Below are 57,671 nucleotides of genomic sequence, written 5' to 3'. Positions count from 1 at the left end.
GTGAGGAGTGACAGCAGTGGCAAACCGTCTCGCATCGGCAACCAGTCCCTACTTGCAACAACACGCGTCGAACCCGGTCGATTGGTGGGCGTGGGGCCCGGAGGCCTTCGCTGAGGCGAAGCGCCGGGATGTGCCAGTCCTGATCAGCATCGGCTATGCCACCTGCCACTGGTGCCATGTGATGGCCCGTGAAAGCTTCAGCGATGGGGAGATCGGCGAGCTGGTGAACGACTCGATGGTGGCCATCAAAGTCGACCGTGAGGAACACCCCGAAGTGGACTCCCACTACCTCACTCAAGCGGGAGCGTTTATTGAACAGCTGGGCTGGCCCTTAACCCTTTTTGCGACCCCCGCAGGTGATGTGTTCCACGCCGCCACCTACCTGCCGCCAGCGCCCAGGGGAGAAATACCCTCCTTTCGACAGACCATCGACGCGGTCAATCAGGCCTGGAGCGCTCAACGCGAGGAGATCTATCAGGGCGCGCTTCGACTTCGGGAGGCCATCAAGCAGGCCGATGCGGAGGCGAAAAAACGCGACCCGCTTCGGCTGAGCTCTGAAGACTGGCAGGCCATCATTGCTCACCTGATCAGCCAAGAAGACACAGAATTCGGCGGTTTCGGTAGCGCGCCCAAGTTCCCCATTGCGCCCGTGTTGGAGTTTCTGCACACGACCGGCGAACCTGACGCAACGGCTCTCGTGAACAGGACCCTGGCGGCGATGGCCGCCTCGCCACTGGTGGACCCCCTCGAGGGTGGCTTTTTTCGATATGCCACGAAACGAGACTGGTCAGAGCCGCACTATGAGCGCATGCTTTACGACAACGCCCAGTTGCTGGCGCTGTATGCCGCCGTGGGGCAGGTGGATGTGGCAGCAGGAATTGTCCGCTTCTTCCGCCAGGTGATGCGCCTTCAGACGGGTCTCGCCTCGGCCCAAGACAGCGAAAGTGTCATTGATGGCTCCCGCGTTGAGGGTGGCTACTACCTGGCCGACCGGGCGACCCGCGAAGGGCTCAGCCCTCCCGCCATCGATGACAAAGTGCTGACCGGCTGGAACGGGATGGCCATTGGCGCCCTGGCCCAGGCAGCCCAGAGCGGTGTCGAAGGTGAGCCGCTCGACCTCGCGGTCACCATCACCCGGGAGCTACTGGAGTTACACCGGGTGGAGCCGGGGCGGCTGGTGCGCATGTCGAAGGATGGCACGCTCTCCTCGGCCGCGGCAACACTGGAAGATTATGGCGGCCTGGCGTGGGGCTTATTGGAGTTGGCGGTCGCGACAGGCGAGGTGGAATGGGCCGACGAGGCCAGGGAGCTTGTTGACGCCTGCATCACTGACGAGGGGGAGTTTGCCGTCCCGGGTGGGGGTGATCCGACTGTGTCGGGCCTGGATGCGATCTCTGGTGATGTGACCGAAGGGGCGATGCCCTCGGGGCTTTCGCTCATCGCCCACGCCACACTCACGCTCCATCAACTCACCGGGGCTACCGGGTACCGCGAGGTCACCGAGCGAAGCGTCGGTCGCTACGCCGAGGCGGTGAGCCTTCGGCCACTGGGCTTTGGTGGTCTCGCTTCTGTGCTGTGGCGAATAGAACACGCCATGCGAGAGGTGATCGTGGTCTCAGGCGCTCCCGATGACCCGGTGGTGACCGAGGCGCGCCAGCACACCCCGCCAGGTTGGCTGCTGCTCGCGGTACACCCAGACCAGGCACGGGCCTTTTCGACGCGCGGCTTTTCTCTCTTCACCGGCCGCGAACAGGCTGAAGTGCCCACGGCCTACGTCTGCCGCGACGGGGTGTGCCAGTTGCCCCACACCAGCCCGGAGGCGGTGGTGAGTGAACTGACGGGGGCCAATTAGGGCGAGCCGGGTGGCGCTGAAACAATGAGGCTGTGCTCTTCGTTGCCGCTACGCCCATTGGAAACCTCGGTGACCACACGCCGCGGCTTGTCGACGCCCTCCAGCAGGCCCGGCTGATTGTCGCCGAAGACACCAGGAGTACTCGCTCACTGATGAACAAACTGGGCATTGAGACCTCTGCGGAGGTGCGCCCGCTGCACGAACACAATGAGAGCGGGGTTATTGATCGGGTGTTGACAGTGGCGGCAGCCCACCAGGTGGTGCTCGTCAGTGACGCGGGAATGCCGGGTATTTCCGACCCCGGGTACCTCCTCGTCGCAGAAGCCCACCGGCGATCCATTCCCGTCAGCGTGTTGCCGGGACCCAACGCCGTGGTCGCGGCACTGGCTGCCAGTGGTCTTCCCACCGACCGATTTTGCTTTGAAGGTTTTGTGGCCAAAAAAGGTCGGCTGGCAGCGCTCGAAGAACTCGCCAATGAAAAACGCACCATGATTTTCTTCGAATCCCCCCATCGTCTGCCGGGAACCCTGGCCGACATGGCGCACGTGTTTGGTGGTGAGCGAGAAGCCACGGTGTGTCGGGAGCTCACCAAGAAATTCGAGCAGATCGCGCGAGGGACTCTGCAATCGTTGGCCGAAGAGTTTTCGGGGGGAGTCAAAGGTGAGGTGACCCTTGTGGTGCGCGGACAACAGGGGTCCGGGGTGAGCTTTGATCAGGCTGTCGAGATGGTCTCCGCGCGGGTGGCCTCCGGCGAGAAGGCCACCGAGGCGACAAAAGCAATCGCCCGGCACACGGGGCACAGTAAACCCGAGCTCTATCGTGCTTGGTTGGAAGCGGATGCGTAGGATGGCGGGATATGTCTGAACCTTCGTCTTTCTTCATCGCCACACCGATTTTTTACGTCAATGACGTACCCCACATCGGCCACGGCTACACCCAGGTAGCCGCTGACGTCTTGGCGCGCTGGAATCGACAAAACGGCAAAGACGCGTGGATGTTGACCGGCACCGACGAACACGGTCAGAAAATTCTTCGCACCGCAATGGCCAACGGAGTCGAGCCTCAACAGTGGGCGGATAACCTCGTCGAAAAAGCCTGGTTGCCCCTGCTCGAAACGTTAGATATCGCTAACGATGATTTCATTCGCACCACCGACCCGCGACACGAACAGGCCGTACAAAAGTTTCTCACCCTCCTGCACGACCGCGGCTTCATCTACCAGGGTGACTACGAAGGTTTCTACTGTGTGGGCTGTGAGGAGTACAAACAACTCTCCGACCTGGTCGACGGTGAAGGCGAGTTCGAGGGTCAGAAGGTGTGTCCCAGTCACGGCCGTCCCGTCGAGGTGCTCAAAGAAAACAACTATTTCTTCACGCTCTCCCACTTTCAAGATCGGCTCCTGGAGCTCTACCGGGAACAGCCCGACTTCATCCAGCCCGAGAGTGTGCGAAACGAAATCATCGCCTTTGTCACCCGCGGACTCGACGATTTGTCCATTTCGCGCGCCCAACTCGACTGGGGCATCGAATTGCCCTTCGATAAAGACCACGTCACCTATGTCTGGTTTGAAGCGCTCCTGAACTACATTACGGCCACCGGCTGGGGCAGTGACGAGCAGGAGTTTGAGAGGCGTTGGCCGGCAATCCAATTGGTCGGAAAAGACATCGCCCGATTCCACGCGGTCATTTGGCCGGCCATGTTGATGGCCGCTGGTCTTCAGCCACCGCGTCGGGTCTTCGCTCACGGTTGGCTTCTGGTCGGTGGCGAAAAAATGTCGAAAACGAAACTCACCGGGATTGCCCCCAATGACATCACCGATGTCTTCGGCTCCGATGCGTTTCGCTACTACTTCTTGCGCGCTATCACCTTTGGTGCCGACGGTTCGTTTAGTTGGGAAGACCTCGCCGCCCGCTACGAGGCGGAATTGGCCAACGGGTTTGGCAACCTGTCCTCCCGGGTGGTCTCGATGATTACCCGCTACTTCGATGGTGTGGTGCCCGAGGTGGCGCAGTCCGATTTGAGCGATGCGGAGCGTCATATTCACGACGTTCTGGCCGAGCAAACGGCAAGGGCCAACGCCGCGATGGACCGATTCATGGTGCACGAGGCCCTCGCCGCCATCTGGGTCATTGTCGATGAATTAAACGGCTACCTCACCGAGCAACAACCGTGGGTTGTCGCCAAAGACGAGGCGGCCAGGGGCCGCCTGGCCGCCGTGCTCTACACCGCAGCAAATGGTGTGCGCGCACTCGCTGTGCTGTACTCGCCGGTCATGCCAAACGCCTGCGGTCTGCTCTGGAGCGCCCTGGGGGGTACCCGGGTGCTCGGTGAACTCGACCAGCAATTGCTGAGCGCTGCGGGTGCTGCAGAAGGCCTACCCACCGGGCACTCGGTGGGAGCGCTCGAGCCGCTGTTTCCGAGGATTGATACGGAGTAGGGCAGTGGCAGCATCCGAAAAAATTCCCGCCCACCTGCGAACCCGCGGGTCGATGGAAGCGAGCGACCGCCGGGAAGACTACCCGCCGATTCCGGAGGCACTCGACGTGGGGGTGTTTGATAACCACGCCCACCTCGAAATCGCGGACGGGGAAAATCCGCTCGATTTTCGCGAACATTTAGATCGTGCCGGCTCAGTGGGCGTCCAGGGTGTCGTCCAAGTGGGCACCAATGTCCCCACGTCACTGTGGTCTGCCGATGTGGCCGCCACCGAGCCGCGGGTACTCGCCGCTGTCGCCATTCACCCCAATGAGGCGCCCGAGCTTCACCAGAAGGGCACGCTGGATGACGCTTTGCAGGTCATTGATGATTTAGCCAAGAGGCCGCGGGTGGTGGCCATCGGTGAAAGTGGTCTCGATTTTTTCCGGACGGAAGGGCCGATGCAACAGCCTCAGCGTCGAAGCTTTATCGAACACATTCGGTTAGCCAAAGCCCACAATCTTGCACTGCAGATTCACGACCGAGACGCCCACCAGGATGTGGTGGACACTCTGATCAAGGAGGGCGCTCCCGAGCGCACCGTGTTCCACTGCTACAGCGGCGACCGGGAATTGGCCGAGATTCTCAACGCCCACGGTTGGTATGCCTCGTTCGCCGGGACGGTGACGTTTGGTAACGCCAAAGGGGTTCAAGAATCCCTGGCGGTCATCGATAAGTCGCACATCCTGATCGAGACGGATACACCGTTTTTGACCCCGACTCCACACCGCGGAAAACCCAACAGCCCGTACCTCATTCCGCACACTCTGCGCTTTATGGCCACACACTTGGACACCGATGTCGACGTCTTAGCCGCCCACATCACGGACAACACGTTCGACGTGTATGGCCGGTGGGACGATAACCCCCCCACAATCCGAACCAACCCGATTACCGGGGAACCCTGGGACGAATTAGAACCCTCACGTTTCCATGCCTCCTGACGCCCGCGGGGTGTATCTCCAGGCGCGAGACATTCGTGAGCTCGCCGAGTCGTATGAGTTCAGCCCGCACAAGTCCAAAGGGCAAAACTTTGTGGGCGATGCCAACACGGTGCGCAAAATCGTCCACCTTTCCGGTGTCGGGGAGGGCGACCACGTTGTGGAAGTCGGCCCTGGATTTGGCTCGCTCACCCTGGGCCTGCTCGATGCGGGGGCAGTCGTCACCGCGATAGAAATCGACCCTCGGCTTGCACGGGCGACAACCGACGTGGTGGCTGCCAGGCTTCCAGGCGCACAGCTCGACGTGCTCTGCGCGGACGCGCTCGGGGTGAGCACACTCCCCGCTCCAGCCGACTACTTAGTGGCCAATTTGCCCTATAACGTGGCGGTGCCCGTGGTCATCCACCTGTTGAGCCTGCACCCCGGGTTTCGGCGCGTACTGGTGATGGTTCAAGCAGAGGTGGGGTGGCGTATTGCCGCGAAACCCGACACGACGCATTACGGCTCACCCAGTGTGAAAAGCGCGTGGTGGGGCGACTGGTCGATTGAATCGAGCATTTCTCGCAAAGTGTTTTGGCCCGAGCCGCGGGTCGATTCGGTACTTGTGGGCATGCACGCCCACCCTCCGGTGGGCGATGAAGCCACCCGCAGGCGGGTTTTTCGCCTCATCGATGCGGGCTTTCGCACCAGGCGCAAAATGTCGCGCCAAGCCCTCGCCGAGCAACTGGGTGGGGTCAACGACGCCACTCTGGCCATCGAATCCGCGGGCTTAGATCCCACCAGTCGCTGCGAGACGTGGAGTCTGGACAACTTTGTCGCCCTCGATGCCTGGTTGGAGTCGGCGTCGTGAACTCTTCGGTTCCCCTGTTGTGGCTACCGGCCGGTTTAGGCGCGGGGGTACTCATGGGGTGGGTCGCACCGCTGCCGTTCGCACTGCCGCTGTGGGTGTTGCTGATCGTGCACGCGGTCGTGATTTTCCACCTCGCACTCGCCCTGCCGCTCATGTCGCTCGGTCGGGTGACCGGTCAAGCCCGGGTGTGGCGGGCGTTGGTCGCGATCAATGTGTTGGCCGTGCCCCTGCTCGCGTTTATCCTCTCCCGGGTTGTCTGGCACACCGCCGAATTGCAGGTGGGACTGCTCTTGGTGCTCCTCGCGCCCGGTGTGGCGCTGATTTTGCCCATCATTCGAGGCGCCGGCGGAGACGCAGAGAGTGTGTTGGGGGTGACTCCGCTGCTACTGGCCGGGCAACTCATCGTGGTCCCACCGCTCACCATTCTGCTGAGCGGTGGCGTGTTCCAGTGGAGTGATATTCCCCCCACGCTCCTTCCCATTGTGGGCGTGATTGTGACCCCGGTGATCATCAGCGCGGTCATCCAGTGGCGCTGGAAGCGCCGGGATGCCACCCCTGAGCTTGTGCTGCTGCCGCGCCTGATCGTCTGGTGGGCAGCGTTTGCCTTCTTCGTCACGGCCTGGGATAAAACCCCGGGTCTGGCCGAGCGCCTCAGCGAACTCAGTTGGTTGGTGCCCCTCTCGATCGCCTTTTTAGTGTTGATGGCGCCACTCAGTTTGTTGGCGGCAGGTCTCGTCGGCGTCACGGTGGATAAGCGTCGCGCGATTTTGATCGCCGCGGTCGGACGAGGAGGCCTCGTCATTCTTCCGATCACGCTCGCACTCGATCAAGACATCTGGGGATTGGTGCCCTTTGTCGTCATGGGCCAGGCCTCCATTGAAGCGATGGGGTTGTTGGTCTACCGATCGATCACCAGAGAGATCCTCGCGGGGGAGAACACCTGATTACCCACACCCCAGTCCGGCTCCCCATCGCCTGGCTCGGGCGGGGCGGGCGCTAGGCTCGGGCGTATGAGCCAGGCGCACACACGCCCCACCGGGCGCTCTGCCGGCCAATCTGCCGGCCAATCTGCCAGGCCCTCTGTCTCAGCACGCGCCCCGGGCAAAATTAATCTGGGGCTCTGGGTCGGTCCACTAGACGACGACGGCTATCACCCACTGCTCACCGCCTTTCAGGCGGTGGATGTGTGGGAAACGGTCACGCTCAGCGAAGCGCCGTCGCTCAGCCTCCAGTGCGCGGGCAGTGTCGACTGTTCTGGGGTGCCCCTGGGCCCAGACAATATCGCCTGGCAGGCGCTGGAGAGTCTCGCGCGCGCTCGCGGCGAATCAGACGACATCGCCGTGTCGATTGCAATCGATAAATCAGTCCCGGTCGCGGGGGGCATGGCTGGTGGCTCAGCCGATGCCGCCGCGACACTGTTGGCGCTGGCCCAGTGGTGGCAGCCGACGCCGTCCGAGGCGCAGTTGAGCGCCACCGCGGCCCAGCTGGGCTCTGATGTGCCATTTTGTCTTCAGGGTGGCAGCGCTGTTGGACGCGGCAGGGGGGTCGACCTGAGCGTCGTGTCCCCCCGGGCACCGCTACACCTGGTGATTGTGCCGGCCACATTCGAGCTGTCCACGGCGGCGGTCTATCGCCGCTTCGATGCGGGCGCTGTGGCACCCGCGCTTCCCGCTGCACTACCCGATGGCTTCCTCGAGGCCTGGCTGGAGGGGGATGCCCGGCGGCTTGCCCCCCTACTGCACAACGATTTGGAAGAGCCAGCCCGCCAATTGCAGCCGCAACTATCGGCCATCTTGGGCGATGTGGAAGCTGCCGGGGCGCTTCGGGCCATGGTGTCGGGTTCTGGTCCCACGGTGTGGGGTATCGCTCGGGATGGCGACCACGCGGAGTCAATCGCCCGCACGCTCGGCGCCCAGGGTTATGCGCCGGTTGTCACCCAGAGCGTGATTACACCCAGAGCGTGATTACCCCCACCGCAGACATCGCCCGCTAACCGGGGAGTCTGCCCCGGCGGCCAGGTGCGGCTTGGCTTTCTGCCCAGATCCGGGGGTCAGAGACGATCGGGTTCGCCCGCATCGTGGGTCTCGCGCCCCGAGGCGTTCTGGGCTCCCGAGGGGCTCTGGCCTTCCGAGTGGTCGGCATCGACTGCCCTCGATGAGTCCTCGTCGGAGTCTGCCGGGGACCAGGCGGCCTCCGCCTGCGGGGCTTGGCCTTCCCGGGGTGCTCCGATGAGACTCGCGAGAACCAACACGATGGCTCCCCCCACGAGGGCAATATCGGCCACATTGCCCACAAAGAAGCCTGCGTAGTCGAGAAAGTCGACGATGTGTCCGATCGCAAATCCTGGCTCTCGGAAGAGTCGGTCGCCGAGGTGGCTGATGGCCCCGCCGGTCATCGCGCCCATTCCGATTGCCCACAACCAGTGCCGGGTGCTGAGGCTAAACCACACCAGGCCGACGACGGCGAGGGCGGCGACGATGGAGAGAACCCAGGTGTAATCGGCGGCGATACCAAACGCCGCACCGGGGTTATAGACCAGGCGGAAGCCAAAAAGCTCACCCCACAGGGGGACATATTCGCGAAACTCGAGTTCCGATTCGGCCCACCATTTGGACCACTGGTCGATCACAATCCAGAGCACTGCCTGAACGGCGATGAGAATCGGTCCAAGAAATCGTCGCACCGGGGGTTCCTCACTGTCTCGACCAAGGGGGCCAGACTAGGCTTTGCAGGTGGTACATCTGCTTGGAGCCCAGTCGGTGTACCTCGAGTATCCCACGCGCGAGGTTTTTGCGGGAATTTCCGCGGCGCTGAGCGCCGGTGATCGAATCGGCGTTGTGGGTCGAAACGGCGAGGGAAAGTCGACCCTGCTGAAGCTCCTATCGGGTCGAATCGAGCCCGATCGCGGCGAGGTCATCGCCCGCAAAGGCCTGCGCATCGGCTACGTCGACCAGTCGGATCAACTAGGCGGCGAGCACAGTGTGTTGCAGGCGGTGGTGGGCGAGGTCGACGACCACCAGTGGGCGAGAGACCCCAAAATCCGAGACGTATTGGGTGGGGTGTTGGGCGATATTGACTACGACGCTCCCGTCAGTGAGCTCAGTGGGGGCCAGACCCGGCGGGTGAGCTTAGCCTCGACCCTCATTCACGACTGGGATGTGTTGATGCTCGACGAGCCGACCAACCATTTGGATATCGCGAGCGTGTCCTGGCTCGCTGAACACTTGAAGAGACGCTTTGCCCGAAACGATTCGGCGCTGGTTGTCGTCACCCACGATCGCTGGTTTCTCGACCAAGTCACCGATCAGACCTGGGAAGTCAACCGCCAGCAGATTTCTGCCTACGAAGGCGGCTACGCCGCCTACATCCTGCAGCGAATGGAGCGGGGTCGACAGGAGCAGGTGCGTTTTGCCCGCAGTCAAAACCTGCTGCGCAAGGAACTCGCCTGGCTTCGACGCGGAGCGCCGGCGAGGACCACCAAGCCGAAGTTTCGTATCGAGGCGGCCGAGAGCCTGATTGCCACCGAACCGCCGCCGCGCGACCAGGTGAGCCTGTCCAGGCTCGCCACCCAGCGTCTGGGCAAAACCGTGCTGGAACTCGACGAGGTCTGGGCGGGATACGACGACAACGATGTCTTGCGCGGGATTACCTGGAATATTGCCCCCGGTGAGCGCACCGGAATTGTCGCCGCCAACGGGCAGGGCAAAACGACCCTGCTGCGCATTTTGGAGGGAAGCCTCCAACCGAGCCAGGGACGCATTAAACGCGGTAAGACGGTCAAAATCGGCAGCTTAGATCAGCGCGATGGTGGTTTGGAGCCGTGGTGGGACAAACGAGTCGCGGACTTGGTTGCCGATCACAAGACCAGTTATGTGGCGGGCAAAGCCGAATACACTCCCAGCTACCTGCTCGAACAGCTCGGTTTTGGCTCCGCCACCCTCTCGCAGTACGTGTCGAGGCTCTCTGGCGGTCAGCGTCGACGCTTGAACATCCTCGTCCAGTTGCTGGCCGAACCCAACGTGCTCCTGCTCGATGAACCCACCAACGACCTCGACACCGATATGTTGACCGCGCTGGAAGACCTGCTGGATTCCTGGCCGGGCACCATGATTGTCGTCTCGCACGATCGCTACCTGGTGGAGCGGGTCACCGACCAGCAATACGCCCTCCTGGAGGGAAAGTTGCGCCACCTTCCCCGAGGAATCGACGAATACCTGCAACTGCGCCCGACCACTTCGTCCAATTCGTCTGAAAAAGCCCCCACCGCCCAGGCGGCCACCGCACCGAATGCGTCCCCCGCACCCTCCCCGGCGCTTGCCCCCGGCAGTAAGGAACACCGGCTGGCGGAGAAAGAAAGAGCCCAAATCGATAGACGGCTGGTGAAATTACAGACCGAGCGGGAGAGCCTGGTCGAGGAAATGGCCGGGATTGACCCTCGCGACTGGGAGCCATTGAGCGCGTTGACGGCAAGAGTCGAGGCGCTCGACCAGGAAATCTCTGAGCGCGAGGCGCGGTGGTTGGAACTCACCGCACTTCTCGAACCAGACAGCTAAGCCGGACACACTGATGGTGGTGGCGAGATGTGGGCTGAGGAGAGTGGGCTGAGGAGAGGGGGAGCGCCAAGCGTTAGTCGTCGGCTCGGTCCGCGTCGCTAATTTCGACGCTGAGCGTGCGCAGCAGGTTACTCAGTGCCGTTCGATCAGAGGCGCTTAAGCCGCGCAGAGCGCGTTGTTCCTCCTGGAGCAAATCGGCCAACGCGCGGTCGACCACCCCTCGACCCTCGGGGGTCAAGCCCACCACAGCGCGCCTGCCGTCATCGCTGTCAGCGGTCCTCGTCACCAGACCGCGCTGGACCAACCGGTGAATCCGGTTGGTCATCGCCCCGCTGGTGACCATCGTCTGCTGTCTGAGCACGGTGGGGCTTAGCTGGTAGGGCTCACCCGAGCGTCGAAGGGTGGCGAGGACGTCAAAAGCTGACACATCTAAACCGTGGGCGCTAAAGACTCGGCGTCGAAGCCGGTCGAGATGTTTGGCGATGCGTGTGACCCGCGATAGGACACCCAACGGGGCGAGGTCCAAATCGGCGCGTTCTTGGGCCCAGGCGGCAATAATTCGATCGACATCATCGCGGGCAGCCGACATTTAACCATTATCGTGGTCTGGCAGACTAGAACCACGAGCGACACATTCCGCCTTGGTGTAACGGCAGCACGACAGCCTTTGGAGCTGTTAGGTCTAGGTTCGAATCCTGGGGGCGGAGCGGGATGTGGGAGTTTCCCGCTTGTCTGCGGTCAATGTGCGAGCCATGCACTTAAATAGAGGGCATGAGCCCCTCCTCGTTGGCCGTCGTCGTGTTGGCGGCAGGCGCGGGTACCAGGATGAAATCCACGACCCCCAAGGTGCTCCACCCCCTCGCGGGTATTCCCCTGATCGGCCACGTGTTGGCCACCGCTGAGGCGCTGGGACCCCAGCAGACCCTCGTGGTGGTGCGCCACGAGGCAGAGCGGGTGCGAGAGGCGGTCGAGGAGTACGCCGATGACGCTCAGATTGTCCACCAGGATGATGTCCCCGGAACGGGCCGCGCCGTGGAACTCGCGCTGGAGGCCGTGGGCGACGACGTCGACAACGTGGTCATTCTGAGCGCCGATGTTCCCCTTCTCGACTCGGAGACCATCGAGGCGATGCTCGGCTTTCACCGTGACGCGGCAGCCGAAGTGACCCTGCTCAGCACCATTCACGACGACCCGACCGGCTACGGTCGCATCATCAGACGAGAGGATGGCACCGTCAGCCACATCGTCGAAGAGGCGGACGCCGATGAGCAGCAGCGCACCCTCCAGGAGGTGAACGCCGGCGTGTATGTGGCGCGTCGTGACGCCCTGGCGAAGGGCCTGCCTCGGCTCGATACCGCAAATGCGCAGGGCGAAAAGTACTTGACCGACGTGGTGGGCCAGCTGGCGGCAGACTCAGGCCTCGTTCACGCCGTCGTGGTGGAAGATTCGTGGCTGGTGGAGGGGGTCAACGATCGGATCCAACTCCAGGCCATGCAGCGGCGACTCAACACCATGATTGTGCGCGGCTGGCAGCGAGATGGAGTGAGTATCACAGACCCGGAGTCGGTCTGGATTGACCTGTCGGTCCAGCTCGACCAGGACGTGACCGTCCTCCCGGGGGTGGCGCTCGAGGGCTCCTGTCACATCGATCACGGCGCCACGATCGGGCCCGACTGCACCCTGAGTAACGCCCGGGTGGGACAGGGAGCACGAATTCAACGCAGTGTTGTCGATTCCGCAGTGATTGCCGCCGGAGCGACAGTGGGACCCTTTTCGTACCTGCGCCCCGGCACGGTGATCGAGGAGGGCGGCAAAGTCGGCGCGTTTGTCGAGACGAAGAACGCGACCATCGGCAAAGCAGCAAAAGTGCCACACTTGAGTTATATCGGCGACGCCGACATCGGCGAGGGGGCGAATATCGGGGCAGGCAGCATCACCGCCAACTATGACGGGGTCAACAAACACCGCACCGTGATCGGCCCGCACGCAAAAACGGGTTCCGACAACGTCTTTGTGGCACCCGTCGAGGTGGGTGCCGGTGCCTACACCGCCGCGGGCACCACGATTCGCCGCAATGTTCCCGCCGGGGCGCTCGCGGTGGCACCCGTGAGCGTGCGCACCGTTGAGGGCTGGGTGGGTACCCATCGACCCGGCACCGCGTCGGCCGAAGCGGCCGAGAATTCCCGCACCACACCAGATTCCCAGTAGATCAGCGAGGACGACATGGGCCACATTTCCACTCCGAATAAGAAAAATCTGATTATCGTCTCGGGGAGGGCCCACCCGAAGCTCGCCGAAGACGTGGCGACACAGCTGGGCAGTGAGGTCCTCGCGAGCGAAAATCGGACGTTTGCCAACGGCGAGATTTATGCCCGCTACGGCGAGAGCGTTCGAGGCTGTGATGCCTTTGTCATCCAGGCCCACAGCTACCCCATCAACGAATGGTTGATGGAGCAGCTGATCATGGTCGATGCCCTGAAGCGCGCCAGCGCGAAACGCATCACCGTCGTCGCGCCGTTTTATCCCTACGCGCGCCAGGACAAGAAGGGGCGCGGTCGTGAACCGATTTCGGCTCGACTCGTCGCCGACATGTTTAAAGCAGCCGGTGCCGACCGGATTATGAGTGTCGACTTGCACGCCGCTCAGATCCAAGGGTTTTTCGACGGTCCCGTCGACCACCTCTTCTCGATGCCGGTCCTCCTGGAGCACTTTCGGGAGAAACTCAACATCGACGAGCTCACCATTGTGAGCCCCGACATGGGTCGGGTGCGAGTAGCCGATATTTGGAGTGACAAGTTGGGTGCACCCCTGGCGATCATTCACAAACGCCGCGACCCCCAGGTGCCCAACCAAGTCTCGGTTCACGAAATTGTGGGTGATGTGGAAGGGCGAGTGTGTCTGCTGGTCGACGATTTAATCGACACCGGTCGCACCATTCAAAAAGCTGCGGAAGCGCTGAAAAATGCCGGAGCAAAAAGCGTCGTGGTCGCCGCGACCCACGCCGTATTTTCCGACCCGGCTACAGAAGTGTTGCAATCCGAGGCGATCGACGAGGTCGTCGTCACGGACACGCTGCCACTACCGGATTCCAAAAAGTGGGACCGGCTGACGATTTTGCCGATTGCGCCACTGCTGGCCAGAGCCATTCGCGAAGTCTTCGACGACGGTTCCGTGACCTCGATGTTCGACGGTCAGGCTTAGGTACCCGTCACCGGTCGCAGGTTGGGAAACCCCGGAATGGGGCCGAGGGTGGCAATGAGCAACTCTTGTTCGCCACCGACTGGGACATAGCATTGCCACCCGGCTGCGCTCAGCGGCAATAGTGCGAACCTGGCGTCGACACCGGGGGCGTTAGGGGCGTAATACTGGCGGGCAATTTCGCAGGCGTAGGCGGCAGAACGGTTGGCTTGCCCTAACGACCCGAGCAGACCCGGGAGGACCAACAGGCCTAAACCGACCAGGGCGACGGTGCGCAGGACGCGTTTTTTTCGATGACTGCGAATGGGCCGCGAATCGTCGTCCGGCCACAGCTCGTCGGGAAGCGCATCAGACATGCTCGGGATCAGACATTCTGAAGGCTTTGCTGTATCGACCACATCACCCCACCAGCCTAGGAGGGTGGTTCCGAGAGTGTTCACATTTGGGCTTTAAGCTCGCGCTGTGCAGGCTTTAGAGCGTCGGCTGGGTGTACCCGGTTCTATGGCAATCGGTGTGGCGGCCATGGTGGGTGCCGGGGTGTTTTATGTGTGGACCCCCGCGTGGAATCTCGCCGGGGAGTGGATGCTCGTGTCGCTGGCACTGGCGGCGACCGTCGCCACCTTAAACGGCCTCGTCACCACCCAGTTGGCGATTCGCGTGCCGGTCTCGGGCGGTATTTACTCGTATGGCCGCGCCTACCGCGGGGAATTTGTGGGTTTTCTGGCCGGCTGGCTGTTTCTTACCGGAAAGACCGCCTCCGCGGCGGCGATTGCCCTGATCGCCGCAACGTATGTGTTGCCCGATCAGCCGCGACCTCTCGCCGTGGCCTTCATTGTGGCCTTCAGCGCGGTGGTCATCAGTGGAATCCGCACCACCGCAACCTTCAGTATCGCCATTGTGGCGGTAGTGATCATCGGCTTACTGGTCCTCACGGTGCCGACCATTGCCTCGCAGGGTGTGTCGATGACGTTTGGGGCAGCGCCCGGTTGGGGGGTACTGACCGCTGCCGGATTAATGTTCTTCTCTTTTGCCGGCTACGCGAGGATGGCGACGTTGGGCGAAGAGGTGCGAGATCCTGTGCGAACCCTTCCCCGGGCAATCATCGGTGCACTGGTCGTTGTCTTAGCCCTGTATGCCCTGCTCGCGCTGGCCCTTATCCCGACCTTTTCTCGAGGCGGAGTGAGTCAAGCGCCCCTCACCGAGATGGTCTCGGCAGACTCGGGCTGGATGGTCGGGCTCCTGGCCTTAGTGGCCTCGCTGGGGTCACTTCTGGCAATCCTTGCCGGGCTGAGTAGGACCAGCCTGCAGATGGCCCGCCACCGCGACCTCCCGGGCGTACTCGCGAGGCTGTCCGCGTCGACTAAAGGTCCGCTCTTTTCCGAAATCGCGGTCGCGATCGGAGCGATCGTTTTGGTGTTGGTCACCGACCCGCTGTGGTTGGTGGGACTCTCGGGGACAGGTGTGCTCGGCTACTACGCCATCGGCCATTACAGCGCACTCGCTCAACCTCGATCAGAGCGGTTTTTGTCTCCGGTGGTGCCCGCCCTGGGTCTGGTCTTATGCGTGGTGTTAGTCGTGAGCCTGCCGACGACGTCGCTCATCGCCGGCGTGCTCTGGGCACTCGCGGGCGTTTTCTGGTTTGTCATCGCCGGGATTATCCGCCGGCGACGAGCAACCCCCGTCGGCTAATTCTGCGCCGGTCGACCTGCGTCTCGGATTAGTCGACGCGGGCTTCTGATCGATCGGCGGACCAGTCGGTGTGGAAGGCCCCCTCGGCGTCGATACGCCGGTAGGTGTGGGCGCCAAAGAAGTCTCGCTGGCCTTGGATCAGGCTTGCCGGTAGGCGCTCGCGGCGAATCTGGTCGTAGTAGGCCAGGGAGGAGCTAAAGGCCGGGGTCGCAATCCCCGCGGCCACGGCCGTCTGGATGACGTGGCGCCACGCTGGTTGAGCGTCGGTCAGCGCACTGCGGAAATAGGGCGCAGTGAGCAGGAGGGGAAGCTCTGGTTGCTCCCGGTAGGCCTCGGTGATGCGGTCGAGGAATTGGGCGCGGATGATGCACCCCGCGCGCCAAATTCGGGCAATTTCCCCGCGATCGATTGACCAGTGGTATTCGGTGGCCGCGTGGGCGATGGCGTCAAAACCCTGGGAGTAGGCGACGATTTTGGAGGCGTAGAGGGCCTGTTCGACCATGTCAATGAAGCCCTCGACGTCGTCTACAGCCTTCTGCGAGTCGTCGGCCTCGGGGCTCGGACCAGGAAGGCCCACACCGGCGGCGCGCGACGCACCGGACGAAGAAATCGCTCTGGCAAACACGGCTTCGGCGATACCGGTCACCGGTACACCAAGACCGACCGCGCTTTGCACCGTCCACACCCCGGTGCCCTTCGAACCGGCCTGGTCGACGATCACGTCGACCAGGGGTTTCGCGGTGGCCTGATCGACGTGGCCGAGCACTTCCGCGGTGATGTCGATGAGGTAGCTCTCCAGCACGCCGGTATTCCATCGGCGAAAGACATCGGCAATTTCCTGGGGGTCAAGACCCGCCGCGTGTCGAAGCAGGTCATACGCTTCGGCGATGAGTTGCATGTCGGCGTATTCGATGCCGTTGTGGACCATTTTGACGAAATGTCCGGCACCGTCGGTGCCGACGTGGGTCACGCAGGGCTCACCGTCAGCGACCGCCGCAATAGATTCCAAAATGGGCCCCAGGGTCTTCCACGCCTCAGCGGAGCCACCCGGCATGATCGACGGCCCATTGAGGGCCCCCTCTTCGCCTCCGGAAATGCCCGCTCCCACAAAGTTCAGACCCCTGGCTGCTAGTTCGGCTTCGCGTCGAATCGTGTCGGTGAAGTGCGCGTTTCCGCCATCGACGATGATGTCGCCCGGTTCACACACGTCGGCCAGCTGTGCGATCACCTGATCGGTGGCGGGACCTGCCTGCACCATGATGATGGCCGTGCGGGGGGTACTGAGGCTCTGTGCAAACTCTTCGATCGTTTCGGTACTGACGAATCCGGCTTCGGGGTGGGCCGCAGCCAGGTCACGAGTTTTGTCCGCCGAGCGGTTGTAGATGGCGACCGTGTTGCCGGGCCGACTGGCGAGATTTCTCGCCAGGTTGGAGCCCATTACCGCCAGACCCACGACACCAATATTTGCCTGACTCATGCCTTCTCCTCATGCTCTGCGGGTCGCAGCTTGTGACGTGTGCTGGGTGTGGCGCCTGTGGGGCGATCCGGTCACAACCCAAGTCGCTAACGAGCGTACCTGTCCGCTACACTTTGCCAGGTACTTCGGCGAGGGAGCACAGGTTCCGTAATCGACGCGGTAGGCGAGGCACACGGTCTCTCCTCACGCTTCGGCGTTCGAGTCGAGAATTGACATACCGGGCCCCGGCCCGACAAAGGAGAGAGTAGTAATGGCTGAAAATCAGCAGATGGTCGCCGAGACGCGTGCCCAGTTTGGAAAAGGCGCTGCGAGGAAACTGCGCGTGGCCGGCAAAGTGCCCGCCGTCGTCTACGGCCACGGAGATGCTCCGATGCACGTGTCGCTGCCCGCCCACGAAATGATGCTGGTGGCGCGTCGCGCCAACGCCCTGTTGGAGCTCAACCTCGAAGAGGGCAAGAAGCTCGTGTTGGTCAAAGACGTTCAGCGCGATCCGGTGCGCCAAATCATCGAACACGTCGACATGGTCGTCGTGCGAAAGGGTGAGAAAGTGACCGTCGACATCGGCGTTCACCTGGAGGGCGAACCCTTCACCGGCACGATGATTCAGTACGAAAACATGTCGGTGACCGTCGAAGCCGAGGCGACCAACATTCCCGAGTGGGTCATCGTCGACGTCGAGGGGATGACCGAGGGCACCCAAATTCACGCCGGTGAACTGGCGCTTCCCGAAGGCTCCACCCTGGTCAGCGACTCGGACGCTCTCATCTTCTCCATCTATGTTCCGCGTGATGTGGAGGAGGAACCCCAGGATTCCACCGAAGAGGGCGCGGCGGGCGATTCTGCTGGTGCCAGCGGTGACGGCGACTCCTCGGAGGAGTCGTCGGGTGAGTCCTCCAGCGAGGAGTAGGCACTGTTTTTTCGACGCGGCAAGGGGGGCGAAGCCGATTCGGCCCCCTGGCTCGTCGCCGGATTGGGTAATCCGGGCGACAAATACGCCCACACCCGGCACAACGTCGGTCAGGATGTGGTCACCGACTGGGCGAAGGACCAGGGCCTGGGTCTGAAACGGCTGAAATCCTTTGGGGACGTGGTAAAAGTTCCCGGCCGGCCTCTCGTGTTGGCGGTGCCCGCCGGGTACATGAATACGTCGGGTGCTCCGGTGTCGGCGTTGGTGCGATACTTTTCGACCACACCCGAGCGGGTGATCGTGATTCACGACGATTTGGATCTTCCGGTGGGCACCCTTCGACTCAAACGCGGTGGCGGCCACGGCGGCCACAACGGCTTGCGCGACATCAGCAAGGCGCTTGGAACACCGGACTTCCTGCGCGTCCGGGTGGGCGTGGGCAGGCCCCCCGGGCGGATGGATCCCGCTGATTATGTCCTGCGCCGCTTCGCCACAGCCGAAGCGGCGGACGTCGACCGGGTGCGCGTGGCGGCAATCGACGCGGCGGAGCTGGTAATCGCCGAGGGCTTAGAGGCTGCCCAGCAGCGCTTTCACCAATCCGGTTAGGCCACAGCGGATATGTCGCAACCGGTCGTACACTTCCAGGAGTGAGTTCGCACACCCTCGCCCCCGCCCTCGCGGAGGATTCCTCTATCCGCGCGCTGCTGTCGTCGGCTGCGGTGCGCACCCACGCGGTGGCCCCGCGTGCTCTGCACGTGCCACTCATTCACACCCTCCTCGATTCGCCACAGCACCCGAATGTGGTCCTGGTCGTCACCCCGAGCTCTCGAGAAGCCGACCAGGTCCGCCACAGCCTCACCAGTGGCAGCCTCGCAACCGGTGGTGAACCGAGAGTGTGGGATTTGCCCCCCTGGGAGACACTGCCCCACGAGCGCTTGAGCCCCCACCCGGAAACGGTCGGCAGAAGGCTCTCGGCCATTCGGGCACTGACCCACCCGGAGGACCATTCGGATCGACCGTTGGTGATCGTGGCGTCGGTGCGGGCGCTCATTCAACCGGTGAGCCCCCAGCTGGCTGATGCCCCCTGGGGGCAGCTCCAGCAGGGGGCCAGCCAGTTGGGATTAGAGCAGTGGGCCCGGTTACTCACCGAGTTGGCCTATCAGCGGGTGGACCTGGTCACGAGGCGCGGTGAGTTTGCGATTCGAGGCGGCATCCTCGATGTTTTTCCTCCGCTGGCCGACCACCCGGTGCGGGCAGACTTTTTTGGCTCCAGCATCGAAGAGCTCACCTGGTTCCAGGTCGCTGACCAGCGCTCGATTGAACCCGTTACCGGGCCAATCGATATTCCCCCGGCGCGCGAAATGCTCCTCAGTGATGCCGTGCGCCAGCGAGCTGGTGAGCTGGTGGGCGAGTACCCGGGGGTGGAGGGGATGTTGGAAAAAATCTCTGCCGGCATTGTCGTGGAGGGCATGGAATCGCTCCAACCCGTGCTGCTGGAGTCGATGGTGCCCATCATGGATTTCTTTCCCGAACAGACACACATTGTCGAGTTGGAGCCGGAGCGGGTGCGCTCTCGAGCACTATCGCTGATTGAGACCAACCGGGAATTTTTGGAAGCCGCCTGGGAGGTCGCCGCCGGAGGTAATACGTCCCGACCCATCGACTTCCACGCCGGTGAGTTTTACACCCCCGACCAAGTGCTGGACCAGGCGGGCAGTAGGCCGTGGTGGGCACTGCACCAACTCGATGATGGCGCCCCGGGACTTTTACGGATTAACGCCGAGTCGCTGTCGTCAGATTTTGCCGGCGGTCACGAGGTGCTCACCGCGGTGCGCGACCACCTCGCCGCGGGGATGAGCGTCGTTGTCGCGGCCGCCGGACACGGCCTGGTGGAGCGCGCCATTCACCTCCTCGGCGACGCGGATATCCCGGCTGGGGAAATTGCGGGCACCCACGAACCCCCGGAGGCGGGAGTGGTGGGTGTGCTCCAGGCCGACCTGAGTCGAGGGTTTGTACTGCCGGAGCGATCTTTGGTGGTGTTTGGCGAGCACGAGTTCTTCGGGGGCTCTGGCACGACCAGGGCGCGCCAACCGAAGCGGACGATTGCCAAACGGCGTGAGGGGGTCAACCCCCTCGAGTTGCAACCGGGAGATTATGTGGTCCACGAAACCCACGGTGTGGGCCGTTTTGTGGAAGTCCAAACCCGCGAGGTGTCGACGGGTGGCCGGGAGGCCAAAAAGTCGACCCGGGAGTTTGTGGTGTTGGAATACGCGCCCAGTAAGCGAGGCGGCCCGGCGGATAAGTTGCTGGTGCCCACCGACCAGTTGGATTTGTTGAGTCTTTATGTCGGCGGGGAATCTCCGGCGCTGAGCAAAATGGGTGGCTCAGACTGGGCGGGGGTAAAGTCTCGCGCCCGCAAAGCGGTGCGCGATATCGCCGTCGACTTGGTGAAGCTCTACAGCCAACGCATGGCCCAACCGGGTTTCGCGTTTTCTCCCGATAACGACCTACAGCGCGAATTAGAGGACGCGTTTGCATTCGTGGAAACGGTGGACCAGCTCTCGACCATCGACGAAGTGAAAGCCGATATGGAGCGACCCATCCCGATGGACCGGCTCATCGCCGGTGATGTGGGTTTCGGGAAAACAGAAATCGCGGTCCGGGCGGCGTTTAAAGCGGTGCAGGACAATAAACAGGTCGCCGTGTTGGCCCCCACGACGCTGTTGGTGCGCCAGCACATGGAAACCTTCCAAGAGCGCTACGCCCCGTTTCCTGTGCGACTGGCGTCGCTGTCGAGATTTTCCACCGCGGCCCAAGCCAAAGCGGTGCTCAAAGGCCTCGCGGAGGGGACCATCGACGTGGTGATTGGCACCCACCGACTGCTCTCCGAGTCGGTGCGGTTTAAAGACTTGGGGCTGCTGATCATCGACGAAGAGCAGCGTTTCGGTGTGGAGCACAAAGACCGGTTGAAGAAACTGCGAAGCGACGTGGACGTGTTGGCGATGAGTGCCACCCCGATTCCCCGGACACTGGAGATGGCGGTCACCGGTATTCGAGAAATGTCGACCCTGCAGACCCCACCGGAAAATCGCCACCCGATTCTGACGTTTGTGGGTCCCACCAGCGATCAACACATCACCGCGGCGATTCGGCGTGAACTCCTGCGCGAAGGACAGGTGTTTTACGTCTCGAACCGAGTGCGGGGGATTTACGACGTCGCCAGCAAAGTCGCCGACCTGGTCCCCGAAGCCCGCATTGCGGTCGCCCACGGCCAAATGGCCGAGAACGACCTGGAGCAGGTGATGGTCGATTTTTGGGAGGGCCACTACGACGTGTTGGTCTCCACCACCATCATCGAAACGGGTATTGACGTCACGAACGCCAACACCCTGATCGTCGAACGCGCCGACCGGTTCGGCCTCTCCCAGTTACACCAACTGCGCGGGCGGGTGGGGCGTGGGCGCGAACGCGCCTACGCCTACCTCCTCTTCGACTCTGAAGTGCCCCTCGGTGACAACGCGCACGAACGCCTGGAAACCCTCGCCAGTCACAGTGACCTGGGTGGGGGAATGAGCATCGCGATGAAAGATTTGGAGCTTCGAGGCGCCGGCAACCTCCTCGGTGGTGAACAGGCCGGCCACATCGCTGGCGTCGGCTTTGACCTTTACCTGCGGATGGTCCAGGAGGCGATCGGTACCTTCCGCGGGGAGGTCACCCCGGAGCAGACCGAACTGCGCCTGGAATTGCCCATCGACGCGAGAATCCCCGAAGAGTACATCGACAGCGACCGACTGCGATTAGAGGCCTACCAAAAGCTCTCGCACGCATCGGCGCCGCTGGCGGAGGAGGGCCTGATCGACCAGGTGGTCGACGAGCTCACCGACCGCTACGGCCCGCTGCCCGCACCGGTGACGACCCTGGTGGCGGTGACCGGGTTGCGTCGACGGGCACAGGCCAGCGGGCTGTCTGAAGTCTTGGTCATGGGTTCAAAACTTCGACTGGTGGGGCCTCCGCTACCCGACTCTCTGCAGGTTCGCCTCCGCCGGCTCTACCCCACCGGGTCCTACATGGCCCCGGCGCGCGTGGTGCTCATCCCCCTGCCGGAGCGTCCCGGTGATCAGGCGCTTGTGGTGTGGGTCGAGGGCGTCATCGACGCGCTCTATCCGCTGGCGCAGTCGCCGGCTGTTGCTGCTGAGACACTGGAGTCATGAGCACCCACCGGCACCTCGAAGAACTCATCGAGACGATGGCGATTCTGCGCGGTGCGCAAGGCTGTCAGTGGGATCGAGAACAAGACCACCTTTCACTCGTGGCATACCTCATTGAGGAAGTCCACGAATTGGTCGACGCGATCGAATCAGATGACCGGGAGGGCATGCGCGAAGAATTGGGCGACGTGCTCTACCAGGTCCTCTTTCACGCCGATATTGCCCGAGTGGATGACACCGACCCGTTCGACATCGACGATGTCGCCCGGTTGGTCAACGACAAAATGCGTCGACGACACCCCCACGTCTTTGGTGATGTCCGGGTGGACGGCGTTGAGGACATTAAAGACAACTGGCAAGAAATCAAGAGGCGTGAAAAGTCGAATCGCACCAGCGTCTTAGACGGTGTCCCCAGAAGCCTCACCGGGTTGGCCAGAGCTCAGGCCGCAGTCACGCGAGCTGCACGAATCGACCAGGTACCACCGCAAGAGGACGGGACCGCACCCACGGAGGCGACCGCGTGGGGTCGGTGGTTACTCCACCAGGTGGCCAAGGCCCACGCGCAGGGAATCGATGCCGATCAGGCACTGCGGGGCGCGCTGAGAGATTTTGAGCAGCGCGTCGCTGACGCACAGCGCCCACAGCCCTGAGGCCCCTTGGCGCCTGGGCAGACTCGACGCCGCGGCCGGCTTGGCCTCACTCGGGTCACCGACACTGGTGAGAGACTGGAGCTATGGCAGCTAAGGCGGGCCCACCACGGGGCATGCGGGATTTTCTCCCCGCAGAAAAACGACACCGCGATGCGGTGTTGGCGACTATTTCCGAGCGCTATCAACAACACGGTTTTGACCCCATTGATACGCCCGCCCTGGAAGAACACGACACCCTGCATTCGGGTTTAGGCGGCGATAACGAAAAACTCAGTTTCCAAGTGCTCCGCCGTGGACTCGATACGGCTGACCTGCAGGCGGTCACCTCGCTGGATGAGTTGACCGATTTGGGTCTGCGCTTTGATCTCACCGTCCCCCTCGCGCGCTACGTGGCGACTCACCGTGCCGAGCTTCCCAGTGTGTTTCGCGCCCTGCACATCGCCCCGGTGTGGCGGGCGGAGCGGCCCCAAAAGGGTCGCTACCGCCAATTCGTCCAGTGCGATATCGACATTGTGGGGGAGGCGTCGTCCCTGGCGGAGCGCGAACTGCTCATCGCCAGCGCGGACGCCCTCGACGCGCTTGGCGTATCGGGCTACCGTTTCCGGGTCAATGATCGGCGACTCCTCACCGCTGTGCTGGAGGCAGCCGGGGTGGCCCCCGATCAGCACCTCTCGGTGCTGATCACCCTCGACAAGCTCGACAAAGTGGGTATCGAGGGTGTGCTCGACGAGCTCACCACTCGACACGGTGGTCAGATCGATGCCCGGGCCATGAGAGATTTCCTGGAGCGAGCCAGTGAGCCCGTCGAGTTAGACGCTCACGCCATCGCCCAGCTGATGTCGGCCACTGAGGACAGTGCCGCAGAACTGGTGGGCTGGGCGGCTGATGTGGCCGGGCGAATTGGGCCCGAGAAAGTGGTTTTTGATCCGACGTTGGTGCGCGGCATGGGGTATTACACCGGCAGCATCATCGAACTATTTCACCCGGAGCTCGGGGTATCGCTCGGCGGCGGTGGTCGCTACGACGGAATGGTGGGTCGATTCTTGGGCGACGACGTGCCCGCTTGCGGTTTTTCTCTCGGGTTTGAGCGACTCATCGACGTGGTCGATTCCAGGCGGCACGCCGGGGCGTCCCGCCTGGCCCTGGTCTACACCGAGCAGACACCGCTCCAGGCGCTGCTCGGCGTGAAGGCCGAACTGATTCAGTCGGGCCATGCGGTGGTCTTAGCCCAATCCAAAAAGAATAAGAAGGCGCTCTTTGGGGAACTAGAAACCCTCGGAGTGAGCCGGGTCGCTCAGGTGGAATCCGAGGTTCCTCCTGTCGATGAGCTCACCTGGCGCGAGCTCGGGGAGTAGCACGACTCATTTTTCGAGGTGGCCCGTTCGTGAACAGATTCTCGGTTTCGCCTGGAGGGCACACCAGCTCAGTAGGATTGGGCTCGCATCATCAACAGAGCACACCATCAGGAAGGACGTTGTCGTGGCCGAAATTGAGGCCCTCACCGCGAGGGAAATTCTGGACTCACGGGGAAACCCGACCGTCGAAGTGGAAGTGCTCTTAGAAGACGGCACCATCGGCCGTGCCGCGGTGCCCTCCGGGGCGTCGACCGGGCAATTTGAAGCCTACGAATTGCGAGATGGTGATGCCTCGCGCTACCTCGGCAAGGGCGTGCAGTCCGCAGTGGCCGCAGTGATTGATGTCCTCGGGCCCGCCATTGAAGGCATGGAAGCGAGCGAACAGCGCGCGGTTGATCAGGCACTGATCGATGCCGACGCGACGGCGAACAAGAGCAACCTCGGTGCGAACTCCATTTTGGGGGTATCGCTCGCGATCGCACACGCCTCCGCCGAATCAGCCGACCTTCCCCTCTACCAGTACCTCGGTGGCGCGAACGCCCATGTGCTCCCGGTGCCGATGATGAACGTCATCAACGGCGGCGCCCACGCCGACACGGGTGTGGATATTCAAGAATTTATGGTCTTGCCAATCGGTGCGGGTTCGATGGCGGAGGCGATCCGGATCGGTGCTGAGACGTATCACGCCTTGAAATCCGAACTGAAGGCTGCCGGACTGCAGACCGGTTTGGGTGATGAGGGGGGTTTTGCCCCGGAACTGGCCAGTAACCGCGATGCCTTGGACTTTTTGATCAAAGCAATCGAGCGCGCGGGGTTCCGGCCCGGTGTCGACATTGCCCTCGGTTTGGACGTTGCCGCGACGGAAATGTTCGAATCGGGTGCGTACCGATTCGAGGGCGGGCACAAGAGCGCCGAAGAAATGGTCGCCTACTACGAAGCCCTCGTCGGCGACTATCCACTGGTGACCATCGAAGACCCGTTGGACGAAAACGATTGGGCCGGCTGGGTCGCCTTGACCGAGAAGCTGGGCTCGAGGGTCCAGCTGGTAGGCGATGACTTATTCGTCACCAACCCGGAGCGACTGGCTCAGGGAATCGATCAGAAGGCCGGCAATTCGATCCTGGTGAAGGTCAACCAAATCGGTTCGCTGAGCGAAACGCTCGACGCCGTGGGACTCGCCCAGCGCAGCGGATACACCGCGGTGCTCTCGCACCGCTCCGGTGAAACCGAAGACACCACGATTGCCGATATTGCGGTGGCGACCAATTGCGGTCAGATCAAGACCGGTGCACCGGCGAGGAGCGAGCGGGTCGCAAAGTACAACCAGCTGCTGCGCATCGAAGAGGAATTGGCCGCCCAAGCCCGCTACGCGGGGGCTGGGGCGTACCCGCGTTTTTCGACGAGCTAGCGACCCACCGGCTGATGCCCGAAGGGTAGTCAGTCGACCGACCTACACTGTCGATGTGGCTGGTGACAAGACGAAGAAGACGCGGAGTGCGTCGACAAAGTCGCGCTCACTGACCGTCTCACTGCAGGCGTCGGGGTTCACCGCGACACTGTTAGTGCTCATCGTCACCGCCGTAGTGGTGCTCTCACCGTCACTGCAAGTCCTCGCCGAACAGCGTCAACACATCGCACAGCTACGCGCAGACCTGGAAGAAACCGACCGGGAAGTGGTGGCCTTGGAAGACCAACTGGAGCGCTGGAGTGACCGCGCTTTTGTGGAAACCCAGGCGCGCTCCCGACTCATGTTTGTCTACCCCGGTGACATTACCTACCTGGTTCTCGATGACCTCCCGGGGGAAGTCGACGGCGAGAGCGTGGCCGTGAGCGACGAAATTCAAGTGGCCTCGGGCGACTGGCGGGAAGCCCTATTTGCCAGTTATCTGGTCGCCGCCACCACGAATGCGACACCCGTTGGAGACGTCTTTCAAGAGCCCGAGCCGGGAGTCGAGCCGCTTATTCCTGGGCCGCAATCCGGCCCAGAGCAGGCCCCGCAAGGACTGGGCGAATGACGTGGGAGGAACCCAGTGTTGATGATCACCGTCAGCTTGCGCGTCAACTGGGCCGACCGATGCGTGGCCTACACGCTATTGCCGCGCGGTGTTCCTGTGGGGCACCGGCTGTGGTGGTGACTCTTCCCCGCGTCGATGACCACACGCCTTTTCCCACGCTCTACTACCTGTCGCTGCCCTCGGGAACAAAAGAGGCGTCGCGACTGGAGGCGGCGGGGCGAATGGCCGACTATGAGGCCCGACTGCGAGAAGACGCTCAAGCCCGCGCGCAGTATCACAGGGCGCACAACGATTTTCTCCACACCCGTGCCCAGTTGGGCACTGTCCCCGAAATCGAGGGAATCAGTGCCGGGGGTATGCCCGAGCGCGTCAAATGCCTGCACGCCCTGATCGCCCATTCCCTCGCGGAGGGCCCCGGGGTGAACCCGGTCGGCGACTGGGCCCTGGCCGATACGCAGTGGAGTCTGGAGGTGTGTCAGTGCTCACACGACGCGTGACCCGCGCCCTCGCGGGTGTCCTCATGGGCGCGCTCGCGCTGCCCCTCGCAATGAGCGCCTCAGTCGCGCACGCCGATGAAGTGCGCGAGCGGCAATACTGGCTCGAAGAATTTCGCATCAGCGAAGCGTGGAGTATCACCCGCGGAGCCGGGGTGACGATTGCCATCATCGACACCGGTGTGGACGGCAACCACGAAGATCTTCGGGGAGCCGTCGTGGGCGGGACCGATGTGTCCGGTATCGGCAGTCCGGACGGTCAAACACCGGTGGGCTCGTCCCCCGCGCACGGGACCATGGTGGCGAGTCTCGCCGCCGGCCGAGGACACGACGGAGGCGACGGGGTGATCGGAAGCGCTCCGGGGGCTTCGGTACTGAGCGTCTCGATGAGTTTTGGCAACACAATAATCCCCGCCGACGAGCAGATTGCCGAGGCGGTGATCTGGGCGGTCGATAACGGCGCCGATGTCATCTCACTGTCGCTCACGAGAAACACGAGGGAATGGCCCGTGAGCTGGGACCGGGCGTTTGGTTATGCCGAAGACAATGACGTCGTCGTGGTGGCCGCGGCGGGAAATCGCTCGGCGGGCACCGAAGTCGTCGGCGCGCCCGCCACCATGCCGGGAGTCTTAACGGTCGGGGGAGTGGACCGAGCGGGTGTGGCTAGCGCTCGGGCCTCCAGCCAGGGCATCACGATTGGTGTGATGGCCCCCAGTGAAAACTTGGTGGGTGCGCTCCCCGGTGAGGGCTATGCGCTGTGGGCGGGAACGAGTGGAGCAACCCCGATTGTGTCGGGCATTGCGGCTCTGGTCCGCGCGGCGCATCCCGAGCTCGATGCGGCCAACGTGGTCAACCGGATTCTTGCCACCGCCAGACCGGTCACGCCCACTATTCCCGACCCGCTGTATGGGTTTGGGCTCATCGACGCCTATGACGCGGTGGCGGGCGATGTTCCACTGGTCCAGTCGAATCCGCTGGGAACCATCGACGAATGGGTGCAGATTTATCGACGAGGAAACGACGAGCAGGTGGTCTACCCGCTAGGCCCTGTGGCCACTCCCGAGGCGCCCGATGCGGCCAAGAGTCAACCGGTCACCGCAACACCCGAGGCCGGCCTTACTCGGGAGATTCCGCTGCTGATGGTGGGCGGTGGCCTCGCGCTGGTGGCCATTGTTGCCATCGCCGCCACATTTTCTGTACTGCGTGTCCGGACAGAGCCGCTAGATTAGGGGGGTAGCCCCTTCGTCGGAGAGTTTTTATTGTGCCCAACATTGTGATCATCGGTGGCGGTTATGCCGGTTTCTATTCCGCATTCAAGCTCGAACGCGAGCTTCGAAAAGGTGAAGCGTCGGTCACCCTCATCGACCCACTGCCGTATATGACCTACCAGCCGTTCTTGCCCGAGGTGGCGGCAGGCTCCATTGAGGCCCGACACGTGGTCGTGCCCCACCGGCGTCACTTGAAGCGCACCCGGGTGATCACCGCGCGGGTGACCGGAATCGACCACGCCAATAAGCAGGTCACCGTGACTCCGGAGTTTGGTGAGCCCTTCACGGTCGACTACGACCACGTCGTGGTCACCGCGGGCGCGGTGACCCGGACGTTCCCGATTCCCGGAGTCGCCGATGTGGCAATCGGAATGAAGACGGTCGAAGAGGCAGTGGCGGTGCGCGACCGCCTCATCGACAACATGCACATCGCCGCCCACATGCCTCCGGGACCAGAGCGCGACCGACTCCTCACCGTCGTCGTGGTGGGTGGCGGTTTCGCGGGAATCGAAACCTTCGCGGAATTGCGGGGCCTCGTCAGCGATCTGCTGAGACGCTTCCCGGAGATCACCATTTCGGATACCCATTTCCACCTCATCGAGGCGATGGATCGGATCCTGCCCGAGGTGTCGCTGAAGGCCAGCCACTGGGTGATCGACAATTTGGAGAAGCGCGAAGCACACATTCACCTCAATACCCAGTTGGTCAGCGCCGTGGATGGTCGAATCGAACTCTCCACCGGCCAGTCACTTCAGACCAACCTGATCGTCTGGACCGCGGGAGTGAAAGCCCACTCGATGCTCGGTGGCTCCGGTGTTCCCCTCGAAGAGCGCGGGCGCGTTCGGGCTCAAGCCGATCTCCGGGTGGTCGACGACAACGGCATTGTGGAGGGAATGTGGACCTCGGGTGATGTCGCCGCGGTCCCCGATCTCACCGGCGGTGGCGTGGGCGGATACTGCGTGCCCAACGCCCAGCACGCCGTGCGACAGGGTAAGCACCTCGCGAAAAACCTCACCGCCGTGTTGCGCGGTGAAGAACCCAAAGACTATGTCCACGCAAACCTGGGCGCCGTGGCGGGTCTCGGTGTCGGTGTCGGTGTCCTGCAGGTCGGAAAGATTTCGGTCAAGGGCTTCCTCGGTTTCTTAGCCCACCGCGGATACCACGGCCTGGCGATGCCGATGTGGGAGAGAAAAGTCCGAGTCGTCTCGGACTGGTTGCTGCAGTTGTTCTGGGGTCGGGATGTGGCCAGTATTCGGGCAGTCCAAAAGCCCCGCGAATTCTTTGAGGAGTTCGCCGCGCGCCCCACCCCGGCGGCGGCAGCCACGGCGAAAAAGCGCGCGTCCAAGGCGAAAGTCTCCGCCAACTAGACTGGAATTCGGGCCCCGGTAGCCCAATCGGCAGAGGCAGGCGACTTAAAATCGTCCCAGTCGGGGTTCGAGTCCCCGCCGGGGCACCAGCACGACTCGGGCTGGTGAACGTTCAGTTCTTCTCACTATGCTCGACGTTATGGACGCTCTGATTATTGTCGGGATTCTGGTTGTACTGGTCGTTGCCATCGGCATCTACCTGTGGTCGACCTACAACGGCTTGGTGACGTTGAATGTTCGAGTCGACGAAGCCTGGAGCGACATCACCGTGCAGCTGAAGCGCCGGGCGGATTTGATTCCGAACCTGGTCGATACGGTGAAGGGTTACGCCACCCACGAAAGCGCAGTTTTCGAAAACGTCACGAAGGCCAGGGCTCAGACGATTTCTGCCCAGTCGCCCGCCGAGGCTGCCCAGGCGGAAAACATGATGCAGGACGCCTTGAAGAGCATCTTCGCGGTCGCGGAAGCCTACCCGCAGCTCCAGGCGAGCCAGAACTTTCTGCAGTTGCAGGGTGAACTGGTCGACACCGAGGACAAAATCCAAAGCGCGAGGCGGTTTTATAACGGTGGAGTGCGGGAGCTGAACACTCGAATTCAACTGTTCCCGAACAATATTTTTGCCACCAACTTGGGCTTCGGTGAGCGGGACTTCTTCGAAGTGGCCAACCCCGAAGCGATCGCCGAGTCCCCGCGTATCCAGTTCTAGCGGTGTCACGAAGCAACCACCATCACCGCGAGGGTGACAGAGGGTAGGGCGGGCCGATGTATCGGGCGATTGCGGCGAATAAGCGCAACACGTATGTGATCATGGCGGGCTTTGTCCTCATTCTCGCCGCCCTCGGATTTCTCGCCGCGGCCATGTTTGGTGACGGCTCCGGGGTGATTTTCTGGGCGGTGCTCGCCGGTGCGCTGATCTACGTCGTCATCCAGTACTACCAGGCGGGTAAACAGGCGTTAGCGCTGGCCGGGGCGCAAGAAATTCAGAAACGCGATAACCCCCGGCTCTACCGCATTGTCGAAAACTTGGCGATCACGATGGGTCTTCCCACCCCGAAGGTCTACATCGTGAACGATCCGGCCCCTAACGCTTTTGCGACCGGTCGCGACCCCGAACACGCCGCGGTGGCCACCACAACCGGGCTGTTAGAGCTGATGGATGACACCGAGTTAGAGGGTGTGATGGCCCACGAGATGGCGCACGTGAAAAACCTCGACATTCGGGTGACCACGATTGTCTTTGGTCTGGTGGTGGTGGTGGGTCTGCTGGCCGATTTCCTCGCTCGAATGGCTTTTTTTGGGGGCATGCGGCGCAGCGGCGGTGGCGCCCACCCGATCCTGCTCATCGTGGGAATTTTGGCCATGATTATTGCCCCGCTGTTAGCGGGACTCATTCAGGCCGCCGTATCTCGCCAACGCGAATATTTGGCGGATGCGACCGGAGCATTGACGACGAGACACCCGGACGGATTGGCCAGCGCGCTGCACAAACTGGGCGAATACGGCCGCCCACTCAAACGCCAACAGGCCTCGATGGCCCACCTCTGGATGGCCGACCCCGTCCAGCCGGGAGTCATCGACCGAATGTTCCAAACCCATCCCCCCATTCCCGAGCGGATTAAGCGTTTGATGGACAATCGGGCCCGCTTTTAGGCCTGTGGGCGCACTGGCAATCTAGACTGTTGCTCATGCCCTTGCCACGGAAGCTTCGCGCCGACCGGGAAAAACCGGTCGTGCCGCCCGGTGTGCAGATCGCTGCCGCCTGGTCGTGGCGTTTTGTCGCCATTGTGGGGGCCTTGGCCGTCGCCCTGTTGCTCATCATCCAGTTGAGCTTCCTGGTGGTGCCGCTGCTCATCGCCGTGTTGTTGGCGGTGCTCGCGACACCACTGGCGAAGCAGCTGCGGCGTATCGGTTTTCCGGGGTGGTTGGCGACACTGAGCACGCTGGTGACACTGTTTGCCGCAGTAGGTGCCCTGGTGTGGCTGGTCGTGGACGAAATCACCCGCGACTTCGCGTCCCTGCAGAGACGAAGCATCCAGGCCTACGACGATTTCATCGCGTTTTTGTTGGAATCCCCCCTGGGTGTCACCGAAGCCCAACTCACTCAGTGGTTTGATTCTTTCCTCATCGACATGGAGTGGAACACCGCCTGGGTGCTCTCCGGAGCGCTCTCGGTGACCAGTTCGGTCGGCTCCGTACTGGTGGGTGTGGGTATTGCGTTCTTCGCTCTGATTTTCTTCGTCCACGATGGTGCGCGCATTTGGCGTTGGGTGGTGGGGCTTCTCCCCACCGACGCCCGCGGTCCCGTGGCGGGAGCCAGTTCCAAGGGCTGGGCGACGCTGACAAAGTTTGTGAACGTGCAAATTTTTGTGGCCGCCGTCGACGCACTGGGTATTGGCCTGGGCGCGTTCTTCCTCGGTCTTCCCCTCGTTCTCCCCATTGCCGTCGCCGTATTCCTGGGTGGCTTTGTGCCCATCATTGGGGCCTTTGTCACCGGGGCAATCGCCGCGTTTATCGCGCTGGTCTATGCGGGGCCCGTCGCCGCACTGATCATGGTGATTATCGTGTTGGCTGTGCAACAGTTGGAGAGTCAAGTGCTCCAACCCCTCGTGATGGGAGCTGCCGTGAAAGTCCACCCCTTGGCCGTCGTCCTCGCCGTCGCTGCCGGTGGGTTCCTCGCCGGAATTCCCGGTGTGCTCTTCGCGGTCCCGGTCGTGGCCTACCTCAACGTCTTCATTAGCTACCTCTCGCGCTCCGAGTGGGTGGGCGACCCTGAGGCCGCCAAGTGGTCGGCCGCGAAAACGGCGAGTGTGAACGCATGACCGTCGTCAATCAACACACGGCCGCGGTGACAATCCCCGGCCCCGACCTGAACGATTTTGAGGCGGCTCGCGCCACCGTCTCGGCGGTGGCGCAAGTGACCCCCATGGAGGTCTCACGCTACCTCGAGCAACTACTCGGGGTTCCCGTGATGATGAAGTGTGAAAATCTGCAGCGCACCGGTTCCTACAAAATCCGCGGCGCGTTCAACCGGATGTCGAAGCTCAGCGAGGAAGAGCGCGCTCGGGGGGTAGTGGCGGCCAGTGCGGGAAACCACGCTCAGGGGGTCGCCTTTGCCGCCAAAGAGTTGGGGATTAAAGCGACCATCTTCACCCCCACCGGGGTGGCACTGCCCAAACTCCAAGCCACCCGCGCCTACGGCGCGGAGGTGGTTCTCACCGGAGACACCATGATCGGCCCGCTTCGGGCCGCCAGCGAATTTGCGAAACAAACCGGCGCTGTGCGCATTCCGCCCTTCGATCACCACGATGTGGTCGCCGGTCAGGGGACGGTCGGCCTCGAAATTCTCGACCAGTTTCCCGAAGTGGAAACGGTCGTGGTGCCCATCGGTGGCGGTGGGCTGATGTCGGGTGTGGCCAGTGTGCTGAAGCAGAGGGCGGCCTTAGCCGGCCGGGACATCAAAGTCATCGGGGTTCAGGCCGCAAGCGCCGCCCCGTACCCGCTGTCGATGGATGCCGGGGAAATCGTGGAAGTGGCTGTTCAACCGACCATTTCTGACGGAATCGCGGTATCGAAGCCCGGTGTATTGAATTTTGACATCATCAAACACACCGTCGACGAGGTCGTCACCGTCGACGACGATGAAACAGCTCGCGCCATTTTGGTCCTCATGGAACGGGCAAAAATGGTGGTCGAACCCGCGGGAGCGGTCGCCGTCGCGGCGGTGATGAGCGGCTTGGTGACCGCGACGGGTCCCACCGCGGTGATTTTGAGCGGCGGAAATATCGACCCGATGATCCTGGAGCGGGTGATTAGCCGAGGTTTGGCGAGCTCCGGGCGGTACATGAAGATGCGCATTCCGCTTCCCGACCGGCCCGGCCAGTTGGCGAGGACGTCCGAGATTGTGGCGGATGAAAACGCCAACGTCGTGGAAGTGCTCCACACCCGTCACGGTAGCGGCCTGCAGATCAGTCAGGTCGAACTCGAATTGCACATCGAAACGCGTGGGCCCGAACACGCCGAGCAAGTCTTAGAAGCTCTGCGCCGTGAAGGATACGAGCCGCGGATCGATTTCTAGCGTGTCGGGGGCCAGCCGTCAGCTCTCGGTTACTAGGGGCGGAAGGTCTCCACTTCGATAATTTCCACGGCAATTTCGGCCCCGCTCGGAGCGGTGTAGGTACTGGAGTCGCCGACTTTGAGCCCGATGATGGCCTCACCGAGCGGGCTTTGCTCGCTGTAGACATCGAGGTCGGTGTCACCGGCCAGCTCTCGCGAGCCCAGCAGGAATTTTTCTTCATCGCCGTGAATGTGGGCGGTGACGACAGTGCCCGGTTCGACCACTCCGGAGCTCTCGGGGACATCGCCGACGTGGGCATTTTTCAGCATGTCGGTCAGGTTGCGAATACGCGATTCGATTTTTGCCTGTTCGTCTTTGGCGGCGTGGTAGCCACCGTTTTCTTTCAAGTCACCCTCTTCTCGGGCAATTTCGATGCGTTTGGAAATCTCGGCGCGGCCCGCCGTCGAGAGTTGTTCCAACTCGAGGGCAAGCCGGTCGTAGGCTTCCTGGGTCAGCCAAACGGTGTGCTCCGATGAGTTCGCCACGGGTCAATCCCCCTTAAATAGCTAACAACCGGCCCCATGTGGACGCCGGTTGAGATTGATTCAGACTACGTCAACCAACACTCGTAGAGCAAGCCTGTCACGGCCGGTTCGCTGGTGCGAAGCGGTTGGTTGAACACCCGGGTGCGCACCTCGGCCGGAGGAATATCCACCACCTTCCAGCCCACGATGCCGTACTGGGCGTTTAGCGCTTGGACCGCGCAAGACAGCTCAGTGCCCGGAGTGGTCGAGACCTCAAAACGCACGCTGACTTCTCGCTCACTGATCAGGTCGTAGCCCAAATCGCGGGTTTCAAACTGCGAACCGGGCTGGCCCACCCCGGCCCAGCCCAACCAGGCCAGCAACACCACGGTGACACCGGTGACGCCCGCGATTGCCCAGTAGCGCTGGTTTCGCCGGTCGGTGTCCGTGTGTCCGTAGCGCTCGGCGAGAAGGTCCTTCGTGGCATTGCCTTCGGCGGTGTCACTTTCGGTACCGGGCGCCACGACGCTCGAGGTGTCGACATTCTGGGTGTTCTCTCGGGACACCACCCACCACCTTCCGCTACCGTGTGGGCAAGAGATTATCGCGCCGGATTGGGCGCGTGCTGAATCAGGAAAGGCAGTGGTCGGCAGTGGTCATCGCCTCCGGACTCGTTCCCCCCATTGAAGTCGACCCGGTGTCGGTGACCCCGGGTGTGATCGGCTTTGTCGTGACCTTCACGGTCGCGCTTGCCGCGCTGGCGCTCATCATGGACATGGTCCGCCGGGTGCGCCGGGTGCGCTACCGACAAGAAATCGGTGAGCGACTCGATCGGGAAGCCGCCTCGGGGCAGACAGACGCCGACGAATCCTCCGATGGGCGCACGGGCTCAGTCTCGTCGGATTCGTCTACAGCGGAGGATTCAGCGCGATAAGCAACACCGCGCTCCAGTGGCTAAAAAACGCCAGTACGGTAAACGCGTGGAAGATTTCGTGAAAGCCAAAGACGGCCGCTGAGGGGTTTGGCCACTTGGTCGCATAGACCACGGCCCCCAGGGTGTAGAGCAGGCCACCGGCGACGACGAGAATCATCATCGCCGGGTTCGCCTCCCACAGCTGAGGCGTGTACATCACGGCAGCCCAGCCCAGTAACAGATACAGCGGAACGTAAATCCAGCGCGGTGCGCCCAGCCAGAACACGCGCAGGCCGACGCCGAGCAGGGCCCCCGACCAGACCAGGGCTAACAGCAGCACTCCCTGTGCAGGAGGTAGGGCCAAGACAGCGATGGGGGTGTAGGTTCCGGCGATCAGAAAGAAAATATTCGAGTGGTCGATTCGCCGCAGCACCGCTTTGGTCTGGCTCGACCAGGTGAACCGGTGGTAGACCGCCGAAACGCCAAAGAGAGCGAGTGAACTCACGGCGAAAACGGCACTGGAGATCGCCGCCGGAATTCCTTCAGCGAGTGCCACCAGCACGATCCCGGCGGCGATCGCGAGCGGGAATGTGGCCAGGTGAATCCACCCCCGCCAGCGCGGTCTCACCTCCGCCTGGTGGTAGTCGATGGCTTCATCGACGAGGGGGACCGCCAGGTACGCCTGGTCGTCTTCACCCGGTTCCTTGGGTGTGCTGTCGTCTAGTGAAGGGTCCACCCCTCCACGCTAAGACCAATTGTCTAAGCCTCACCACAATGTGATGTTTCGTTCACGGGACCCCGTGATTAGGACTACGGTAGTCCTGTGCCTCGCAGAAGTCTGATTCCCGGACTGGGGTTGATCTACAGCCTCTACACCCGCCGCCTCAAAGGCCAAGTCGACGGGAAAAATCACCCGAAACACATCGGCCTGATCTTGGACGGCAACCGTCGTTGGGCGAAACAGCGCGCCATGGAGTCCTCCTCACACGGTCACCGGGCGGGCGCCGACAAAATCCACGAGTTTCTCACCTGGTGCGATGACCTCGGTGTGGACGTGGTGACCCTCTACCTCCTCTCCACGGACAACATCAACGGCCGCGATAAAGTCGAACTGGATGCGCTCTGCGACATCATCGAATCGCTGGCCGACCAGCTCTCTCGTTTTCGAAACTGGCGAGTCCAACACGTCGGCCACCGCGATGACCTGCCCGCCGGTCTCCTGGGTCAACTGGATGCGGCCGCAGCGAGAACAGAGAACAATTCTGGACTGCACGTCAATCTCGCCGTGGGCTACGGCGGGAGACAAGAAATCACCCAAGCGGTGCGCCGCCTCGTCGACGCCCACCACAAAAGCGGTGGTGACCTGGAGGGCCTGGCCGAGACGGTCAGTGTGGAGAGTATTACCCAACACCTCTACACCGGGGGACAGCCGGATCTCGATTTAGTCATTCGCACCTCTGGCGAGCAGCGCTTGAGCGATTTCATGATTTGGCAGGCCGCCCACAGCGAGTTCTATTTTGTGGAAGCGCTGGGTCCCGATCTGCGCGAGGTCGATTTTCTGCGGGCAATGCGCGACTACGGGCGCCGAGCGAGACGGTTTGGTCACTAGGAGTTCACCTTTTCCCGGCCTGCAGGCCGCGTGTCGTCTCCGCCTCCCGTCGGCTGCTGACGTAGCGTCTGGGTAACGCGTTCGCTTCACCCTGAAGGAGACACGGTGACACCATCCGCAAACCCTCGGTCGACCACCACCACAGCCAGCAACACGGCATCAGATACGAGGGAGCGGACGTTCGTCCTCGATACCTCTGTCCTTCTGAGCGATCCGGCAGCGCTGTTTCGCTTTGCCGAACACCACGTGGTGCTGCCCGTGGTGGTGATTTCAGAGCTTGAAGGCAAACGCCACGATCCAGAAATTGGTTACTTTGCCCGCCAAGCCCTGCGCTATCTCGATGGGTTGCGCCAGCAACACGAGCGCTTAGATTTTCCGATCAGCGTGGGAGAGGGGGGAACACTGCGGGTTGAGTTGAACCACTCCAACCAGTCGGTGCTACCCAGCGGTTTGCAATTGGGCGACAATGATTCGCGCATCTTGGCTGTGGCCGTCAATTTGGCGGCTGAAGGCGTGCCCGTCACGGTGGTCTCAAAAGATCTGCCGATGAGGGTGAAGGCCGCTTCGGTCGGCTTGGCCGCCGACGAATATCGTGCGGAGTTGGCTGTCGACTCGGGTTGGACGGGTCTCGCAGAAATCGCTCTCGGTTCCGAAGACGTCCAAGCCCTCTACGACAACGAGTCGTTGACAACCGAACTCGTCGAGGACTTACCACTCAACACCGGTGTGATCATGTCGAGTGAACGTGGATCAGCCCTCGGCCGCGTCACCGCCCGCAAAACCATCAGTTTGGTTCACGGTGACCGGGACCTCTTTGGCCTCCACGGTCGCTCGGCAGAGCAGCGCCTCGCGATCGACCTGCTGCTCGATAACAGTGTGGGAATGGTGTCCCTGGGGGGTCGCGCGGGCACAGGAAAGTCGGCCCTCGCGCTGTGTGCGGGACTCGAAGCCGTACTCGAGAGAAACCTGCACCGAAAAATCATGGTCTTTAGGCCCCTCTACGCTGTCGGCGGTCAGGAGCTTGGTTACCTACCGGGTGACCAGGCCGAGAAAATGAACCCGTGGGCAGAGGCCACCTTCGACACGCTGGGTTCCGTGGTGTCGCCGAATGTGGTCAGCGAGGTGATGGAGCGGGGAATCCTCGAAGTCCTCCCGCTGACCCACATTCGCGGTCGCTCGCTTCACGACGCGTTTGTCATCGTCGATGAGGCCCAGTCGTTGGAGCGAAACGTGTTGCTCACCGTCTTGAGCCGCGTCGGGCAAAACTCCCGAGTGGTCCTCACCCACGATGTGGCGCAGCGCGACAACTTGCGGGTGGGTCGACACGATGGTGTGGCCAGTGTGATCGAAGCGCTGAAAGACCAGTCGCTCTTTGGCCACGTCACCCTCTCGCGCTCAGAGCGAAGCCCCATCGCTGCTCTGGTGACCGACCTGCTGGAGGGCGGAGCGCCTCAGCACTAGGGCTCTCTAGAGCCCTGGCGTGGTCATCCTCAACACGTCGAGGGATGTATCGAGTTGTTCTTCGGTGATGTCGCCGCGTTCCACAAAACCCAAGGCGATCACCGCGTCGCGGATGGTGATTTTCTCCGCCACCGCGTGCTTGGCGATTTTCGCGGCGGCTTCGTAGCCAATGAGGCGATTCAGCGGGGTGACAATCGACGGTGAGGATTCGGCGAGGCTTTGGGCGCGCTCGACGTTGGCCTCTAAACCCGCCACCGTTTTATCCGCAAAAGCCCTCGAGGCGTGTGCGAGCAGTCGAGTGGATTCCAGCAGCGACGAGGCCATCACGGGGATGGCGACATTCAACTCGAAGTTTCCACTGGCCCCGGCCCAGGCGACCGTCTGGTCGTTTCCGACGATCCGCGCACACACCATCAGCAGCGCCTCGGGAATGACGGGGTTGACTTTGCCGGGCATGATCGAACTGCCGGGTTGCAAATCGGGCAGGGCCAACTCACCTAAGCCGGTATTGGGGCCACTGCCCATCCAGCGCACGTCGTTGGCGATTTTGGTCAGTGACACCGCGATGGTGCGAAGCGCGCCGGAGGCTTCGACCAACCCGTCTCTTGCCCCCTGAGCTTCAAAGTGGTCGAGAGCTTCGGTGAGCGGCAGGTGGGTGTGGGCTGCCAGCAACTCAATGACCCGCTCGGAAAAACCCACCGGGGTGTTAATTCCCGTGCCCGTCGCGGTTCCCCCCAAGGGCACTTCTGCCACTCGGGGCAGGGCCGCGTGGATGCGTTCAATTCCGAGGCGAACCTGGCGGGCATAGCCGTGAAATTCTTGGCCAAAGGTGACTGGCGTGGCGTCCATGAGGTGTGTTCGACCAGATTTCACCACCGTCGCCCACTGCTGGGCTTTGTCCTCAAGAGCGTGTGCGAGGTGCTCGAGTGCGGGCACCACGTCGTTGACCAAAGAACCGGTGACGGCGACGTGCACCGAAGTGGGAAAGACATCGTTGGAGGATTGGGAGGCATTCACGTGGTCGTTGGGGTGAATGTCCTGGTTCGATTCGCGGCTGGCGATCGTGGCTAACACTTCGTTCATGTTCATATTTGACGAGGTGCCACTACCGGTCTGATACGTGTCGACCGGGAAGTGTTCGAGGTGCTGGCCGGCGATGATCTGATCGGCGGCGCCGATGATGGCCTGGGCGATGGCCTCCGGGAGGATGCCCAACTCCTGGTTTGCCGACGCGGCGGCCCTCTTGACCTCCGCCAGCGCGATAATGTGACCGGGCTCTAACCCGCGTCCGGAGATGGGGAAGTTCTCGACTGCGCGCTGAGTTTGTGCGCGATAGAGCGCGTCTTTGGGCACCCGGACTTCGCCCATGGTGTCGTGTTCGATGCGAAAGTCGTGCTCGTCGGAGGTCATCGGTTGCCTTCCTCGGGGTGGTGGGGCGCCATCGTGCGTGGCGGCCTGTCTGCTGGGTTACTCTGTGGCACAAGACGGCCAGTCGCCCGCTAGCATACCGGCGCCATAGCCCCGATTTAGCCCCAGATTGCCGGGTAGTCGCCTTGGATGACCGAGGCGATGAACAACACTCCGGCTTCGGTGGTGCCGGAGACCACGACTAAGCCGAGCTCCGTCGTCGCGACGAGCGCGTAGGAGGCGTTACCGGGGTCGGGGACGTCACGGCGGTCGATCACCTCCCAGGTGATCGAGTCAGAGCCTGCCAATGTCGTCTCCGATGTGCTGCCACCGGGTCCAATGATTTCGGTGAGCGCGTCGCCACTGGGAGTAAAGACTTGGGCGAGTTCGACATAGTCGCCCGTGGTGCTCAACAACCCGATTGCCCACATCCGCCCGAATGATTCGTCCGAGATGGTGGCGCGGTTTGCCGACCAGGTGTCATCCAGCTCGGGCACAATCAGCTCGGCGGGGGCGCTGGGAGCGGCTTGGCTGGCGACCGCTTCGTAATCGATGGCCTGGGGAATAGTTTCATCGGGCCGGGCAACCACCAACACCAAAAAGACCACGATGCCGAGCGAGGCGCCGATCGAGGCCACCAGGTTTCTGATGTTTTGTCTTTGCCGGCGAAGTCTTTTGGCTTCCTCTTTTCTCGCCCTCGCCTCTTCGGGTGTTTCCGAACTACTCATCCGCGGCTTTTCTCGCCGAATCGAGGCGCTCCCTCGCGTTGTCGAGCCACTGTTCACACCGGGTGGCGAGCGCTTCGCCCCGCTCCCACAGTGAAATGGATTCTTCTAAGGTGACCTGGCCTTGTTCCAGGCGACTGACCACTTCGACGAGTTCATCGCGAGCCTGCTCGTAGCTGAGGGCGGCGATGTCGTCGGGGAGCTCGGCGGAATGATCGGAAGTCGTCACGAGACCATCCTAAGAGTCCGTCACTTCTGCGGCGATATCGCCGTCTTTGACGCGAAGGCGCAACGCATCACCTTTTGTCACCGACTGCGGCGAACTCACGAGTTCGCCGGATGCTTTGTGGACGATGGCGTAGCCGCGATCGAGGGTGGCTTGGGGGGAGAGCGCCCGCACACTCGCCCGCAGCGACTCCAACCGGGAGCCTTGCAGGCTCAGCAGAGTGTCGGTCACGTCCACCCCGCGCTGGACCAGACGCAAGACATCTTCGGCGTGACGGTCGACCACGGTGAGGGGCATTGCGAGCACCGGTCGCTGCCTCATCATGTCGAGGCGCTGGCGCTCGCCGTCGATGAGGTTAGCCACCCGCTGGGTGAGCCGGGAGCGTGCGTCGGTCAGCCGTAGGCGCTCTTCTGCGACGTCGGGAACAACCCGTTTGGCGGCATCGGTGGGGGTGGATGCGCGCACATCGGCCACGTCATCGAGGAGTGGTTTGTCTGCTTCGTGCCCGATGGCACTGATCACGGGAATATCGAGCGCCGCCACGCGGCGAAGGAGTACTTCGTCGCTAAAGGGCAGGAGGTGTTGAAAATCGCCGCCTCCTCGGGCAATGACGATGACGTCGACCGCGGATGCTTCGAGGCGGTCCACGGCGGCGATGATTTCTGGCACCGCCCGGTCGCCTTGAACACTGGCGTGTTCCACCTGGAATTGCACTTCTGGCCAACGCGCGGTGGCGTTGTGGAGGACATCTTTCTCCGCGTCAGAATCGCGCGCGGTCACGAGGCCGACGCACCGGGGCAAAAAGGGTGGGGCGTTTTTGCGCTCCGGGTCAAACAGTCCCTCGGCGGCGAGTGCGAGTCGGAGGGCTTCGATCTTCGCCAGAAGTTCACCGAGTCCCGCCAGTCGCATATCCAGGACATTCATCGAGAGTTTGCCGCCGCGGACGTACCAGTTGGGTTTGACCTTCAGCAGCACACGGTCACCGTGACCGACACCGTCGGGGATTTTCTCGCGGGTGGAGCGCCAAATGGTGATGTCGACCGTGACGTCTTCTTCCGGGTCTTTTACCCGGCCATAGACGTGACCTCCGGAGACACCCCACTGGGTAATTTCTGCGTCAATCCAGACCGAGCCGAGACGGTTGATGTACACGTCGAGAGATTCGGAGAGTTTTCGCAAGCTCCACGGCGTCTCTGGCGACGAATCATTTCCCGCGGTGGCGCTCACCGCTCCAGGCTAGGCCACGGCGCTGACATTTTTCAGCCTGAACCACCCGGCCATCGATACACTGGGGCGGTGACGATTTCCAACGGTTCTGCCACCCTGCTCGAGCAACCCGCGATTCCCGCCCGGCGAGAAAAGCTCCACGATGTCCCCGTCTCGGGGACAAAACGGATCCTGCTCGCGGCCCCCCGCGGTTACTGCGCAGGCGTCGACCGCGCGGTCATCGCCGTGGAAAAAGCCTTGGAGCGCTATGGCGCCCCGGTGTACGTGCGCAAACAAATCGTCCACAACATTCACGTGGTGCGCGAGTTGGAAGCACGCGGTGTGGTGTTTGTCGATGAGGTGGAAGAGGTCCCCGAAGGCTCGACCATTGTCTTTAGCGCCCACGGTGTCTCACCGATGGTGGTGGAGGAGGCCAAAGAGCGCGAGCTTCACGCCATTGACGCGACCTGCCCGCTGGTCACAAAAGTCCACCGCGAAGCGGTGCGCTTCTCGGGTCAAGATTTCCACATTGTGCTCATCGGCCACGACGGCCACGAAGAGGTCGAAGGCACGATGGGTCACGCACCCGAGAACACCACCCTGGTCAATGACCCGGACGAAGCCGACACAATCGACATCCCCGAGACCGAGAACCTGATTTGGTTGTCCCAGACCACCCTGAGTGTCGACGAAACGATGGAGACGGTGCGCCGGCTTCGCGCCCGCTTCCCCCACCTCCAAGACCCGCCGAGCGACGACATCTGCTACGCGACCCAAAACCGGCAGGTGGCCATTAAGAAAATCGCCGAAGAGTGCGATTTGGTGATCGTGGTCGGATCAGAAAACTCGTCCAACAGCGTTCGTCTGGTGGAGGTGGCCCTGGAATACGGGGCCCGCGCCTCCTACCGCGTTGACTACGCCAGTGAAATTAAGCAGGAGTGGCTCGAGGGGGTCAACACAATTGGTGTGACTTCGGGGGCTTCCGTCCCGGAAGTCCTGGTCGACCAGGCGCTCGCCGACCTGGCCGATGCCGGCTACCGCGATGTGGAAGAAATCCGCACCGCCGAGGAAGACCTGCAATTCTCGCTTCCCAAAGAGCTGCGCAAGGACGCTCAGGGAAAAACCGATGAGCGCGCCCTGGGTGGTCGAACCCGCTAACTCGAGTGGGCCCCGTCAGGGCGGGGCCTCTGGTCGAACCCGGTGGGTTATTTCAGGGCGTGTCCGGCAGAGCCCAGCTGCTCGGCCGCGGAGACGACTCGGGCCGCCATCGCGGTTTCCGCGTCTTTCCCCCAGGCGCGAGGGTCGTAGACCTTCTTATTTCCCACTTCGCCGTCGACGCGGAGCACCTGGTCGTATTTGGTGAGCATCGAGTGGGCAATAGACCGGGTAAACGCATACTGGGTGTCGGTGTCGACATTCATTTTGATCACACCGTGTGAGACGGCAGTCTGGATTTCTTCTTCGGTTGAGCCAGATCCGCCGTGGAAGACCAGGTCCATCGGTTTGGCCGCGGTGGAAAACTTCGCGGCCAAGCCCTCTTGGATTTCGGCTAAGAGTTCGGGCTTGAGGGTGACGTTTCCGGGCTTATAGACACCGTGGACGTTTCCAAAGGTGAGGGCAGTGAGGTAGCGGCCCTTCTCGCCGAGTCCGAGGGCTTCGACCGTTGCGATGGCGTCTTCGAGAGTGGTGTAGAGCTTGTCGTTGATTTCGTGGCTGACACCGTCTTCTTCGCCGCCGACGACGCCAATTTCTACTTCGAGGATTTGGCCGAGCGCGCTGGTGCGCTCGAGGAGCTCCTGGGCGATCCGGAGGTTCTCCTCGAGGGGGACGGCGGAGCCGTCCCACATGTGCGACTGGAAGAGCGGCGCCCGTCCGGCTTTTACCTCTTCTTCGGACGCGCTAATGAGTGGCCGCACGAAGCCATCGAGGGCGTCTTTCGGGCAGTGGTCGGTGTGCACGGCGACGTGAATCGGGTAGTTTTTTGCCACCTCGGTGACGTACTGGGCAAACGCCATCGCACCGGATACTCGGGCTTTGACGGTGTGGCCGGAGAAGTAGTCGGCGCCTCCGGTGGAGACCTGGATGATGCCGTCAGATTCGGCTTCGGCAAACCCTTGGAGCGCCGCGTTAATGGTCTGGGAGGAACTCACGTTGATGGCGGGAAGGGCGAACCCTGTGGCTTTCGCCTGGTCGATGATCTGGGCGTACTGTTCAGTGCTGACAACCGGCATGGGTTTCTCCTACAGGGTGATGATCATGTCCCGCCCAGCCTACCGCGCGCAATGGCGCCCGCCAGGGGGTCTTCTCCTCACCAATCACCGCCCGACTAGACTGTGGGCATTCGGCCTGAAGGGGTGGACATGATCAACGAAGAACCCGGCGAGCTGTTTAGTCACCCCGATCGAAACTTGGCGATGGAGCTCGTTCGAGCGACCGAGGCGGCCGCGATTCGTGCCACACCGTGGATTGGTCGTGGCGATAAAAACGCTGCTGATAAGGCTGCGGTGGATGCGATGCGAAAGTTCCTCTCGACGGTGAACTTTCAGGGTGTGGTGGTGATCGGTGAGGGCGAAAAAGACGACGCCCCGATGCTGTTCAACGGAGAGATCGTGGGCACCGGTCAGGGCCCTCAGGTGGATATTGCCGTCGACCCCATCGATGGCACCTCGCTGACCGCGGCGGGGCGAAGCCACGCGATCTCAATGATCGCCGTGGCTGAGCGCGGCAGCATGCTCGATGCCTCCAGTGTGTTTTACATGGAAAAAATGGTGGCCTCCGAGGAGGGCATCGGGGTGTTGGACATCGATCGCCCACTGGCGGAAAACATTGCCGCGCTGGCACGGGCGAAGGACAAACCCATCGATGAGATTCGCGTTGCGGTGCTGGACCGGCCGCGACACGACGCGTTAATCCAGCAGATTCGCGACGCCGGCGCGGGAACCAGGCTCATTTTTGACGGCGATGTGGCCGCGGGAATTAACGCGGCCCGACACGACAGTCGCATTGATATGGCCGTCGGTATCGGAGGAAGCCCAGAGGGTGTCGCCACGGCGTGTGCGATTAAGGCGCTCGGTGGTTTCATGCAGGGTCGACTCGCCCCCCAGAGTGACGAGGAACGCCAGCGCGGACAAGATGCCGGCCTCCAATTCGATCACGTCTACGGCTTGGACGATTTGGTCCGAAGCGACAACACGTTCTTCGTGGCCACCGGTGTGACCGATGGTGAATTGGTTCGCGGCGTGCGCCGGCAGGGTGGCTTAATCTCCACGGAGAGTATCGCGCTTCGTTCGCGCTCCGGCACGATGCGCCGGGTCAGTGCCGACCACCAAGCCTCGAAATGGTTGGACGACTAAGCGCTCACCACGCCGCTACTTCGCGCTGAGTTCCGCCGGATCGTCGCCACTGGTTTCGTCGCCACTGGACGTGTCAACGTCGGTTTCGTTCACGTCGGTTTCGTCAACGTCCAGGGCTGAGGTGAGTTCGCTGGCGCTCATATCGCGTACCGGCTCGTCGATGCCGGGTAACTGCTCTGGCATTCCGTCTCCATCGCCCAGCACACTCAGTTTTCTCGCACTGGGAATGACCCGGGATTCGAGGGTGCCGACGAAGGCGTTGTAATCCTTGACCGCACCTCGAATGGAGCGGCCCAGTTTGTCGATTCGCTCGGCCATTGTGCCAAGGCGTTGGTGGAGTTCGCGGCCCACCTCGAAGAGTGTTTTCGCGTCCTGGGTGAGGGCGTCTTGCTGCCAGGCGAAGGCGACGGTTTTCATTACCGACCACACCGAGACCGGTGAGGCGAGGGCGACGCGTTTACTAAATGACCACTCCATCAAATCGGGGTCACCCTCGAGGGCGGCGGAGAGCAGGGCTTCGGTGGGAATGAAGCAGATCACAAATTCGGGGGAGTTGGTGAGGTTGTTCCAGTAGGACTTTTTACTCAGGCTCTCCACGTGGGAGCGCACCGACTTGACGTGGTCGTCCAGGAGGGCGGTGCGTCGACGCAGTTCGTCGCCCGTGGCGGAGGGGGGAATTTCTTGCGCGTCCCAGTACGCGGAGAAGGGCACTTTCGAATCGATGGCGATGTATTTATCTCCGGGGAGCCGCAGCGTCATATCCGGTTTACCAAGGCCTTCGCCTTCGACCTGTTTTTGCTCCACAAAGTCGAGCTTGTTCAAAAGTCCCGCACTCTCGGCGATGCGCCGCAGTTGCACTTCCCCCCAGCGGCCGCGGGTTTGGCCGCCGCGGAGCGCGGTCTCTAATGATTCGGTCGTGCGGCGCAACTGTTCATCGTTGTGAACCACTTGGCGCAACTGTTCGGAGAGGGTGGAGGCCTGTTCGCTTCTCACCCGCTCCATTTCGGTGACGGCGCGGTCGACTTTGGTCAGTTGGTCGCGAAGGGGCTCCAGCATGTGGATCAGTTTTTGATCCTCGGTATTTTTCTCCCGAAGCTGGTCGTATTGGTTTTGGAGGAGTTCGAGTTGGGCGATGAGGGCCTGGGAGCGCTCCTGCTCGGAGTGCAGTTGGGAATTGAGGGAGCTGAGCTGGCTTCGGCGGAAATACCCGGCCAGGCCAAACCCGGCTGCGACTCCCAGCACGAGGGCGGCGGTGATCCACAGTCCAAGAAATTCCATGCCTTTAGTCTCTCACCCACTACCGACGACGCCGGGAGTTTCGGGCACCGGGGGTAGCGGGCTCCAGTAGGCTCGGGGGTTGTGGCTCTCACAATCGGAATCGTCGGTTTGCCCAATGTCGGCAAATCCACACTATTTAATGCCCTGACAAAGAACACCGTTCTCGCGGCGAACTACCCGTTCGCCACGATTGAACCCAACGTCGGTGTGGTGAACCTGCCCGATAGCCGGCTCGACACCCTCGCGAAAATGCACAACAGCGAAAAGGTTGTTCCGGCGACGGTGTCGTTTGTCGACATTGCGGGAATAGTAAAAGGCGCCAGCGAGGGCGAAGGGCTCGGCAATCAATTTCTGGCCCATATCCGTGAAGCCGACGCCATTGCCCAAGTAGTCCGAGTGTTTTCCGATCCGGACGTCGTCCACGTCGATGGAGGGGTCAACCCCGCATCAGATTTAGAAACCATCAACACCGAACTGATTTTGGCCGACCTGCAAACCTTGGAGCGCGCCATTGTGCGCCTAGAAAAGGAAGTCAAAGGTAAGCGCGCAGAGCCGGCCACGCTGGAGGCGGCGCTGGAGGCCAAAGAGGTTCTTGATCGTGGCGAGACGCTCTTCCAGGCGGGGGTCGATGTGAGCCCCATTAAAGAGCTGGGCCTCCTCACGGCAAAACCCTTCCTTTATGTGTTCAACGTCGACGAGGATGTCTTGGCCAGTGACACCAAGATGGCCCAACTGCGCGAAATGGTTGCACCGGTCAAAGCGGTCTTCTTAGACGCGAAGGTGGAGAGTGAACTGATGGACCTGAGCGCGGAAGAGGCTGGGGAACTGCTCGCCTCGCTCGGTCAAGATGAGAGTGGGTTAGACCAGCTTGCCCGGGTGGGTTTTGACACCCTCGGCCTCCACACCTACCTCACCGCAGGCCCTAAAGAATCCCGTGCGTGGACAATCCCCCAGGGTGCAAAAGCCCCCCAAGCAGCCGGTGTAATCCACACCGACTTCGAAAAGGGGTTCATCAAAGCGGAAGTCACAAGCTTTGATGACCTGGTGGCAGCGGGGTCGCTTCAGGAAGCCAGGGCCCAAGGCAAAGCCCGCATTGAGGGCAAGGACTATGTCATGCACGATGGCGATGTCGTGGAGTTTCGTTTTTCGAGTTAGCCAACAATAGGACTTGTTGTACAACTTGACCATCTTGTAGTCTCGGCGTCATGGCATCGGTAACGCTTTCGGAGTTTCGTGGTCGCCAAAGTGATTACATCGCGACAGCCCAGCGCGAACCGGTAGAAATTACCTCTCGAGGCGCACGGGTCCGAGCTGTTGTGGTCTCTCCTGAGTTCTATCGCCGCGCACTGCAAGCGCTGGAAGACCAGGCTGATGTTGAGGCCGTGACGCGGGCACGTCAGGAGCGCGGCCGTGTTTCTCATGACGAGCTGGTTGAGGAAATCGGCGAGTAAGAGTCTCGGGCAGCGGCGGACCGGGCGAGTGTGTTTCGTCTGGAGGCATGGAGGGATCGAAAATGGCGAACGTGTCGACTGCCACCGAGGCTGACGTCGAGGGTCGGTGGGAAGCGGTGCATCCGGGAGAGGTGTTGTTGGAGGAGTTTCTCCAGGAATGGGGTGTCTCCCAACGCAGGCTTGCGTTGGACCGCCCGGAAGAGCGGGACGCCTGCGCGTCCATAAGTGACACTTACGACCTGTCTAAGTGTCACTTATTGCAATAAGTGACACTTAGCTGTCCGAGATTACCCCCGCACTGCAGCGCCGTTGCAGGGTTCGTGACCTCTGCAACGGCGCTGGAGTGTGTCTTAGGCGGTGACGGGACTTTCGGGGGCTGTGGCCTGGACCCGGGGGGTGTGTGGCCGAAGCTTCCAACGGCCCCAGGCGATAAAGAGCATGATGGCGGCGATCGTGATGTTTAGCGGACCGGTTTGCGCGAAGCTCTCGTGCTGGACGTGCCAGATCATGGCCGCACCCATGACGCCGGCGAGGCCCAGTGCGGCGAGGGGCACTAAGAACACGGCGCGCTTAAACAGCGCGGGCAGGAGCAGTCCGAGGCCACCCAAGATTTCCAGCGTGCCGGAGATCGCGTGCAGTTCGGGGCTTAGTTCATACATCCACGACATCGGGGCGGGCAGTCCCGGCGGGACGATGAAGTGCACGACTCCGATGGCGAGCCAATAAATTCCAAAAAGCCACTGCATGGCCCACAACACAATATTCACGTGATTACTCCTCATTGTTTGCTACTTCGTACTGGGCCTCGGGGAGGTGTGTCCTCGAGGCCTCGCACACCGTAACAGGCCCCCCAGGTGGGGGGCCTGCCAGTGGCGGGTTAAGTGGACCCTCGGGTTATTTCAAGAGGTTGACGGGCTTTAGTGACGCCATAAATTCGGTGCGATCCTTGGGCTTTTCCAGCATCAGACCGGCGGGGCAGTAGTTCATCACCCCGGTCGTGAGCATCATGGTGCCGGGGATGGCCAGCAGCCACGCCCAACCGCCATCGATGATGGCGATCGCCCACAGGGCGACGCCACCGACGATTCTGGCACCTCGGCCCCACGGTCCGGACATGAACGAAATCATCGCGAGGGTGCTTTTATCTTTCTTCATGACCCTCACGATACCCCCCGGGGTATCGTGAGGCAAGGGGCGTAGAGAAGATTCACAGGCAATTTTCTGACAGGCACTGGTCCCCGCCAGGACCACGTGATTGTCTGGAGACATGCCCACACTGCCCATGTTCCCCCTTGGCACCGTCTTGCTCCCGGCGATGCCCTTTGCCCTTCAAGTCTTCGAACCGCGCTATTTAAAAATGGTCGGCGAACTGCTGGAAACCGACTACCCCGAATTCGGCATTGTTCTCATCGAGCGCGGAGCCGAAGTCGGAGGCGGCGACCAACGCTTCGGGGTCGGAACGATTGCCCGGATTACCGAAATTGAAGCGCCGGAGGGCCACCTTGTGGTCACCGGTCACGGCACCAGGCGTTTCGAAGTGACCCGCTGGTTAGACGACGAACCCTTCCCCCGGGCGGAAGTCGAATTTCTCGACGGCCTGGACGAACAAGAAGGCCTTGCTCTAAGGCTGGACCCCCTCGAACAGGAAGTGCGCGACACCCTGGCACTGGCCCATGACTTTGACCTTGGCCAATGGCCCGTCGACACCCCGGTCGCCGACGAGCCCGTCTCCAGGCTTTGGCAACTCGCCGGCATTGCACCGCTCAGCACAATCGACCAGTTCGTCTTGCTGCGCTGTCAGAGCACCGACGAGCTCTTCACCAGGCTGGAGGAAATGACCCGGGAGACCCGACAGGGGCTTAGCCACCCAGAAGACATCGCCCCCGACAGTAATGCCCCGGACACTGATGCCCCGGACACTGATGCCCCGGACACTGATGCCCCGGACACTGATGCCCCGGATAAGCCCACCTCATCCGATCCGCCGGATGACGGGCCGGGCCAGTCGCCCCCCGATACTTCTCGCTAGCGCTCGCCTTTGGCGATATCGGCGTAGAAGTGGAAGCTGGCTTTGGGAATGCGTTGCATCGTCTCCGGGTCGACATGGACCAGTCCGAACGTTTGCGTCCTGCCCTCAGCCCACTCCAAATTGTCCATTAGTGACCACGCGCAGTAACCCTGGAGGGGAACACCCTCGTCGATGGCTTCGGCTGCCGCGGCGAGGTGGCCGCTCAGGTAGGAGATGCGATCGGGGTCGTAGACATCACCGTCGAGCACCCGGTCGGCATAGGCCGCACCGTTTTCGGTGACCCACAGGGGGAGGCCGGGAAGCGCGGCAGCGGTTTCGACCAGGGTGTCGCGCAGGCCCTTCGGGTCGACCTCCCAGCCCATGGTGGTCAGTGGTCCTCGCGGCTGAAGGCTCGCGGGAGGGCACGCCGGATACACCACGGTGTCCTGGCCGACACCGGCGGTCTGGTCAGATTCGCGGGGCAGGGCCACGCGAATGGGGGTGTAGTAGTTGACGCCCAACCACGAGATGGGGGTGGCGGCGGCCTCGACGCCCTCATCGGTCACAAACGACCAGTCGGTGAGGATGTCGGTGGAGCGGCGGACCGCATCGGAAACCCCCCGACCGGCCAGGAGGTCAGTAAACAGGGTGTTCTGGAGCCGGTCGATGTGGTCTCTCGCCTTTTCGGCCCCCGGGTCTTCGCTTCGCACCGTGGTGAGGTTCAACACAATGCCGGGGTTGCCCACCCCGGCATTGCGCAGTGCGCTCACACCGTGGCCACTGGCCACCATGAGGCGGTAGGCGACCTCTAGTGCTTGGCCGGCGTTCACCACACCGGGGGCGTGAATACCGGCCGCATACCCTAAAAACGCACTGACCCAGGGTTCGTTGAGGGTCGCGATATGGCTCACCCGGTCGCCGTAGCGCTCGCCTAAGGCCTGGCAGTAGTCGGCAAACCAGTGGGGCATATCGGGGTGTAACCAACCACCGCTTTCCTGCAGGCTCTGCGGGAGATCCCAGTGGTAGGCGGTGAGGAGGGGTTGAATACCGCGCTCGAGGAGCAAATCAATGAGGCGGTCATAAAAACCCGCCCCGGAGCGCGAGGCCGCTCCGGTACCACCGGGCATAAACCGCGGCCAGGAGACCGAAAACCGGTAGGCGCCGACACCCAACTGGCCAATCAGGTCCACGTCCTCTTCGACCCGGTTGAGGTGATCGCAGGCGGGATCAGCGCTGCTGCCATCGACAATGGCGCCTGGAATTTTGGCGAAACGATCCCAAATCGACTCCGCGCGAGTCGCACTCGACCCTTCAATTTGCCACGAAGACGTCGCGACACCGAAAGTGAAATCGTCGGGGAAACTCCCCCTTATCGTCTGCGGAGATTCAGTAGACGCCATGGCGTCATGGTACCGAATGCTGCTCAGCATTTGTGTCCCGCTACGGGGGTTAACCCCTGATGCTCAACGCTCCCTCATGCTCACCGCCTCGAGCCACACGCCCCTCCCCATATTTCCGCGAGGCGGTTCATCCACTGAGCGCGGGCCTTTGCTACGCTGGGCAAAACTTCACACTGGGCCTCACGCCGTGCGAGAGAGTTGACTGCCCCGGCAGTCAACACCGAAGGAGCAAGCCTCCCCGCCAATCTCTCAGGTGCCATGTATCGCGCGGCAAGGCCACTCTGGAAAGCGGATTGGGTTCAATCCCGCCGACGGTGAAAGCGCTACCCGCGTGAAACTCTCAGGCCAATGACAGAGGGGGAGCCATCAGCGACATTCGTCGCGTCCGAATCCGGGAGGCTCCAGTGACCAGTCGGCACACACCCCTGCATCAGATTCATGAGCAGGCCGGTGCGAGCTTTACCGACTTTTCTGGTTGGTCTATGCCGGTGCGCTACAGCTCTGACCTCGCCGAACACCACGCGGTGCGCACCACAGCGGGGCTGTTCGACTTAAGCCACATGGCAGAAATCCGGATAGCAGGCCCCGAGGCTGCGACCGCCTTGGACTACGCCCTGTCTGGTCGACTCTCAGTACTCGAACCCGGTGAGGCCAAATATTCACTGATGTTGAACGATCGGGCCGGCATCATCGACGACCTTGTCGTCTACCGCCTCGCACAGGACGACTACCTGGTGGTTGCTAACGCGGGTAACCGCGACGAAGTGGTCGCCGAGTTGACCGCCCGGGTGGATCGCTTTGACGCCAGTGTGCGAGACGATACCGACCAGACCGTGATGGTCGCCGTTCAAGGTCCCGTATCCAGGGCACTGCTTGATGCAGTGCCCGAGCTTCACCTCAACACTGAGTTGTCGGACCTGGGCTACTACCGGATCACCTCCGCGGTGTTTCGCGCAGAATCCGTTGATACACCACTGTGGGTTGCCCGCACCGGTTACACCGGTGAAGACGGTTTTGAGCTCTACATCGACAAAGACCACGGCGCTGCCCTCTGGCAGGCCTTAGTTGCTGCCGGAGTGGATTACGACCTGCAACTGTGTGGCCTCGCCGCACGTGACACCCTGCGTCTTGAAGCAGGAATGGCGCTGTATGGCAACGAATTACACCCCACTACGAAGCCCGCAGAGGCGCGCCTTGCCAGGGTTGTCGATAAAGAAAAAGACGACTTTGTGGGCAAAGCGTGGCTGGTGGAACACCCCGAGCCCTCCACACGGATCCTGGTGGGCCTGGTGGCCGAAGGCCGGCGCGCAGCCCGCGCCGGCTACCCGGTAGTAGACCCCGGAACGATGGACGTCGTCGGTCAGGTCACCTCCGGTGCGCTCTCGCCCACCCTTGGCTACCCCATTGCGATGGCGATGGTGGAGCGTGACTACAAAGACCTCGACACCGAATTACACCTCGACGTGCGCGGCCAGATGGTCCCCGCACGAGTGGTGGCCCTGCCCTTCTATCGCCGACGAAAGGACTGACCCTCATGTCAGATGTTCCCTCCCACCTGCGCTACACCTCCGATCATGAATGGGTCCTGGCCGACGGTGACAGCCTGAAAATCGGCATCACCCGCTACGCCGCTGATGCCCTCGGTGACGTCGTCTACGTCGACCACCCCGCAGTGGGCAGCAGCGTCCAGGCAGGAGCGATTGTCGGGGAAGTGGAATCGACCAAATCGGTGGGAGAAATCTTTAGCCCCGTCACCGGCACAGTGGTCGAGACCAACCAGGCCGTAGTCGATGACCCTGAACTGATTAACCGTGACCCCTACGGCGAAGGGTGGCTGTTTCGTGTGGACACCACGGACAGTCCAGACCTGATGGACGCCGACGCCTACACCGCACTGATTGGCCAATAAATGACACAGCAACCGTTTTCCGCCCGCCACCTCGGAGTAGACGACTCCGCCGAAGCCCTCATGCTCCAAGCATTGGGCTTTGAAAGCCTCGATGAGTTGATGGACAAAGCAGTCCCCGCCCACCTCACCCAGGACGCACTCGAATCAATCATTCCGCCGCCGGCGAGTGAAGCGGAAGTGTTGCAGGAGCTTCGAGCGCTCGCCGATCACAACAACGCCCACCGGTCCATGTTGGGTATGGGGTATTACCCCAGCTACACCCCGAGCGTGGTGAAAAGAAACGTCTTTGAAAACCCCAGCTGGTATACCGCCTACACCCCCTACCAGCCAGAAATTTCCCAGGGCCGACTAGAAGCCCTGTTGAACTTCCAAACCATGGTCGGCGACCTCACCGGCCTGCCGGTCGCAAACGCCTCCATGTTGGATGAAGCCACCGCCGTCGCCGAAGCGATGCTGCTCGCGAGGCGCGCCTCTGGCGTCGCCGCCAACGTGTTCTTGGTCGACGTCGACACCCTGCCCCAAACCAAAGCCGTGCTCGCGGGCCGGGCAGAACCACTGGGAATCGAGCTGGTGGAAACGGATTTCTTGGGTGATTTACCGGAAGCGTTTGGTGCCATCGTGCAATACCCGGGAGCATCCGGTCGGGTGTGGGACCCACGAGGCGCCATCACCCGAGTAAAGGACGCTGGCGGCCTCGCCGTGGTCGCCGCCGATTTGATGGCGCTGACCCTTCTCACCCCACCGGGGGAGATGGCCGCCGACATTGCGGTGGGCACCACGCAGCGTTTTGGTATTCCCCTGGGCTTTGGTGGCCCCCACGCCGGCTACCTCGCTGTTCGTGCAGGCTTAGAGCGCCAAATGCCGGGACGCCTGGTCGGTGTCTCGCAGGATCGTTTTGGTAACCCCGCCTACCGGCTGACCTTACAAACCCGCGAACAGCACATTCGCCGCGACCGGGCGACCAGCAACATTTGCACCGCACAGGTACTGCTTGCGGTAATGGCCGGAATGTTCGCCGCCTATCACGGCCCCGATGGTTTGCGCTCAATCGCGACGAGCATTGCCGCGCAAGCGGCAGGTTTTGCGAAGCGTCTGAAAGAGGCAGGATTTGACCTCGTCCACGACGAGTTTTTCGACACCATTCAGGTGCGCACCCCGGGCAAAGCCCACGACATTGTGCAGACGGCCTACACACACGGTCTGCTGATCCGAGCAGTCGACAGCGACACCGTGTCGCTGTCGTTCGATCAAACCACCGCCGAAGCCTCCGGCCGAGGGGTGGGAGCTGATGTCTTCGAGGCGCTATCGGCGGCATTTGGACTCTCTGGCTACCGAGGCCAGCACGCTGACCACACCGCACTACCCACAGCCCTCACGCGCACCACGGGTTACTTAGACCACCCGGTGTTCCACGTGCACCAGTCAGAAACCCAGATGATGCGCTACCTGAAATCCCTGGCGGATAAGGATTATGCGCTGGATCGCGGGATGATTCCACTGGGTAGTTGCACCATGAAACTCAACGCCGCGACAGAAATGGAAGCGGTCAGCTGGCCAGAATTTGCTGGACTACACCCGTTTGCCCCGGCAGACGATGTCGCCGGTTACATGGTGTTGATGTCGCATCTGGAAACCTGGTTGGCGGAGCTCACCGGTTACGACTCCGTGTCACTCCAACCCAACGCCGGCAGTCAAGGCGAATACGCCGGACTGCTCGCCATTCGCGGGTATCACCGCTCACGCGGTGATCACCACCGCACCATTTGTCTCATTCCCTCCAGTGCCCACGGCACCAACGCCGCCAGTGCGGTGTTGGCGGGAATGCAGGTGGTGGTGTTGGCCTGTAACGAACAGGGCGATGTCGACATTGACGACGTGAAGGCAAAGATCGCCGAATACGGTGAAAACCTGGCCGCACTGATGGTCACCTACCCCTCCACACACGGTGTGTACGAACACGGCATTAACACCATCACCGACCTGGTCCATGAGGCGGGCGGTCAGGTCTACATCGATGGGGCCAACCTCAACGCCCTGGTCGGTTTCTCCCGCTACGGCGACATCGGGGGCGACGTGTCGCACCTGAACCTGCACAAAACCTTCTGCATCCCACACGGTGGGGGAGGCCCCGGGGTCGGACCGGTGGGCGCAAAAGCACACCTCGCGCCCTTCCTGCCCGGTCACCCGTTCGCCCAAACCACCGCCCACCCACCCTTTGATGAGGGCAGCGGGCAGACAGGATCCTTTGTCCACCAGGGCCCAGCTGTATCGGCTGCGCCCTACGGCAGCCCCAGCATCCTGCCCATTAGTTGGGCTTATGTGCGGATGATGGGACCAGAGGGCCTGCGAAAAGCCACCGCCCGAGCGGTCCTCGCCGCCAACTACATCGCCAGTCGACTGGCAGAGCACTACCCGGTGCTCTATGTCGGAGAAAACGGCCTCGTCGCCCACGAAGTGGTCCTCGATATCAGGCCCATCACCGCTGAGACCGGTGTGAGTGTGGATGATGTCGCCAAGCGCTTAATGGACTACGGCTTCCACGCCCCCACCATGTCCTTTCCGGTACCCGGAACACTCATGGTGGAGCCGACCGAGAGTGAAGACCTCGGCGAGCTCGATCGGTTCATCGACGCGATGATTCGCATCCGCGAAGAATCGCGTGCGGTGAAAGACGGTGTGTGGCCAGCAGAGGATAACCCGCTGACTAACGCCCCCCACCCCGCAGCGGAAGCAATCAGCGACCTGTGGGAACACCCCTACTCGCGCACCCTGGCGACCTATCCCGCCATCGGGGGAGTGGATAGTTCCCAACACGGGGCTGACCCACGGGTGACTGGTAAATACTGGCCCCCCGTCGGTCGAGTCGACCAAGCCTACGGGGATCGAAACCTGGTGTGTGCCTGTCCGCCGATTGAGGCATTTGCGGGAGCGGATTCCTAGTAGTCAGTGACGCTTCGCTCCCGGGGGCTTCCTGGGTGGCGGGTGGGCAGTTGGTCATCTCCCCCGGAAGGGAGCTCGACTCCGACGGGTCTCTGGCGAACGCAGTGCTCCCTGCCCGGCAGAGTACTAGGCCACGAAGGGTTCTGCGGTCTCCATCAGGCGTGAGTGGATGATGAAGCGCTTGCCTTCCGGGCCTTCTAGCGAGAATCCGGCTCCGCGTCCTGGGACGGCATCCACGGTGAGGTGGGTGTGAGACCAGTATTGGAACTGTTCGGTGGACATCCAGAAAGAAATCGGTTGGGAGCCATCCTGGGCTTCAGAAATGTCGAACTCACCCAGTCGAACGTCACCGGGTCCGGTCATATAGTCACCTTCGGCAAAACACATCGGTGCACTGCCGTCGCAACAGCCACCGGACTGGTGGAACATGAGTGGTCCGTGCATGTCCCAGAGGGTGCGAAGAAGGGTGGCGGCCTCGTCGCTTAAGGCGACGCGGGAAATGGTTTCACCCTCGATTGTGGGGGTTGCCTCAATCATCTGATCCTCCTCGTTGAGGTTCTCTGTGTGGGTGTGAAGTTGTGGTGGGTATGGGCTTACCCGGTGTTGCGGCGGGGGTAATGGGGGTGGGGACTTTGTCCCCACCCCCATTTTAGCGGCGAAGCACTGGGTTTAGAAGAAGCCCATCGCTTTTTCGCTGTAAGACACCAGAAGGTTTTTGGTCTGCTGGTAGTGGCTGAGCGCCAACTTGTTGTTCTCCCTACCGATACCACTGCTCTTGTACCCACCGAAAGCCGCACCGGCGGGGTACGCGTGGTAGTTGTTCACCCACACGCGGCCGGCCTGGATGTCGCGCCCGGCACGGTAGGCGGTGTTGCCATTTCTCGACCACACTCCGGCACCCAAACCGTAGAGAGTGTCGTTGGCGATCTGGATGGCGTCGTCATAGTCGTCAAACGACGTGACGGAGACGACGGGTCCGAAGATTTCCTCCTGGAACAGTCGCATCTTGTTGTTGCCTTCGAAGATGGTCGGCTCGACGTAGTAGCCCTCAGCGAGGTCGCCACCCAGGTTGACCTGGTTGCCCCCGAGCAGCAGTTTCGCACCCTCCTGCTTACCGATATCGATGTAGCTGAGGATCTTTTCCAACTGGTCGTTGGAGGCCTGAGCGCCCATCATCGTGTTGACATCCAGCGGGTTACCTTGCACGACTTTCTTCGTGCGCTCGATGGCGTCCCCCAAGAATGAGTCGTAGTGGCTCTTTTGAATCAGAGCCCGGCTCGGACACGTACACACTTCGCCCTGGTTGAGGGCGAACATGGTGAACCCTTCCAGGCACTTGTCGTGGAAGTCATCCTGCTGCTGTGAGATGTCATCGAAGAACAGGTTGGGGCTCTTGCCGCCCAACTCCAACGTGGTGGGGATGATGTTGGCGCTTGCATACTGCAAGATCAACCGACCCGTGGTGGTCTCACCGGTGAAAGCAATCTTTCTAATCCTCGGGCTTGATGCCAGAGGCTTCCCGGCTTCCGCACCAAAACCGTTCACGATGTTGAGGACACCGGGAGGCAAAATGTCGCCGATGAGCTCAATGAGGACCAAAATCGACGCCGGGGTTTGTTCGGCCGGTTTCAACACGACGGCGTTACCCGCCGAGAGGGCGGGAGCGAGTTTCCACGCCGCCATCAAAATGGGGAAGTTCCAGGGGATGATCTGTCCCACCACACCCAACGGTTCGTGGTAGTGGTAGGCGGTCATGTCGCCATCCATTTCCTGGAAGTCGCCATCTTGTGCCCGAACGGCTGCCGCAAAGTAGCGGAAGTGGTCGGCGGCGAGAGGGATATCGGCGTTCAGGGTTTCCCGCACGGCTTTACCGTTATCCCACGTTTCTGCGACCGCCAACAATTCCAA

Annotated in this window: 55 protein-coding genes, 2 tRNA genes and 2 riboswitches; of the genes, 39 read left to right on the top strand and 18 right to left on the bottom strand. The window is 62.0% G+C overall.

Features of this window, described 5'->3' with window-relative positions:
• Window positions 1-16: 16 nt before the first annotated feature.
• The 7 genes from RI518_RS02030 to RI518_RS02000 all read left to right on the top strand — a co-directional run bounded on the left by RI518_RS02030 (window position 17) and on the right by RI518_RS02000 (window position 8,082).
• Window positions 17-1,852, top strand: a complete 1,836-nt coding sequence (locus RI518_RS02030) for a thioredoxin domain-containing protein (protein WP_310689218.1) — start codon at window positions 17-19, stop codon at window positions 1,850-1,852.
• Window positions 1,853-1,884: 32 nt separating this feature from the next.
• Entirely contained in the window at window positions 1,885-2,697 is an 813-nt protein-coding gene (gene rsmI, locus RI518_RS02025) for a 16S rRNA (cytidine(1402)-2'-O)-methyltransferase (RefSeq protein ID WP_310671837.1), read from the top strand.
• A gap of 11 nt (window positions 2,698-2,708) precedes the next feature.
• Entirely contained in the window at window positions 2,709-4,289 is a 1,581-nt protein-coding gene (gene metG, locus RI518_RS02020; RefSeq protein WP_310671838.1) for a methionine--tRNA ligase, read from the top strand.
• Between the two features lie 52 nt (window positions 4,290-4,341).
• A complete protein-coding gene (locus RI518_RS02015) occupies window positions 4,342-5,271 on the top strand; it encodes a TatD family hydrolase (protein ID WP_310671878.1) in 930 nt (309 codons plus the stop codon).
• Window positions 5,261-6,118, top strand: coding sequence for a 16S rRNA (adenine(1518)-N(6)/adenine(1519)-N(6))-dimethyltransferase RsmA (gene rsmA / locus RI518_RS02010; RefSeq protein ID WP_310671839.1), 858 nt, complete (start codon window positions 5,261-5,263; stop codon window positions 6,116-6,118). The genes RI518_RS02015 and rsmA overlap by 11 nt, the downstream gene beginning before the upstream one ends.
• Complete coding sequence (locus RI518_RS02005; RefSeq protein ID WP_310689217.1) at window positions 6,115-7,062, top strand: hypothetical protein; 948 nt, start codon at window positions 6,115-6,117, stop codon at window positions 7,060-7,062. The genes rsmA and RI518_RS02005 overlap by 4 nt, the downstream gene beginning before the upstream one ends.
• A gap of 66 nt (window positions 7,063-7,128) precedes the next feature.
• Entirely contained in the window at window positions 7,129-8,082 is a 954-nt protein-coding gene (locus tag RI518_RS02000; protein ID WP_310689216.1) for a 4-(cytidine 5'-diphospho)-2-C-methyl-D-erythritol kinase, read from the top strand.
• 86 nt (window positions 8,083-8,168) lie between these two features.
• Here RI518_RS02000 and RI518_RS01995 read toward each other — a convergent pair whose 3' ends face one another.
• Window positions 8,169-8,801, bottom strand: coding sequence for a signal peptidase II (locus RI518_RS01995; RefSeq protein ID WP_310689215.1), 633 nt, complete (start codon window positions 8,799-8,801; stop codon window positions 8,169-8,171).
• 49 nt (window positions 8,802-8,850) lie between these two features.
• On the opposite strand from RI518_RS01995, the gene RI518_RS01990 reads away from it, so the two are divergent.
• Window positions 8,851-10,671, top strand: a complete 1,821-nt coding sequence (locus RI518_RS01990; protein ID WP_310671845.1) for an ABC-F family ATP-binding cassette domain-containing protein — start codon at window positions 8,851-8,853, stop codon at window positions 10,669-10,671.
• 73 nt (window positions 10,672-10,744) lie between these two features.
• On the opposite strand, the gene RI518_RS01985 is transcribed toward RI518_RS01990, so the two are convergent.
• Window positions 10,745-11,260: a MarR family transcriptional regulator gene (locus tag RI518_RS01985; RefSeq protein ID WP_310671846.1), complete on the bottom strand. Its 516-nt coding sequence runs from the start codon at window positions 11,258-11,260 to the stop codon at window positions 10,745-10,747.
• 46 nt (window positions 11,261-11,306) lie between these two features.
• Between RI518_RS01985 and RI518_RS01980 the strand changes: the two genes are divergently transcribed.
• The 3 genes from RI518_RS01980 to RI518_RS01970 all read left to right on the top strand — a co-directional run bounded on the left by RI518_RS01980 (window position 11,307) and on the right by RI518_RS01970 (window position 13,872).
• A tRNA-Gln gene (locus tag RI518_RS01980) sits at window positions 11,307-11,378 on the top strand.
• A 64-nt stretch (window positions 11,379-11,442) separates the two neighbouring features.
• Window positions 11,443-12,879 carry a bifunctional UDP-N-acetylglucosamine diphosphorylase/glucosamine-1-phosphate N-acetyltransferase GlmU gene (gene glmU, locus RI518_RS01975; RefSeq protein WP_310689214.1) on the top strand — a complete coding sequence of 479 codons (1,437 nt, stop codon included), beginning with the start codon at window positions 11,443-11,445 and terminating at the stop codon, window positions 12,877-12,879.
• A 15-nt stretch (window positions 12,880-12,894) separates the two neighbouring features.
• Entirely contained in the window at window positions 12,895-13,872 is a 978-nt protein-coding gene (locus tag RI518_RS01970) for a ribose-phosphate diphosphokinase (protein WP_310671848.1), read from the top strand.
• Here RI518_RS01970 and RI518_RS01965 read toward each other — a convergent pair.
• Window positions 13,869-14,225, bottom strand: a complete 357-nt coding sequence (locus tag RI518_RS01965) for a hypothetical protein (RefSeq protein ID WP_310689213.1) — start codon at window positions 14,223-14,225, stop codon at window positions 13,869-13,871. The genes RI518_RS01970 and RI518_RS01965 overlap by 4 nt on opposite strands.
• A gap of 106 nt (window positions 14,226-14,331) precedes the next feature.
• On the opposite strand from RI518_RS01965, the gene RI518_RS01960 reads away from it, so the two are divergent.
• Window positions 14,332-15,558 carry an APC family permease gene (locus RI518_RS01960; protein WP_397428130.1) on the top strand — a complete coding sequence of 409 codons (1,227 nt, stop codon included), beginning with the start codon at window positions 14,332-14,334 and terminating at the stop codon, window positions 15,556-15,558.
• Between the two features lie 28 nt (window positions 15,559-15,586).
• On the opposite strand, the gene gndA is transcribed toward RI518_RS01960, so the two are convergent.
• Window positions 15,587-17,035 carry an NADP-dependent phosphogluconate dehydrogenase gene (gndA, locus tag RI518_RS01955; RefSeq protein WP_310689212.1) on the bottom strand — a complete coding sequence of 483 codons (1,449 nt, stop codon included), beginning with the start codon at window positions 17,033-17,035 and terminating at the stop codon, window positions 15,587-15,589.
• Between the two features lie 250 nt (window positions 17,036-17,285).
• Here gndA and RI518_RS01950 point away from each other — a divergent pair, with 250 nt between their 5' ends.
• From RI518_RS01950 to ilvA, 15 genes are all read left to right on the top strand, one after another.
• Entirely contained in the window at window positions 17,286-17,942 is a 657-nt protein-coding gene (locus RI518_RS01950) for a 50S ribosomal protein L25/general stress protein Ctc (RefSeq protein ID WP_310671852.1), read from the top strand.
• A 3-nt stretch (window positions 17,943-17,945) separates the two neighbouring features.
• A complete protein-coding gene (gene pth, locus RI518_RS01945; RefSeq protein WP_310671879.1) occupies window positions 17,946-18,548 on the top strand; it encodes an aminoacyl-tRNA hydrolase in 603 nt (200 codons plus the stop codon).
• 41 nt (window positions 18,549-18,589) lie between these two features.
• Entirely contained in the window at window positions 18,590-22,153 is a 3,564-nt protein-coding gene (mfd, locus tag RI518_RS01940; protein ID WP_310689211.1) for a transcription-repair coupling factor, read from the top strand.
• Window positions 22,150-22,800 carry a MazG family protein gene (locus tag RI518_RS01935; RefSeq protein WP_310671854.1) on the top strand — a complete coding sequence of 217 codons (651 nt, stop codon included), beginning with the start codon at window positions 22,150-22,152 and terminating at the stop codon, window positions 22,798-22,800. The genes mfd and RI518_RS01935 overlap by 4 nt, the downstream gene beginning before the upstream one ends.
• Window positions 22,801-22,883: 83 nt before the next feature.
• Window positions 22,884-24,155 carry an ATP phosphoribosyltransferase regulatory subunit gene (locus RI518_RS01930; protein WP_310689210.1) on the top strand — a complete coding sequence of 424 codons (1,272 nt, stop codon included), beginning with the start codon at window positions 22,884-22,886 and terminating at the stop codon, window positions 24,153-24,155.
• Between the two features lie 124 nt (window positions 24,156-24,279).
• Window positions 24,280-25,563 (top strand): phosphopyruvate hydratase, encoded by a 1,284-nt coding sequence (eno, locus tag RI518_RS01925; RefSeq protein ID WP_310671856.1) that lies wholly within the window; start codon window positions 24,280-24,282, stop codon window positions 25,561-25,563.
• A 55-nt stretch (window positions 25,564-25,618) separates the two neighbouring features.
• Entirely contained in the window at window positions 25,619-26,170 is a 552-nt protein-coding gene (locus tag RI518_RS01920) for a septum formation initiator family protein (RefSeq protein WP_310689209.1), read from the top strand.
• On the top strand, window positions 26,167-26,667 hold the full coding sequence (locus tag RI518_RS01915; protein WP_310671858.1) for a DUF501 domain-containing protein: 501 nt from the start codon (window positions 26,167-26,169) through the stop codon (window positions 26,665-26,667). The genes RI518_RS01920 and RI518_RS01915 overlap by 4 nt, the downstream gene beginning before the upstream one ends.
• Entirely contained in the window at window positions 26,643-27,893 is a 1,251-nt protein-coding gene (locus RI518_RS01910) for a S8 family serine peptidase (RefSeq protein WP_310671859.1), read from the top strand. The genes RI518_RS01915 and RI518_RS01910 overlap by 25 nt, the downstream gene beginning before the upstream one ends.
• A 32-nt stretch (window positions 27,894-27,925) precedes the next feature.
• Window positions 27,926-29,299 (top strand): FAD-dependent oxidoreductase, encoded by a 1,374-nt coding sequence (locus RI518_RS01905; protein WP_310689208.1) that lies wholly within the window; start codon window positions 27,926-27,928, stop codon window positions 29,297-29,299.
• Between the two features lie 12 nt (window positions 29,300-29,311).
• Window positions 29,312-29,388: transfer RNA gene (locus tag RI518_RS01900), tRNA-Leu, on the top strand.
• A 50-nt stretch (window positions 29,389-29,438) separates the two neighbouring features.
• Complete coding sequence (locus RI518_RS01895; RefSeq protein ID WP_310671880.1) at window positions 29,439-30,005, top strand: LemA family protein; 567 nt, start codon at window positions 29,439-29,441, stop codon at window positions 30,003-30,005.
• Between the two features lie 56 nt (window positions 30,006-30,061).
• On the top strand, window positions 30,062-30,949 hold the full coding sequence (locus tag RI518_RS01890) for a M48 family metallopeptidase (protein WP_310671861.1): 888 nt from the start codon (window positions 30,062-30,064) through the stop codon (window positions 30,947-30,949).
• Window positions 30,950-30,984: 35 nt separating this feature from the next.
• A complete protein-coding gene (locus RI518_RS01885) occupies window positions 30,985-32,118 on the top strand; it encodes an AI-2E family transporter (RefSeq protein ID WP_310689207.1) in 1,134 nt (377 codons plus the stop codon).
• A complete protein-coding gene (gene ilvA, locus RI518_RS01880) occupies window positions 32,115-33,374 on the top strand; it encodes a threonine ammonia-lyase (protein ID WP_310671863.1) in 1,260 nt (419 codons plus the stop codon). The genes RI518_RS01885 and ilvA overlap by 4 nt, the downstream gene beginning before the upstream one ends.
• Window positions 33,375-33,406: 32 nt before the next feature.
• Here the strand turns inward: ilvA and greA are convergent, their stop codons facing one another.
• Window positions 33,407-33,898 carry a transcription elongation factor GreA gene (greA, locus tag RI518_RS01875; protein WP_310671864.1) on the bottom strand — a complete coding sequence of 164 codons (492 nt, stop codon included), beginning with the start codon at window positions 33,896-33,898 and terminating at the stop codon, window positions 33,407-33,409.
• A 65-nt stretch (window positions 33,899-33,963) separates the two neighbouring features.
• The gene (locus tag RI518_RS01870) at window positions 33,964-34,443 is read right to left on the bottom strand and encodes a DUF4307 domain-containing protein (RefSeq protein WP_310689206.1); all 480 of its coding nucleotides are present in this window, start codon (window positions 34,441-34,443) and stop codon (window positions 33,964-33,966) included.
• Window positions 34,444-34,499: 56 nt separating this feature from the next.
• On the opposite strand from RI518_RS01870, the gene RI518_RS01865 reads away from it, so the two are divergent.
• Window positions 34,500-34,811: a hypothetical protein gene (locus RI518_RS01865; RefSeq protein ID WP_310689205.1), complete on the top strand. Its 312-nt coding sequence runs from the start codon at window positions 34,500-34,502 to the stop codon at window positions 34,809-34,811.
• Here RI518_RS01865 and RI518_RS01860 read toward each other — a convergent pair.
• Window positions 34,786-35,466: a hemolysin III family protein gene (locus RI518_RS01860; RefSeq protein ID WP_310671882.1), complete on the bottom strand. Its 681-nt coding sequence runs from the start codon at window positions 35,464-35,466 to the stop codon at window positions 34,786-34,788. The genes RI518_RS01865 and RI518_RS01860 overlap by 26 nt on opposite strands.
• Window positions 35,467-35,613: 147 nt before the next feature.
• Between RI518_RS01860 and RI518_RS01855 the strand changes: the two genes are divergently transcribed.
• Window positions 35,614-36,399: an isoprenyl transferase gene (locus tag RI518_RS01855; protein ID WP_310671867.1), complete on the top strand. Its 786-nt coding sequence runs from the start codon at window positions 35,614-35,616 to the stop codon at window positions 36,397-36,399.
• Window positions 36,400-36,504: 105 nt separating this feature from the next.
• Window positions 36,505-37,860: a PhoH family protein gene (locus tag RI518_RS01850; protein WP_310671868.1), complete on the top strand. Its 1,356-nt coding sequence runs from the start codon at window positions 36,505-36,507 to the stop codon at window positions 37,858-37,860.
• A 6-nt stretch (window positions 37,861-37,866) separates the two neighbouring features.
• Here the strand turns inward: RI518_RS01850 and RI518_RS01845 are convergent, their stop codons facing one another.
• The 4 genes from RI518_RS01845 to xseA form a co-directional block, all read right to left on the bottom strand.
• A complete protein-coding gene (locus RI518_RS01845) occupies window positions 37,867-39,270 on the bottom strand; it encodes a class II fumarate hydratase (protein ID WP_310671870.1) in 1,404 nt (467 codons plus the stop codon).
• Between the two features lie 116 nt (window positions 39,271-39,386).
• Window positions 39,387-39,995 (bottom strand): DUF4245 family protein, encoded by a 609-nt coding sequence (locus RI518_RS01840; RefSeq protein ID WP_310671871.1) that lies wholly within the window; start codon window positions 39,993-39,995, stop codon window positions 39,387-39,389.
• On the bottom strand, window positions 39,988-40,221 hold the full coding sequence (locus RI518_RS01835) for an exodeoxyribonuclease VII small subunit (protein WP_310671872.1): 234 nt from the start codon (window positions 40,219-40,221) through the stop codon (window positions 39,988-39,990). The genes RI518_RS01840 and RI518_RS01835 overlap by 8 nt, the downstream gene beginning before the upstream one ends.
• A 9-nt stretch (window positions 40,222-40,230) precedes the next feature.
• Entirely contained in the window at window positions 40,231-41,445 is a 1,215-nt protein-coding gene (gene xseA, locus RI518_RS01830; RefSeq protein ID WP_310671873.1) for an exodeoxyribonuclease VII large subunit, read from the bottom strand.
• A 75-nt stretch (window positions 41,446-41,520) separates the two neighbouring features.
• Between xseA and RI518_RS01825 the strand changes: the two genes are divergently transcribed.
• The gene (locus RI518_RS01825; protein WP_397428131.1) at window positions 41,521-42,582 is read left to right on the top strand and encodes a 4-hydroxy-3-methylbut-2-enyl diphosphate reductase; all 1,062 of its coding nucleotides are present in this window, start codon (window positions 41,521-41,523) and stop codon (window positions 42,580-42,582) included.
• A 47-nt stretch (window positions 42,583-42,629) separates the two neighbouring features.
• Here RI518_RS01825 and fbaA read toward each other — a convergent pair whose 3' ends face one another.
• The gene (gene fbaA, locus RI518_RS01820; RefSeq protein ID WP_310671874.1) at window positions 42,630-43,655 is read right to left on the bottom strand and encodes a class II fructose-bisphosphate aldolase; all 1,026 of its coding nucleotides are present in this window, start codon (window positions 43,653-43,655) and stop codon (window positions 42,630-42,632) included.
• Window positions 43,656-43,784: 129 nt separating this feature from the next.
• Between fbaA and glpX the strand changes: the two genes are divergently transcribed.
• A complete protein-coding gene (glpX, locus tag RI518_RS01815) occupies window positions 43,785-44,777 on the top strand; it encodes a class II fructose-bisphosphatase (protein ID WP_310671875.1) in 993 nt (330 codons plus the stop codon).
• A 15-nt stretch (window positions 44,778-44,792) separates the two neighbouring features.
• On the opposite strand, the gene rmuC is transcribed toward glpX, so the two are convergent.
• Window positions 44,793-46,055: a DNA recombination protein RmuC gene (gene rmuC, locus RI518_RS01810; protein ID WP_310671876.1), complete on the bottom strand. Its 1,263-nt coding sequence runs from the start codon at window positions 46,053-46,055 to the stop codon at window positions 44,793-44,795.
• 81 nt (window positions 46,056-46,136) lie between these two features.
• On the opposite strand from rmuC, the gene ychF reads away from it, so the two are divergent.
• Genes ychF through RI518_RS01795 form a run of 3 tightly spaced genes read left to right on the top strand, consistent with a single transcriptional unit; the run spans window position 46,137 to window position 47,772 of the window.
• A complete protein-coding gene (gene ychF / locus RI518_RS01805) occupies window positions 46,137-47,210 on the top strand; it encodes a redox-regulated ATPase YchF (RefSeq protein WP_310671877.1) in 1,074 nt (357 codons plus the stop codon).
• Between the two features lie 50 nt (window positions 47,211-47,260).
• A complete protein-coding gene (locus tag RI518_RS01800; protein WP_310689204.1) occupies window positions 47,261-47,506 on the top strand; it encodes a type II toxin-antitoxin system prevent-host-death family antitoxin in 246 nt (81 codons plus the stop codon).
• A 47-nt stretch (window positions 47,507-47,553) separates the two neighbouring features.
• On the top strand, window positions 47,554-47,772 hold the full coding sequence (locus RI518_RS01795) for a hypothetical protein (protein WP_310689203.1): 219 nt from the start codon (window positions 47,554-47,556) through the stop codon (window positions 47,770-47,772).
• A gap of 84 nt (window positions 47,773-47,856) precedes the next feature.
• Here the strand turns inward: RI518_RS01795 and RI518_RS01790 are convergent, their stop codons facing one another.
• Both RI518_RS01790 and RI518_RS01785 read right to left on the bottom strand, forming a co-directional pair.
• Window positions 47,857-48,273 carry a DoxX family protein gene (locus RI518_RS01790; protein WP_310672343.1) on the bottom strand — a complete coding sequence of 139 codons (417 nt, stop codon included), beginning with the start codon at window positions 48,271-48,273 and terminating at the stop codon, window positions 47,857-47,859.
• Window positions 48,274-48,400: 127 nt separating this feature from the next.
• On the bottom strand, window positions 48,401-48,661 hold the full coding sequence (locus tag RI518_RS01785) for a DUF2892 domain-containing protein (protein ID WP_310672342.1): 261 nt from the start codon (window positions 48,659-48,661) through the stop codon (window positions 48,401-48,403).
• 112 nt (window positions 48,662-48,773) lie between these two features.
• Here RI518_RS01785 and RI518_RS01780 point away from each other — a divergent pair, with 112 nt between their 5' ends.
• Entirely contained in the window at window positions 48,774-49,535 is a 762-nt protein-coding gene (locus RI518_RS01780; protein WP_310689202.1) for an LON peptidase substrate-binding domain-containing protein, read from the top strand.
• Here RI518_RS01780 and RI518_RS01775 read toward each other — a convergent pair.
• The gene (locus RI518_RS01775; RefSeq protein ID WP_310689201.1) at window positions 49,532-50,914 is read right to left on the bottom strand and encodes a family 1 glycosylhydrolase; all 1,383 of its coding nucleotides are present in this window, start codon (window positions 50,912-50,914) and stop codon (window positions 49,532-49,534) included. The genes RI518_RS01780 and RI518_RS01775 overlap by 4 nt on opposite strands.
• Window positions 50,915-51,094: 180 nt before the next feature.
• Window positions 51,095-51,190: riboswitch (glycine riboswitch) on the top strand.
• Window positions 51,191-51,276: riboswitch (glycine riboswitch) on the top strand.
• Window positions 51,277-51,318: 42 nt separating this feature from the next.
• On the opposite strand from RI518_RS01775, the gene gcvT reads away from it, so the two are divergent.
• Genes gcvT through gcvP form a run of 3 tightly spaced genes read left to right on the top strand, consistent with a single transcriptional unit; the run spans window position 51,319 to window position 55,763 of the window.
• Window positions 51,319-52,443, top strand: coding sequence for a glycine cleavage system aminomethyltransferase GcvT (gene gcvT / locus RI518_RS01770; RefSeq protein ID WP_310689200.1), 1,125 nt, complete (start codon window positions 51,319-51,321; stop codon window positions 52,441-52,443).
• A gap of 5 nt (window positions 52,444-52,448) precedes the next feature.
• On the top strand, window positions 52,449-52,823 hold the full coding sequence (gene gcvH, locus RI518_RS01765) for a glycine cleavage system protein GcvH (RefSeq protein ID WP_310672338.1): 375 nt from the start codon (window positions 52,449-52,451) through the stop codon (window positions 52,821-52,823).
• Window positions 52,824-55,763 carry an aminomethyl-transferring glycine dehydrogenase gene (gene gcvP, locus RI518_RS01760; RefSeq protein ID WP_310689199.1) on the top strand — a complete coding sequence of 980 codons (2,940 nt, stop codon included), beginning with the start codon at window positions 52,824-52,826 and terminating at the stop codon, window positions 55,761-55,763.
• A gap of 126 nt (window positions 55,764-55,889) precedes the next feature.
• Here gcvP and RI518_RS01755 read toward each other — a convergent pair whose 3' ends face one another.
• Both RI518_RS01755 and RI518_RS01750 read right to left on the bottom strand, forming a co-directional pair.
• Entirely contained in the window at window positions 55,890-56,300 is a 411-nt protein-coding gene (locus RI518_RS01755) for a DUF779 domain-containing protein (RefSeq protein WP_104913140.1), read from the bottom strand.
• Window positions 56,301-56,432: 132 nt separating this feature from the next.
• Window positions 56,433-57,671, bottom strand: a 1,239-nt coding sequence (locus RI518_RS01750) for an aldehyde dehydrogenase family protein (RefSeq protein WP_310689198.1), incomplete at its 5' end; no start/stop codon positions are given.

Source organism: Pontimonas sp. (assembly GCF_031581085.1).
In the GTDB taxonomy this organism is placed as follows: domain Bacteria; phylum Actinomycetota; class Actinomycetes; order Actinomycetales; family Microbacteriaceae; genus Pontimonas.
This window is presented reverse-complemented; position numbering and strand designations above follow the sequence as displayed.

Bases quoted from the DNA above. Each gene is read 5' to 3' on its own strand.
- metG (WP_310671838.1), top strand. From the start codon at position 2,709: ATGTCTGAACCTTCGTCTTTCTTCATCGCCACACCGATTTTTTACGTC.
- RI518_RS02015 (WP_310671878.1), top strand. From the start codon at position 4,342: ATGGAAGCGAGCGACCGCCGGGAAGACTACCCGCCGATTCCGGAGGCA.
- rsmA (WP_310671839.1), top strand. From the start codon at position 5,261: ATGCCTCCTGACGCCCGCGGGGTGTATCTCCAGGCGCGAGACATTCGT.
- RI518_RS02000 (WP_310689216.1), top strand. From the start codon at position 7,129: ATGAGCCAGGCGCACACACGCCCCACCGGGCGCTCTGCCGGCCAATCT.
- RI518_RS01985 (WP_310671846.1), bottom strand. From the start codon at position 11,260: ATGTCGGCTGCCCGCGATGATGTCGATCGAATTATTGCCGCCTGGGCC.
- glmU (WP_310689214.1), top strand. From the start codon at position 11,443: ATGAGCCCCTCCTCGTTGGCCGTCGTCGTGTTGGCGGCAGGCGCGGGT.
- RI518_RS01970 (WP_310671848.1), top strand. From the start codon at position 12,895: ATGGGCCACATTTCCACTCCGAATAAGAAAAATCTGATTATCGTCTCG.
- RI518_RS01965 (WP_310689213.1), bottom strand. From the start codon at position 14,225: ATGTCTGATGCGCTTCCCGACGAGCTGTGGCCGGACGACGATTCGCGG.
- gndA (WP_310689212.1), bottom strand. From the start codon at position 17,035: ATGAGTCAGGCAAATATTGGTGTCGTGGGTCTGGCGGTAATGGGCTCC.
- RI518_RS01950 (WP_310671852.1), top strand. From the start codon at position 17,286: ATGGCTGAAAATCAGCAGATGGTCGCCGAGACGCGTGCCCAGTTTGGA.
- RI518_RS01935 (WP_310671854.1), top strand. From the start codon at position 22,150: ATGAGCACCCACCGGCACCTCGAAGAACTCATCGAGACGATGGCGATT.
- RI518_RS01930 (WP_310689210.1), top strand. From the start codon at position 22,884: ATGGCAGCTAAGGCGGGCCCACCACGGGGCATGCGGGATTTTCTCCCC.
- RI518_RS01915 (WP_310671858.1), top strand. From the start codon at position 26,167: ATGACGTGGGAGGAACCCAGTGTTGATGATCACCGTCAGCTTGCGCGT.
- RI518_RS01895 (WP_310671880.1), top strand. From the start codon at position 29,439: ATGGACGCTCTGATTATTGTCGGGATTCTGGTTGTACTGGTCGTTGCC.
- RI518_RS01890 (WP_310671861.1), top strand. From the start codon at position 30,062: ATGTATCGGGCGATTGCGGCGAATAAGCGCAACACGTATGTGATCATG.
- RI518_RS01885 (WP_310689207.1), top strand. From the start codon at position 30,985: ATGCCCTTGCCACGGAAGCTTCGCGCCGACCGGGAAAAACCGGTCGTG.
- ilvA (WP_310671863.1), top strand. From the start codon at position 32,115: ATGACCGTCGTCAATCAACACACGGCCGCGGTGACAATCCCCGGCCCC.
- RI518_RS01845 (WP_310671870.1), bottom strand. From the start codon at position 39,270: ATGACCTCCGACGAGCACGACTTTCGCATCGAACACGACACCATGGGC.
- RI518_RS01840 (WP_310671871.1), bottom strand. From the start codon at position 39,995: ATGAGTAGTTCGGAAACACCCGAAGAGGCGAGGGCGAGAAAAGAGGAA.
- fbaA (WP_310671874.1), bottom strand. From the start codon at position 43,655: ATGCCGGTTGTCAGCACTGAACAGTACGCCCAGATCATCGACCAGGCG.
- glpX (WP_310671875.1), top strand. From the start codon at position 43,785: ATGATCAACGAAGAACCCGGCGAGCTGTTTAGTCACCCCGATCGAAAC.
- rmuC (WP_310671876.1), bottom strand. From the start codon at position 46,055: ATGGAATTTCTTGGACTGTGGATCACCGCCGCCCTCGTGCTGGGAGTC.
- RI518_RS01800 (WP_310689204.1), top strand. From the start codon at position 47,261: ATGGCATCGGTAACGCTTTCGGAGTTTCGTGGTCGCCAAAGTGATTAC.
- RI518_RS01795 (WP_310689203.1), top strand. From the start codon at position 47,554: ATGGAGGGATCGAAAATGGCGAACGTGTCGACTGCCACCGAGGCTGAC.
- RI518_RS01785 (WP_310672342.1), bottom strand. From the start codon at position 48,661: ATGAAGAAAGATAAAAGCACCCTCGCGATGATTTCGTTCATGTCCGGA.
- RI518_RS01780 (WP_310689202.1), top strand. From the start codon at position 48,774: ATGCCCACACTGCCCATGTTCCCCCTTGGCACCGTCTTGCTCCCGGCG.
- RI518_RS01775 (WP_310689201.1), bottom strand. From the start codon at position 50,914: ATGGCGTCTACTGAATCTCCGCAGACGATAAGGGGGAGTTTCCCCGAC.
- gcvH (WP_310672338.1), top strand. From the start codon at position 52,449: ATGTCAGATGTTCCCTCCCACCTGCGCTACACCTCCGATCATGAATGG.
- gcvP (WP_310689199.1), top strand. From the start codon at position 52,824: ATGACACAGCAACCGTTTTCCGCCCGCCACCTCGGAGTAGACGACTCC.
- RI518_RS01755 (WP_104913140.1), bottom strand. From the start codon at position 56,300: ATGATTGAGGCAACCCCCACAATCGAGGGTGAAACCATTTCCCGCGTC.